This window comes from Brevundimonas sp. UBA5713 (assembly GCF_002419815.1).
Taxonomy (GTDB): Bacteria; Pseudomonadota; Alphaproteobacteria; order Caulobacterales; family Caulobacteraceae; genus Brevundimonas.
The window spans coordinates 1-57671 of sequence record NZ_DIGV01000027.1 but is presented as its reverse complement, the minus strand read 5'-3'; the positions used below and the strand labels follow the sequence as shown (position 1 = coordinate 57671).

The 57671-nt window shown below is 62.6% G+C and carries 47 protein-coding genes and 2 pseudogenes (1 of these 49 running past the window's edge); 26 read left to right on the top strand and 23 right to left on the bottom strand.

Annotated features, from left to right (window positions below):
- Positions 1 to 212: the 5' portion of a cytochrome c oxidase subunit II gene (gene coxB / locus B3B04_RS06510; RefSeq protein ID WP_292041428.1), read on the bottom strand. The gene continues 739 nt to the left of window position 1, outside the view; only the first 212 of its 951 coding nucleotides appear in the window; it begins with the start codon at positions 210 to 212; its stop codon lies beyond the left edge, outside the window.
- 247 nt (positions 213 to 459) lie between these two features.
- Here coxB and B3B04_RS06505 point away from each other — a divergent pair, with 247 nt between their 5' ends.
- The 4 genes from B3B04_RS06505 (at position 460) to tldD (ending at position 3817) form a co-directional block, all read left to right on the top strand.
- Positions 460 to 852, top strand: a complete 393-nt coding sequence (locus tag B3B04_RS06505; RefSeq protein WP_292041189.1) for a PadR family transcriptional regulator — start codon at positions 460 to 462, stop codon at positions 850 to 852.
- On the top strand, positions 849 to 1418 hold the full coding sequence (locus tag B3B04_RS06500) for a DUF1700 domain-containing protein (RefSeq protein WP_292041187.1): 570 nt from the start codon (positions 849 to 851) through the stop codon (positions 1416 to 1418). The genes B3B04_RS06505 and B3B04_RS06500 overlap by 4 nt, the downstream gene beginning before the upstream one ends.
- Positions 1419 to 1452: 34 nt before the next feature.
- Positions 1453 to 2235, top strand: a complete 783-nt coding sequence (locus tag B3B04_RS06495) for a GIN domain-containing protein (protein WP_292041185.1) — start codon at positions 1453 to 1455, stop codon at positions 2233 to 2235.
- A 142-nt stretch (positions 2236 to 2377) separates the two neighbouring features.
- Entirely contained in the window at positions 2378 to 3817 is a 1440-nt protein-coding gene (gene tldD, locus B3B04_RS06490) for a metalloprotease TldD (RefSeq protein ID WP_292041182.1), read from the top strand.
- A 76-nt stretch (positions 3818 to 3893) separates the two neighbouring features.
- Here the strand turns inward: tldD and B3B04_RS06485 are convergent, their stop codons facing one another.
- Positions 3894 to 4883 carry a TraB/GumN family protein gene (locus B3B04_RS06485; protein ID WP_292041180.1) on the bottom strand — a complete coding sequence of 330 codons (990 nt, stop codon included), beginning with the start codon at positions 4881 to 4883 and terminating at the stop codon, positions 3894 to 3896.
- Between the two features lie 142 nt (positions 4884 to 5025).
- Between B3B04_RS06485 and B3B04_RS06480 the strand changes: the two genes are divergently transcribed.
- Entirely contained in the window at positions 5026 to 7074 is a 2049-nt protein-coding gene (locus B3B04_RS06480) for a TonB-dependent receptor plug domain-containing protein (RefSeq protein ID WP_292041178.1), read from the top strand.
- A gap of 123 nt (positions 7075 to 7197) precedes the next feature.
- On the opposite strand, the gene B3B04_RS06475 is transcribed toward B3B04_RS06480, so the two are convergent.
- Positions 7198 to 8949 carry a peptide MFS transporter gene (locus tag B3B04_RS06475; protein ID WP_292041176.1) on the bottom strand — a complete coding sequence of 584 codons (1752 nt, stop codon included), beginning with the start codon at positions 8947 to 8949 and terminating at the stop codon, positions 7198 to 7200.
- A 242-nt stretch (positions 8950 to 9191) separates the two neighbouring features.
- Between B3B04_RS06475 and B3B04_RS06470 the strand changes: the two genes are divergently transcribed.
- Positions 9192 to 10283, top strand: a complete 1092-nt coding sequence (locus tag B3B04_RS06470; RefSeq protein WP_292041175.1) for an N-acetyltransferase — start codon at positions 9192 to 9194, stop codon at positions 10281 to 10283.
- A gap of 9 nt (positions 10284 to 10292) precedes the next feature.
- On the opposite strand, the gene B3B04_RS06465 is transcribed toward B3B04_RS06470, so the two are convergent.
- Both B3B04_RS06465 and B3B04_RS06460 read right to left on the bottom strand, forming a co-directional pair.
- On the bottom strand, positions 10293 to 10613 hold the full coding sequence (locus B3B04_RS06465; RefSeq protein WP_292041173.1) for an Mpo1-like protein: 321 nt from the start codon (positions 10611 to 10613) through the stop codon (positions 10293 to 10295).
- A gap of 61 nt (positions 10614 to 10674) precedes the next feature.
- On the bottom strand, positions 10675 to 12636 hold the full coding sequence (locus B3B04_RS06460; protein WP_292041171.1) for a DEAD/DEAH box helicase: 1962 nt from the start codon (positions 12634 to 12636) through the stop codon (positions 10675 to 10677).
- A gap of 252 nt (positions 12637 to 12888) precedes the next feature.
- On the opposite strand from B3B04_RS06460, the gene B3B04_RS06455 reads away from it, so the two are divergent.
- From B3B04_RS06455 to B3B04_RS06435, 5 genes are all read left to right on the top strand, one after another.
- Positions 12889 to 13101 carry a flagellar hook protein FlgE gene (locus B3B04_RS06455; protein WP_292041169.1) on the top strand — a complete coding sequence of 71 codons (213 nt, stop codon included), beginning with the start codon at positions 12889 to 12891 and terminating at the stop codon, positions 13099 to 13101.
- Between the two features lie 109 nt (positions 13102 to 13210).
- A complete protein-coding gene (locus tag B3B04_RS06450; RefSeq protein WP_292041168.1) occupies positions 13211 to 13624 on the top strand; it encodes a VOC family protein in 414 nt (137 codons plus the stop codon).
- A gap of 2 nt (positions 13625 to 13626) precedes the next feature.
- A complete protein-coding gene (locus B3B04_RS06445; protein ID WP_292041166.1) occupies positions 13627 to 14097 on the top strand; it encodes an SRPBCC domain-containing protein in 471 nt (156 codons plus the stop codon).
- Positions 14094 to 14585: a VOC family protein gene (locus tag B3B04_RS06440; protein ID WP_292041165.1), complete on the top strand. Its 492-nt coding sequence runs from the start codon at positions 14094 to 14096 to the stop codon at positions 14583 to 14585. Before B3B04_RS06445 ends, B3B04_RS06440 begins: the two co-directional genes overlap by 4 nt.
- A gap of 23 nt (positions 14586 to 14608) precedes the next feature.
- Positions 14609 to 14965, top strand: coding sequence for a DUF1428 domain-containing protein (locus tag B3B04_RS06435; RefSeq protein WP_292041163.1), 357 nt, complete (start codon positions 14609 to 14611; stop codon positions 14963 to 14965).
- 46 nt (positions 14966 to 15011) lie between these two features.
- Here the strand turns inward: B3B04_RS06435 and B3B04_RS06430 are convergent, their stop codons facing one another.
- The 3 genes and pseudogenes from B3B04_RS06430 to dnaG all read right to left on the bottom strand — a co-directional run bounded on the left by B3B04_RS06430 (position 15012) and on the right by dnaG (position 19510).
- On the bottom strand, positions 15012 to 15644 hold the full coding sequence (locus B3B04_RS06430; protein ID WP_292041161.1) for an HAD-IA family hydrolase: 633 nt from the start codon (positions 15642 to 15644) through the stop codon (positions 15012 to 15014).
- Positions 15645 to 15715: 71 nt separating this feature from the next.
- Positions 15716 to 17558: pseudogene (gene rpoD, locus B3B04_RS06425) on the bottom strand (RNA polymerase sigma factor RpoD).
- Between the two features lie 74 nt (positions 17559 to 17632).
- Positions 17633 to 19510, bottom strand: a complete 1878-nt coding sequence (dnaG, locus tag B3B04_RS06420; protein WP_292041159.1) for a DNA primase — start codon at positions 19508 to 19510, stop codon at positions 17633 to 17635.
- 275 nt (positions 19511 to 19785) lie between these two features.
- Here dnaG and B3B04_RS06415 point away from each other — a divergent pair, with 275 nt between their 5' ends.
- Together B3B04_RS06415 and B3B04_RS06410 are read left to right on the top strand one after the other, a co-directional pair.
- Positions 19786 to 20043 (top strand): hypothetical protein, encoded by a 258-nt coding sequence (locus tag B3B04_RS06415; protein WP_292041157.1) that lies wholly within the window; start codon positions 19786 to 19788, stop codon positions 20041 to 20043.
- 116 nt (positions 20044 to 20159) lie between these two features.
- Complete coding sequence (locus B3B04_RS06410) at positions 20160 to 20795, top strand: TetR family transcriptional regulator (protein WP_292041155.1); 636 nt, start codon at positions 20160 to 20162, stop codon at positions 20793 to 20795.
- Positions 20796 to 20834: 39 nt separating this feature from the next.
- Here B3B04_RS06410 and B3B04_RS06405 read toward each other — a convergent pair whose 3' ends face one another.
- Entirely contained in the window at positions 20835 to 22016 is a 1182-nt protein-coding gene (locus tag B3B04_RS06405; RefSeq protein ID WP_292041153.1) for an MFS transporter, read from the bottom strand.
- 138 nt (positions 22017 to 22154) lie between these two features.
- Here B3B04_RS06405 and B3B04_RS06400 point away from each other — a divergent pair, with 138 nt between their 5' ends.
- Entirely contained in the window at positions 22155 to 22649 is a 495-nt protein-coding gene (locus tag B3B04_RS06400) for a MarR family winged helix-turn-helix transcriptional regulator (RefSeq protein WP_292041151.1), read from the top strand.
- A gap of 303 nt (positions 22650 to 22952) precedes the next feature.
- Here B3B04_RS06400 and B3B04_RS06395 read toward each other — a convergent pair whose 3' ends face one another.
- The gene (locus B3B04_RS06395) at positions 22953 to 24095 is read right to left on the bottom strand and encodes an acyl-CoA dehydrogenase family protein (protein WP_292041150.1); all 1143 of its coding nucleotides are present in this window, start codon (positions 24093 to 24095) and stop codon (positions 22953 to 22955) included.
- A gap of 90 nt (positions 24096 to 24185) precedes the next feature.
- Between B3B04_RS06395 and B3B04_RS06390 the strand changes: the two genes are divergently transcribed.
- Positions 24186 to 25292 (top strand): acyl-CoA dehydrogenase family protein, encoded by a 1107-nt coding sequence (locus B3B04_RS06390; protein ID WP_292041148.1) that lies wholly within the window; start codon positions 24186 to 24188, stop codon positions 25290 to 25292.
- 20 nt (positions 25293 to 25312) lie between these two features.
- Here the strand turns inward: B3B04_RS06390 and B3B04_RS06385 are convergent, their stop codons facing one another.
- The 3 genes from B3B04_RS06385 to B3B04_RS06375 all read right to left on the bottom strand — a co-directional run bounded on the left by B3B04_RS06385 (position 25313) and on the right by B3B04_RS06375 (position 28948).
- The gene (locus B3B04_RS06385; RefSeq protein WP_292041146.1) at positions 25313 to 26506 is read right to left on the bottom strand and encodes an acyl-CoA dehydrogenase family protein; all 1194 of its coding nucleotides are present in this window, start codon (positions 26504 to 26506) and stop codon (positions 25313 to 25315) included.
- 9 nt (positions 26507 to 26515) lie between these two features.
- The gene (locus tag B3B04_RS06380) at positions 26516 to 28126 is read right to left on the bottom strand and encodes a fatty acid--CoA ligase (RefSeq protein ID WP_292041144.1); all 1611 of its coding nucleotides are present in this window, start codon (positions 28124 to 28126) and stop codon (positions 26516 to 26518) included.
- A gap of 96 nt (positions 28127 to 28222) precedes the next feature.
- Complete coding sequence (locus B3B04_RS06375; protein ID WP_292041142.1) at positions 28223 to 28948, bottom strand: response regulator transcription factor; 726 nt, start codon at positions 28946 to 28948, stop codon at positions 28223 to 28225.
- 205 nt (positions 28949 to 29153) lie between these two features.
- On the opposite strand from B3B04_RS06375, the gene B3B04_RS06370 reads away from it, so the two are divergent.
- From B3B04_RS06370 to B3B04_RS06355, 4 genes are all read left to right on the top strand, one after another.
- Positions 29154 to 31607 carry a TonB-dependent receptor gene (locus B3B04_RS06370; protein WP_292041140.1) on the top strand — a complete coding sequence of 818 codons (2454 nt, stop codon included), beginning with the start codon at positions 29154 to 29156 and terminating at the stop codon, positions 31605 to 31607.
- A gap of 111 nt (positions 31608 to 31718) precedes the next feature.
- A complete protein-coding gene (locus B3B04_RS06365; protein ID WP_292041139.1) occupies positions 31719 to 33260 on the top strand; it encodes an acyl-CoA synthetase in 1542 nt (513 codons plus the stop codon).
- A gap of 94 nt (positions 33261 to 33354) precedes the next feature.
- Positions 33355 to 34416, top strand: a complete 1062-nt coding sequence (locus B3B04_RS06360) for a phosphotransferase (RefSeq protein WP_292041137.1) — start codon at positions 33355 to 33357, stop codon at positions 34414 to 34416.
- Entirely contained in the window at positions 34413 to 35597 is a 1185-nt protein-coding gene (locus B3B04_RS06355) for an acyl-CoA dehydrogenase family protein (protein ID WP_292041135.1), read from the top strand. The genes B3B04_RS06360 and B3B04_RS06355 overlap by 4 nt, the downstream gene beginning before the upstream one ends.
- A gap of 61 nt (positions 35598 to 35658) precedes the next feature.
- Here the strand turns inward: B3B04_RS06355 and B3B04_RS06350 are convergent, their stop codons facing one another.
- The 5 genes from B3B04_RS06350 to B3B04_RS06330 all read right to left on the bottom strand — a co-directional run bounded on the left by B3B04_RS06350 (position 35659) and on the right by B3B04_RS06330 (position 42054).
- Positions 35659 to 36909, bottom strand: coding sequence for an acetyl-CoA C-acetyltransferase (locus tag B3B04_RS06350; protein ID WP_292041133.1), 1251 nt, complete (start codon positions 36907 to 36909; stop codon positions 35659 to 35661).
- A gap of 23 nt (positions 36910 to 36932) precedes the next feature.
- Positions 36933 to 38984: a 3-hydroxyacyl-CoA dehydrogenase NAD-binding domain-containing protein gene (locus tag B3B04_RS06345; protein ID WP_292041131.1), complete on the bottom strand. Its 2052-nt coding sequence runs from the start codon at positions 38982 to 38984 to the stop codon at positions 36933 to 36935.
- Between the two features lie 97 nt (positions 38985 to 39081).
- Positions 39082 to 39861 (bottom strand): SDR family NAD(P)-dependent oxidoreductase, encoded by a 780-nt coding sequence (locus B3B04_RS06340; protein WP_292041129.1) that lies wholly within the window; start codon positions 39859 to 39861, stop codon positions 39082 to 39084.
- Between the two features lie 27 nt (positions 39862 to 39888).
- Positions 39889 to 41061 carry an acetyl-CoA C-acetyltransferase gene (locus B3B04_RS06335; RefSeq protein ID WP_292041127.1) on the bottom strand — a complete coding sequence of 391 codons (1173 nt, stop codon included), beginning with the start codon at positions 41059 to 41061 and terminating at the stop codon, positions 39889 to 39891.
- Between the two features lie 15 nt (positions 41062 to 41076).
- Positions 41077 to 42054, bottom strand: coding sequence for an NAD(P)H-dependent flavin oxidoreductase (locus B3B04_RS06330; protein WP_292041426.1), 978 nt, complete (start codon positions 42052 to 42054; stop codon positions 41077 to 41079).
- A gap of 124 nt (positions 42055 to 42178) precedes the next feature.
- Here B3B04_RS06330 and B3B04_RS06325 point away from each other — a divergent pair, with 124 nt between their 5' ends.
- The 3 genes from B3B04_RS06325 to B3B04_RS06315 are packed head-to-tail and all read left to right on the top strand — an operon-like array spanning position 42179 to position 44674.
- Positions 42179 to 42949, top strand: a complete 771-nt coding sequence (locus tag B3B04_RS06325; RefSeq protein WP_292041126.1) for an SDR family NAD(P)-dependent oxidoreductase — start codon at positions 42179 to 42181, stop codon at positions 42947 to 42949.
- Between the two features lie 17 nt (positions 42950 to 42966).
- Positions 42967 to 44019: a CaiB/BaiF CoA transferase family protein gene (locus B3B04_RS06320; RefSeq protein WP_292041124.1), complete on the top strand. Its 1053-nt coding sequence runs from the start codon at positions 42967 to 42969 to the stop codon at positions 44017 to 44019.
- Between the two features lie 4 nt (positions 44020 to 44023).
- Positions 44024 to 44674 carry a TetR family transcriptional regulator gene (locus B3B04_RS06315; RefSeq protein ID WP_292041123.1) on the top strand — a complete coding sequence of 217 codons (651 nt, stop codon included), beginning with the start codon at positions 44024 to 44026 and terminating at the stop codon, positions 44672 to 44674.
- A 3-nt stretch (positions 44675 to 44677) separates the two neighbouring features.
- Here the strand turns inward: B3B04_RS06315 and B3B04_RS06310 are convergent, their stop codons facing one another.
- The 4 genes from B3B04_RS06310 to B3B04_RS06295 all read right to left on the bottom strand — a co-directional run bounded on the left by B3B04_RS06310 (position 44678) and on the right by B3B04_RS06295 (position 49117).
- Positions 44678 to 45517, bottom strand: coding sequence for an enoyl-CoA hydratase-related protein (locus B3B04_RS06310; protein WP_292041121.1), 840 nt, complete (start codon positions 45515 to 45517; stop codon positions 44678 to 44680).
- Between the two features lie 70 nt (positions 45518 to 45587).
- On the bottom strand, positions 45588 to 46358 hold the full coding sequence (locus B3B04_RS06305) for a hypothetical protein (RefSeq protein WP_292041119.1): 771 nt from the start codon (positions 46356 to 46358) through the stop codon (positions 45588 to 45590).
- A 195-nt stretch (positions 46359 to 46553) separates the two neighbouring features.
- Positions 46554 to 47714: a glutamine-hydrolyzing carbamoyl-phosphate synthase small subunit gene (gene carA, locus B3B04_RS06300; RefSeq protein WP_292041116.1), complete on the bottom strand. Its 1161-nt coding sequence runs from the start codon at positions 47712 to 47714 to the stop codon at positions 46554 to 46556.
- A gap of 86 nt (positions 47715 to 47800) precedes the next feature.
- The gene (locus B3B04_RS06295) at positions 47801 to 49117 is read right to left on the bottom strand and encodes an amino acid permease (RefSeq protein ID WP_292041115.1); all 1317 of its coding nucleotides are present in this window, start codon (positions 49115 to 49117) and stop codon (positions 47801 to 47803) included.
- Between the two features lie 123 nt (positions 49118 to 49240).
- On the opposite strand from B3B04_RS06295, the gene B3B04_RS06290 reads away from it, so the two are divergent.
- Entirely contained in the window at positions 49241 to 49936 is a 696-nt protein-coding gene (locus B3B04_RS06290) for an HAD family hydrolase (protein ID WP_292041113.1), read from the top strand.
- 283 nt (positions 49937 to 50219) lie between these two features.
- On the top strand, positions 50220 to 53294 hold the full coding sequence (locus tag B3B04_RS06285) for a TonB-dependent receptor domain-containing protein (protein WP_292041111.1): 3075 nt from the start codon (positions 50220 to 50222) through the stop codon (positions 53292 to 53294).
- Between the two features lie 141 nt (positions 53295 to 53435).
- On the opposite strand, the gene B3B04_RS06280 is transcribed toward B3B04_RS06285, so the two are convergent.
- A complete protein-coding gene (locus B3B04_RS06280; protein ID WP_292041109.1) occupies positions 53436 to 56435 on the bottom strand; it encodes a TonB-dependent receptor domain-containing protein in 3000 nt (999 codons plus the stop codon).
- A gap of 399 nt (positions 56436 to 56834) precedes the next feature.
- On the opposite strand from B3B04_RS06280, the gene B3B04_RS06275 reads away from it, so the two are divergent.
- Complete coding sequence (locus tag B3B04_RS06275; RefSeq protein ID WP_292041107.1) at positions 56835 to 57110, top strand: hypothetical protein; 276 nt, start codon at positions 56835 to 56837, stop codon at positions 57108 to 57110.
- A 10-nt stretch (positions 57111 to 57120) separates the two neighbouring features.
- Positions 57121 to 57671: pseudogene (locus B3B04_RS06270) on the top strand (carbamoyl phosphate synthase large subunit); the annotation flags it as partial.

Genomic DNA, 57671 nt, shown 5'->3' with positions numbered 1-57671 from the left:
CTGATACCAATGCACATCGGCAGCAGCACATACTGGTGGAAGAAATGCACTTCGTGCTTCAGCGGAGCCGCAGCCGCTTGAAGACCGATACCACCCGGGGTCGGTTGACCCAAAAGTTCCTGCGCCCAAGTCGGCGCGGCGACGAAGGCGGCAAGCGCGGACGAGGTCAAACCTGCCCCCCACCGCGCCAAGGCTCGCTTGCCCATCCCCATTCGAGAAGTCCTCATAAACCGTTCTTCTGCAGACGCCTGCGAAGCAATCGCAAACGCGCTGGGGCCCGTTCGAACCGCAGCGTTTGGGCGGTGCATATCGGCTCACGTTCAAAGGAGCAAGCACGGTTCGCCTCTGAATCGCCACATCCGGGAGAAAGCGGTCGATTAATTCTAGTTCATGTTTAGCAAGGTACCTTGCATCACAAGATACCTTGCGATACCCCTTCACTCATCGAAAGGGGATCACATGCCCGAGACCATCGACATCCAGTTGAAGAAAGGCGTGCTAGGTCTGTGCGTTCTGGCCCTGTTGGCCCGCAGCGACAGCTACGCCTACGAAATCGCCTCACGCCTGAACGACACGATCGGAATGGGCGAAGGCACCATCTATCCGCTGATGCGCCGCATGCAGACCGACGGTCTGGTCGAGACCTATCTGGTCGAATCATCCAGCGGCCCGTCGCGTAAATATTACCGGCTGACGGCCAAGGGCCACGAGGCCTTGGCGGGACAGACCTCCGAGTGGCGCGCCTTTACCCGCGCTGTCGAGGCTCTGCTTGACGACACCTCTTCGTCGGAGCCGCCGACCGCCCTGCCCGCCCCCTCAGTAACCAGCACGAATAACGGAGCCGAACAATGAACCGTGCGGAATTCATCGCCCGTCTGCGCAAAGGTCTGATCGGCCTGAACGCCAAAGCGGCTGACGACATCGTGGCCGACTATGAAGCCCACTTCGACGATGCCCTCGCCGCAGGCCGCACCGAAGAGGATGTGGCCGCCGCCCTCGGCAATCCGGACCGTCTGGCCCGCGAACTCAAGGCGGAGGCCGGAGCACAGGCCTGGAACCAGCAACCGACCGCCTCCAATGCCATGGGCGCCGTGTTCGGCATCCTTGGCCTCGGGGCCATCGACATCCTGATCCTGCTGCCGCTGGTCCTGCCGGTGTTCGGTACGGTGCTGACCTTCCTGATCGGCGGCGTCGGCGTCTTCATCGCCGGTGGCGGCGTGATGGTGGTCGGTCCCTTCCTCGGCCTGCCGGGCGGTGTTCTGGCCGCCATTCTGATGGGTATCGGCCTGATGGGCCTCGGCATCTTTATGGTGGCCGCCATGGCCATCCTGACCAAGTGGTTGATCGACGCGACCATCTGGTACGCCCGCCTGCACTATCGCGTCGTCAAACCCGCGCTCGAACCGGCCAAAGCCTGATCGCGCCCGCAGCATAAAGAAGAGAGGACTCCTTATGATCCGCAATCTCCTCATCATCTCCGGTGCCGGTCTGGTTCTGGCCATCGTCGGCATTGGCGGCTCGCTCGCCATGGGCGGAGCAGACCTTGCCCGCAACAGCTGGACCTGGGTGATCGACGACAACAGCCGCGGCGGCTTTAACATCCACCGCACCGTCGAGGCCGAAGTCCAGCCTATGGCCACGCGCACCCTGGATTGGGCCGACACCCAGCGCCTCACGGTGTCTCTTCCCGGCAAGGTGACCTATGTCCAGACCGACGCCGCCCCCGGCATCACGCTGACCGGCCCGCAGGATCTGATCGACCGTATCACCTTCCAGAACGGCCAGCTTTTGATGACCGAGCGCGCCGCCAATGACACGGCCTATGTGCGCATTGGCCGCGACGGCATCACCGGCTGGAGCGACAGCGAAACCCTGCACATCACCATCAATGCCAACTCGGTTCAGTCGTTCGAACTGCAAGGCAGTACCGATCTGGAAGTGCGCGGCTATGACAAGCCGTCTCTGGAACTGGTGCTGACCGGCGGTTCCGACATCGAAATGCAGGGCCGCACCCAGACGTTGAAGGTCGACGCCTCGGGCCACAGCCGTGCTGAACTGGACGATCTGCTGACCACCGATGCCACCATCACCACTACGGGCAGCGCCGGTGTGAAAACCTCGGCCAATGGCATGGTCGTGGTCGATGGCTCGGGCGACTCGGCGGTGCGTCTGACGCGCCGTCCGGCCGAACTGCGCCAGACCCTTTCGGGCGATGCCGAGGTCCGTCAGGACTAAGGCCCCGCCCGACGCGCCTTCTCCCCCGTGCGCGTACCGCCCCCTGCATCCGGTTCCTGCTGCCGGATCAGGGGGCTTTTCTTTGGGCGCTTTACGTAGACGGACGGGTGACGCCGCGCTCGCAAATGCCTATCTAGCGTGCATGAGCCAATCTGCCCCTGCCTCTTCCCCGTCGCCGATCCTTGATGCCGCCGGCGTCGATGCGTCCGAAGCCCTGTCCATTTTGCAGACCGCGCTGGACGGTGCCGATGACGGCGAACTGTTTCTGGAAAAGACCGAGAGCGAATCCCTGCTGTTCGACGACGGTCGTCTGAAGAGCGCCAACTATGACGCCACCGAAGGCTTTGGCCTGCGCGTCGTAGCCGGCGAGACGGCGGGCTATGCCCACGCCAATGAAATCTCTGCCGCCGCCATCCGCCGTGCGGGTGACAGCGCAGCCCTGGCCAAGCGCGGCTATAGCGGCACGGCTGCCGAGGCCCCTCTGGCCACCAACCAGCGCCTGTATCCGGCGATCGATCCGCTGCTCAGCCCGTCCTTTGGCGACAAGATCGCCCTTCTGGCCGAGATCGACGCCTTTGCCCGCGCGCGTGACCCGCATGTGGTGCAGGTCACCGCCTCCATCGTGGGCGAGCGCCGCAGCATCGATATCCTGCGCGGTGACGGCCAGATCCTGACCGACATCCGCCCGCTGGTGCGCCTGAACGTCTCGGTCACGGTCGAAAAGAACGGCCGTCGCGAGACCGCTTCCTCCGGTGCCGGTGGCCGCTCTCCGTTCGAGGAATGGGTCCGCCCCGAGCGCTGGCAGTCTCAGGTCGACGAAGCCCTGCGTCAGGCCATGGTCAATCTCGACGCCATCGACTGCCCCGCCGGTGAAATGGATGTCGTTCTGGGTGCGGGCTGGCCGGGCGTGCTGTTGCACGAAGCCATCGGACACGGGTTCGAGGGCGACTTCCACCGCAAGGGCTCTTCGGTCTTTACCGGCAAGATGGGCCAACGCGTCGCCGCCCCCGGTGTGACTGTGGTCGATGACGGCTCCATCGAGGGCCGCCGTGGCTCGCTGTCGTTCGACGACGAGGGCACGCCGACCTCGCGCACCGTGCTGATCGAGGACGGCATCATGGTCGGCCTGATGCACGACCGCCTGTCCGCGCGCCAGTTGAACACCCGCGCCACCGGCAATGGTCGTCGCCAGTCCTACGCCCACCAGCCCATGCCGCGCATGACCAACACCTTTATGGAAGGCGGCCATGACAAGTTCGAGGACATGATCGCCTCGACCAAGCGCGGCCTGTACGCCGCCAACTTCGGTGGCGGTCAGGTAGACATCACCAACGGCAAATTCGTCTTCCAGTGCACCGAGGCCTATCTGATCGAGGACGGCAAGATCACCACGCCCGTGCGCGGGGCCACCCTGATCGGGGACGGGGCCACCGCCCTGACCAAGATCGAAATGATCGGTGACGACTTCGCCTTCGATCCGGGCGTCGGCACCTGCGGCAAGGCAGGACAAGGCGTCCCCGTCGGCATCGGCCAGCCCAGCCTCAAAATGGGCGGCTTAACCGTCGGCGGCACCGCCGTCTGATCGCAGACGGTAAAGGACGCCTCAATAACGGCTGCCCTTCACTCGAGGGGCAGCCGCTTTAACTGAGCGGACCGGCCTACTTCCACTCCGGTCCGTCAACTTCAAAACCGGCAGAGACCAACTGGTCCAGTACGCCGTCCGGCTCTCCCAGCGTGCGCACCGGTGCCAAGGCCAAGGTCACGCCCTGATCAGACACGGCGGTGGATATAGCGGCCACCCACTCCTGCCGCATACGGCCGCGCACGGCGGGATCACCCCACGGCCAGCACTCGTCCATGGCGGCATCCAGAGGCGAGGCCAGCACCGCCTTTACATCCAGCCTTGCCCACGCCTGCGCGCGGTCCTGCATGGCGGTGGGTCCATACTCTGCCGCCGCCATGGCCGCGCGCAGGCAGTCCACCTGTGTCGACGGCGGCGAAGAGATCAGAGTTTCGACCAGCTCCTCACCGCGAACCACGCCAATCTGGTGCACCGGACGATCGACGCGGCGGGCCATGCGCCGCACAACGCGCTCAACCCGGGGATCGCGCGACTGCCTCTCGCCGGCCTGATCCTGCACCAGATCCATCGCCACCATCAGCGGTCTGACGCGCTTCCACCCGTCGCCCTTTTCAGCAGCCATCAATGGCAGCAAACGCGCATAGTCGCCGTCCGACAGCACCTGATCCAGCGTGCCATTGTCCGGCAGCATGACAATCGTGCGCGCACGCCACAGCATCCGCATGATGTCCGCGGGCGATGCCTTCAGGTTCTGGGACACAAGCACCCGATCGACACGCTCTACCGCACTGGCCAGCGCCTCTTCACGCCAGATAAAGCCGCGCGGCACCTCACGAATGGTACCCGCCAGTATCAGAACGCCTTCATCACCGCGACGCACTGTCCACATCGGCAGGCCAGACCGCCGCGCCGAGACCACCACCTCTTCGACCGCCACCGCATCCGGATCGGCCAGAGGCGTGGCTTGAGCCGCAGCGGGCATGCCCGCTCTTGCATATTCGGCGGCATGGGCCGGAGCTAAAATCAGTGCGCAAAGTATAGAAGCGCCGATCAGAACAGTTTTCATGGCAAGACAGCTAACCCAAATCTAATAATGGTTGTATTACAATGCGGTAATGATGGATTCGATTTAATAGACCTGTCTCGCTTGTAACTGGTGACACGCCCAGCTTGGCCGCATCTTCCCCGTCGTTGCAGGGAGAGGAAGCATGAACCGCAAGCACCTATTACTAGCCACCAGCTTGATCGCCTTCGGGTTTGCGGCACCGGCCCTGGCCGATAACGCTCCGGCAACCGCTGCCACTGCGGCAGCCGTAGCCACCGACGAACGCGGCACCATCACCTATAACGCCGCCTATTTCGCCCAGTACAATCCCAATACGGCCAGTGACATGGTCAACCGCATCCCCGGCTTTTCGGTCGATGACGGCGACAGCGCGCGGGGATTTGAAGGGAATGTGGGCAACATCCTGATCAACGGCTCACGCCCCGCCTCCAAGGCCGATACCGGCAGCGCCGTTCTGGGCCGCACCCCCGCCAACCGCGTCGAGCGCATCGAGCTGATCCGTGGCGGCGTGCCGGGCATCGAGATGCAGGGCTATGCCGTGGTGGTGAACGTCATCCTGAAGACGGATGCCAGCCGAGAGCACATCGTCTCGCTCTCGAACAACGTCTTTGACGGCGGCCCGAACCTGTGGGGCGGCTCCTACCAATACTCCGAGCGTCGCGGCGACCGCAGCTTCAGCGTCACCTATAGCGACGCCATCTCCCAGACCGATTCAAGCGGCACCGGCCCGTCACGCCGCGTCACCCCCGACGGCACGGTTCTGCGCGACGAGCGCTTCGAGAACTACGGCTATGGCGGCGGGCATTTCCTGCGCGGCGCGCTGAACACCCCGGCTTTCGGCGGCACGCTGGACCTGACCGCCCGCGTGGGTATCGACGACTGGCAAATGGTCAGCGAGTACACCGCGCCCACCGTCTATCGCCGCGACGAGAACGGCAACGAGAGCGACAGCTTCGAGTTTGGCGGCACCTATACCCGCAACCTCGGGGCCAACACCCGCTCGGAAACCCGCCTGATCCACGAGCAGCGCGACCGCGAGGCCTCCTCGTCTCAGGACGCCACTCTGGCAGGGGTTATCAGTCCGCAGACCCTGTTTGTCTCCGATACCAAAACCTCCGAATCCATCCTGCGCTCCCTGATCCGTCACCAGCGCAGCCCCGCCTTTGATATCGAACTGGGCGGTGAGGTGGCCTTCAATTCGCTGGACACCCAACAGGCCTATTCGATTGGCGGCGTGGCAGTGCCGCTGACCTCGGCAGATGTCACTGTCGAGGAGCTACGCGGCGAGCTCTTCGGCAAAACCACATGGCGCATCAATCCGCAGTGGACGCTGGAAACGGGCCTTCGCCTCGAAAACTCGACCATCAGCCAGTCCGGCGACGCCAATCAGGAAAAGTCGTTCTTCTTCGCCAAGCCGCGCGCGCTTGTGACATGGACGCCGCGCCAGAGCACCCAACTGCGCCTGCGCATCGAACAGAGCGTCGGCCAGCTGGATTTCGGTGACTTCGCCGCCTCGGCGGAACTGTCAGACGACACCATCTACGGCGGCAATGCCAATCTGGAGCCTGAACAGCGCCTGATCTCCGAACTGACGATGGAACAGCGTTTCTGGGGCGATGGCGTGGTGTCCGTGGGTCTACGTCACGACGAGATCAGCGACACCATCGACTATCTGCGCCTAGCCAATGATGCGGTGGCGCGGGGCAACATAGGCGACGGCACCTATGACCACCTGATGCTGTCGGTGAACGTGCCGATGGACCGGTTCGGCTTCAAGGGCGGGCGCTTGCGCTTCGACAACACCTGGATACGCACCGAGGTGACCGACCCGACCACGGGCGAAGAGCGCCGCATCTCGGGCCTGCGCCACAGCCAGCCGCGTTTCGTCGTGTCCCAGTCGATACCGTCGGCCAAGGTCCAGTGGCAACTCGCCTACCTGCCTCGCATGGCAGAGATCAGCTACCATCCCGAACGCATTCAGGGCTGGCACGGGCGTGACTATTTTGAAGCCTCCGTCGAGTACCAGCCACGCCCCGACACCAGCATCCGGCTTCAGGCCAACTATTGGGACGCCTTCGACGTGTTCCGCACCGAATATGCGGATCGTGCGGCCAACACCGTGGCCTATTACGACACCCGCCTGATCGACCCGCGCTTCTTCTATCAACTGCGCGTCCGCAAAACCTTCTGACCGAATACCCCAGACGTACCTGCAGCGTCTGGGGCAGCCGACCTGACACTTTCCCGTCAGGTACTAAAAAAGGCGGCACCCCTTTCAGGATGCCGCCTTCCTTTTATCAGCCGTCCGTCGGGCTTAGCGGATACCCGCCATGCCCTTCTTCAGGACCGGCGACAGCACCAGCAGCACCACGCCGACAGCCACACCGGTCCAACCGATGGTGCCGAAGATGTCACCATAGGTCTTCAGGGCTTGGGCCGGATCGGTCACCACACCGGCGACCGTCTCCGACGACGTAGCCTGGGCGATGAAGCCGGCAGCAATGTGCGCCACCGACGACGACAGGAACCACACGCCCATCATCAGGCCGACCACGCGGTCCACCGACAGCTTGGTGATCATCGACAGACCCACCGGCGACAGGCACAGCTCACCCAGCGTATGCAGCAGGTAGGTCAGGGCCAGGAACATCAGCGGGACGCGGAAGTCGACGTTGGCGAAGTTGTTCGCCGCATAGGTCAACAGCAGGAAGCCCGCGCCCACCAGAACCAGTGCCATGGAGAATTTGATCGGCGTCGAAGGTTCCAGATTGCGCTTGCCCAGCCAGACCCAAAGGGCAGCCAGAACCGGCCCGAACAGGACGATGTAGCCCGGGTTGAACATCTGGGTCATCGGGGCATTGAACCACGACGGCATGGCGGTCGACTGGTCGGCAAACAGGGTCAGCGACGAGCCGGCCTGCTCGAACAGGGCCCAGAACAGGACCGAGAAGAAGATCAGGGTCAGGGCCACCAGCATACGCGTGCGCTCTGCACCGGCCAGTTTGAACAGGGTGTAACCGACAACGGCCAGGAAGATCACGCCAGCCAGCCACGGAAGGGCGGTCAGGATGATTTCATTACGGGTCATCAGCAGCCACGTCGGGAACACAGCCACCAGACCACCGATCCAGAAGATCGCCTCGAACGGCAGGCCCAGAACCTTGCGGGTCTTGAGCATTTCCGGATTGGGCGGGCTACCGCGGCCTTCCAGCCACGACTGGCCCAGCAGGAAGGTCACCAGACCCAGCGCCATACCGATGCCGGCCAGACCAAAGCCATAGGCCCAGCCATATTTGATACCCAGATACGAACAGGCGGCCGTCGCCAGGAACGAACCCAGGTTGATACCCACGTAGAAGATGGTGAAGCCCGCATCGCGACGCGGATCATTGTCTTCGTACAGATGGCCGACCACGGTCGAGATATTGGCCTTCAGGAAGCCCACGCCGACGATGATCAGCGACAGGGCGAAGAACAGCATCGGCTCACCGAAACCGGTGTCGCGGATGGTTTCCAGCTGATAGCCGCCGGTCGGCGTCAGAGCCGGAAGAGCCGTGCCCGTGGCCGTGGCCGCGCCATCGTCAGCTTCCAGATTGACGACACCCTCGGGGGTGATGCGGATCTGGGTACGATCATCGCCATTCACGGCAAAGATCTTGCGGTCCTGATCGCGGCCTTCGACCTGCAACTCGTAGGTGGTGCCACCAACAGTCAGGTTTTCGCGGCCACCATTGCCTTCAAAGGCCATCATAAAGTGACCGAAGACCAGCAGAACCGCACCGATCACCACGGCCTTGCGCGAGCCAAGATATTTGTCGGCGATCATGCCGCCGACGACCGGCATCAGGTACACCAGCGCCGCGTAGGCGGCATAGATACCCTGCGCTTCTTTGGGTCCGAACAGGAAGTGCTGGGTCAGATACAGAACCAGCAGAGCACGCATACCGTAGTAGGAGAAACGCTCCCACATCTCGGTTAAGAACAGGATTACCAGCCCCCGGGGATGCCCGAGGAAGGTCTTACGGGGCGCAGCATCGAGGGCACCCCCACTTTCCGTCGCTGACACGCGGAACTCCATGTCTGGCGCCACTTCGGCGCTAAAGGAGCAGAAACAGCACGTGGCGCGCGCCTTCACAAGTTGTTTGCAATGTTTTTAGCCACATGCGCGGCGAATGTGCGGCATTTCACCCTTCAAAAAGCCTCAAGTTTTACCGCTCCGCGAACGCCAGCTTTGCAATATATCGACAAAAACGCTCACTTCTGACACGCTTGGAGCCAACATCGTTCCATCACACTGCAAGGTCGCCCGTGTCATTCCGCCATTTCGAGCTTGCTGATATTGATGGCTTGAACGCCTTGCGGGCCGAGGCAGGCTGGGCCCCTTTGCAGCGCCCGCATTGGGAATGGCAGTTGCAGAACCCCGCCCGCGGCGACACGCCGGTCGGGTGGGTACTGGACCGCAACGGCTCCATTGACGGCTTCGTCGGCAACTTCATCCAGAGCTATTATCGCGGCAGCGAACGGTTCCGCGCCGCCACCGGCCACGAGATTCTGGTCTCGCGACGCGCCCGCGGGGCCGCCAAGCGCGCCATCTTCACCTTCCTGGATCAACCGGACATGTTTGTGTGCGGCACGCTGAACGCCAACACCCTGTCCGCCCCCATCCACCGCAAACTGGGGCTGACGCCCTATCCGCCGCAAACGGATGCGCTGAAACTGGGCTGGATCTTGTCCCCCTTGGCGCTGGCCAAGGCGCGCCTTTATCGCAGGACGGCCCAGCGCTTTCCGGACTGGCCCCTGTGGCGCAAGGAGCATTTCACGCCCCACCGTGCAGCCCGCTTTGACGCCCGCACTGTCAAATGGCCCAAGGGTGTCCAGCTGATCTCCTCGCTGGATGACAACAGCGACTATGCCCGTTTCTGGGAAGACCTGCGTGCCGATGGCCGTCTGGTGGCCGACCGCAGCCCGGCCCTGATGCGCTGGCGCACCGCCGACCCCAACCTCAAGACCCGGCCCCTGTTGCTGGCATGGCGCGATGAAAAAGGTTTGGCCGCCTATGGCTGGGCCCAACTGTCCAAGATGGGCACCATCGACACCGCCGTGCTGGAAATCCTCGATCTGGTGGCGCTGGAGCGCGCCTCCGAAGAGGCCATCCCCGCTCTGGTCGACGCCATGAAGCTGGCCGGTCGCCGCATGGGGGCCAGCAAGGTGCGCCTGCATGTGCTGAGCCTGCGCCTGAAAGCCCGGTTGGGCCGCCAGATGGCCAGCGCCCGCGAAGAAGGTGGCTGGGGGCACGGCCATGTCCGCTTCAACCAGCCGATGGAAGACTTCGCCGACTGGGACCCGACACCGTTCGACAGCTGCTACAGCTACAACCTGCGTCAGCCCCGCTTTAGCTGACGCACCGTCCTAGAATTTCCGCTTGCCGCTGACGGTTTCCCAGAACAGGCGGAAATCGCCCATCAGGCTCCACAACGGATATTTGAAAGTCGCGGGTTTGTTCTTCTCGAAGAAGAAATGCCCCACCCATGCAAAGCCATAACCAATCAGCGGCATAGCCAGCAGCCACCACAGATTGCCTGTGATGATCGCCGTCGCCAGCGCCGCCAACACCAGTGCCGTGCCGATTACATGAATGCGGCGGCACGTCTGATTGGAATGCTCGTGGATGTAATAGGGGTAAAAGGCCTCGAACGAAGCGTAACGCTCGCCGGTTTTCGGGTTTGTCATAATAAAAATGCCTCCGGAAGCGATCCGGAGGCACCTTCATATATCAGCGATAGCGCGTCAATCAGTCGAAGCGCTTGGCCTTGCGCGGGCCGCCCTTGCCAGCAAAGGCCGGCTTGCCTGCACCGCCCTTGAAGCCGCCACCGGCAGGCTTGCCGGCGAAACCGCCAGCGGGCTTGGGACGGAACGGCTTGGCACCGCGATCGGGACGATCACCGCCCTCGCGCGGTTTGAACTCGCCGCGTTCCTTCCACTCGCCACGTTCCTGACGCGGGCCACGATCCGAACGCTCGCCACGGTCGTTGTCACCGAACGGCTTGCGCTTGAACGGCGGACGGCCACCGTCGCGCGGTGCGCCACGGTCGCCGAAGTTGCGGTCGCGGCTGCCCTTGAACATGCCCGAGTGCGGGGCTTCCGACGGCGTGATGTGCGCCTCTTCGGTGTTCATCTGGGCCAGTTTGGCAAACGCCTCTGCGTGGGTGTTGGCGATCTCGAAACGGGTCTCTTCCGGGAAGGTCTTGATCGAGCCGATTTGCTGCTTGGTGATACCCCCGACGCGGCAGATCATCGGGATCAGCCACTTGGGATCGGCATTGCGGTTGCGGCCGATATCCATACGGAACCAGGTGCACTCGTCCGACGACAGACGGTCGAACGGACCAGCAGCGCCCTTCTCAAAGGCACCGTCTTCGCGACGCTTGCGCTGCGGACCTTCGCCCGGATCGTTGACCTCTTCCGGTGCCGGCAGGTTCTTGCGCAGCATGTTGATCACCGCGGTGGCCAGTTCTTCCGGCGTACGCTCCTTGACCATTTGCGCGATCAGGCCGGCGTCATCCTCATTGGCCTCTTCGGCAAAGATCGGCGCGGCCAGCAGGCGCTGTTCGTCCTTCTCGAGGATTTCATCGGCGCTCGGCACAGCCGACCAGATGGCTTCAACGCCAGCCGAACCCAGCAGCATTTCCGCCTTGCGACGACGCGACTGCGGCACCAGCAGGACCGAGATACCCTTCTTGCCCGCACGGCCCGTACGGCCCGAACGGTGCAGCATGGTGGCCTTGTTGATCGGCAGCTCGGCGTGGATCACCAAGCCGAGGTCCGGCAGGTCCAGACCGCGTGCGGCCACGTCGGTGGCCACGCAGACGCGGGCACGGCCATCACGCAGGGCCTGCAGGGCGTCGTTACGCTCGCGCTGGCCCATTTCACCCGACAGGGCGACCGAGCCGAAGCCACGCTCCAACAGAGCCGCTTGCAGGTGGTTCACGCTGGCGCGGGTCGAGCAGAACACCAGAACCGCAGGCGCTTCGAAATAGCGCAGGACGTTCACAACCGCATGTTCGATCTGGTTCGGATACAGGCGCATGGCGCGGTATTCGATGTCGTTGTGCGGCTGGCTGCGATCGACGGTGTCGATGCGCACGGCGTCTTTCTGGTAGCGCTTGGCCAGAATAGCGATGTCGCGGGCGATGGTTGCCGAGAACAACAGGGTACGGCGCTCTTCCGGCGCTTGCTCCAGGATGTATTCGAGGTCTTCGCGGAAGCCCATGTCGAGCATCTCATCGGCTTCGTCGAGCACGATGACGCGGGCGGCGGACAGGTCCAGCGCGCCACGGTCGATATGGTCCTTCAGACGGCCCGGCGTACCCACCACAATGTGCGTGCCGAAGCTGAGGGCGCGGGCTTCCTTGCGGGAGTCCATGCCACCGACACAGGTGGTGATCTTGGCACCGGATTCGCCATAGAGCCACGTCAGCTCCTTGGCGACCTGAAGGGCCAGTTCGCGGGTCGGAGCAATGGCCAGCATCAGCGGAGCGCCGGCCTGGCCGAAGTTTTCTTCACCATCGAAGAGAGTAGAGGCAGCGGCCAGACCAAAGGCTACGGTTTTACCCGAACCCGTCTGAGCCGATACCAGCAGATCTGCATCCCCATGCGCACCTTCCAACACGGCAGCCTGAACCGAAGTCGGTTCAGCGTACCCTTTTTTGGCGAGAGCGCGGTCTAACGCAGGATGAACGGCTGGAAATGGCATGGATATACGATCTAAATAGAACTTGGTGCGGCCTAAGAACGACCGCGCCCGGCCAAGGACGAGTTCCTAGAGCCGGGCGAACGGGCGCTTCTATACACGAAACAAGGCTTAGGTGGGGCGAAATCCACGTTCACCATCTTGCTTCATTTCCCCTTGAGCCAAAGCGTGGCACTGTGGTCGCAGTCCCCCCTGCCCTCGCGCAGCCGCAACAACGGTCATACGCGAGGTCTGACCAACATGGAGAGAAGGTCCATGCTGCAATCGCTGCCCACGACCACCGCCGCGCCCCAAGCCGCCGTGGACCGTCTGGAAGCTGTCGCGCGCAAAACCGCCGTGGCTCCGCTCCAGAACGCGCAGACCGGCTCGGTCGAGGCTGCCTCGGCCCGCACCCAGTTGTCGGCCAGCCTGTCGGTCACCCGTACCGCCGATGCCATGATGGGCACCCTGCTCGACACCAAGGCCTGATACGGTGCTTCAAAAGGTTGTGCTTGAGCGCAACTGACGCGCGCATTAACTTGACCGAACGTCAAAACTGAACGCACTGTCGCGCCCTTGGATATCAGGGGTATTCGATATGGCGCGTATGATCTTCGTCAATCTGCCGTCCAGCGACCTTGGACGGACCGAGCGGTTTTACAGCGCGCTCGGCTGGACCAAGAACCAGCACTTCAGCGACGAAACCGCCCTGTGCATGATGTGGTCGGACGCGATCTACGCCATGCTGCTGACGCACGATAAATGGCGCACCTTTACCTCGCGCACCCTGCCCAATGCGCACAACAGCTGTCAGGTCATGACAGCCCTCAATCAGGAAGATCGTCAAACCGTCGATCGCCTGACCGAAGCGGCGGCAGGCGCAGGGGGCACACCGGATCCCAATCCGGTGCAAGACCTCGGCTTCATGTACAGCCGCAGCGTCGCCGACCCTGACGGCCATATCTGGGAGCTGTTCTGGATGGATCCTGCCGCCGTCCCGCCGCAGGATTGACCATGACCCATACCTTGAAGGTCAGCCGCTACATCAGCGCTCCGCCGCAAACCGTCTGGCGCGCCTTTATCGACCACGCGACCGAATGGTTCACGCCGCGCCCATGGACCACCCCCAGCGTGGTCTATGAACTGCATCCGGGGGGCCGCGCCGATGTGGTGATGCAGTCGCCCGAGGGTGAACTGCACAGCTACAAAGGCGTGGTGCTGGAGGTTCAGCCCGCCCGCCTGCTGGTCACCACCGGCGCTATGACCGTCGGCTGGCACCCTCAAGCCGGAGATATGAATTTCGTCCGCTTGGACCATTTCGAACCCGACGGCGAAGGCACCCGCTATACTGCGGAAGCGCGCCACTGGACCGAAGAGGCCGCCCAAATGCACAGCGACATGGGCTTTGACATGGGCTGGGGCGCGGCCGCCGACCAGCTGGCCGAGGTGGCCGAGCGGCTGGCCAACGGCGGCCCCAACACATGAGCCAGCAGCTCATAACCGTTATCTGGTTCGATCACGGACAGGCCCGCCCTGCCGCCGAGTTCTACATGTCGCTGGGCCTGCCCGACAGCCACATCGAGAACGCCGTCCGCGCGCCTGCCGACAATCCCTCCGCAGCCGAGGGTCAGGAACTCGTGGTCAATTTCACCCTGATGGGCCGCGCCTTCAGCGGGCTGAACGGCGGCCCAATCTTTCCCCAGTCCGAAGCCGTGTCCTTCATGATCGTGACCGACGATCAGGCCGAGACCGACCGGCTATGGAACGCCATTGTCAACCACGGCGGGCGCGAGAGCGCCTGCGGCTGGTGCAAGGACCGATGGGGCGTGAACTGGCAGATCACCCCGCGCCGCCTGCTGGACCTGCTGTCCGACCCTGATCCGGATCGCGCCCGCGCCGCCTTGCGCGCCATGGAAACCATGAACCGCATCGACATCGCTGCCCTCAATCGCGCAGTCGCCAACCTTCCCTGACCTTCAAAAAGGAGACGCATGGTATGAGTTATGTCACCGGCTATCTGGCCGCCGCCAAGTCTACCGACCGCGAACGCTACCGGCTCTCATCCGAAGCCTCTTGGCCCATTTTCAAACGCCTCGGCGCGCTGGCACTGGTCGAAAACTGGGGCGTGGACGTGCCCGACGGTAAGGTCACCAGCTTCCCATTGGCGCTGAAACTGAAAGACGACGAGGTTGTCGTTTTCTCATGGGTCGTCTGGCCCGACCGCGCCACCTGCGACGCCGCATGGCAGGCCATGCAGACCGATCCGGAAATGGAGGGCATGGACATGCCGTTCGACATGGAGCGCATGATTTACGGCGGGTTTGAAACCATCTTCACCGCCCACGTCGGCTAGGGCCCAAACGAAAAGGGCGGCCCCGTCAGAGCCGCCCCTTCAAACCTTATTCGCCGATCAGGACCCGCCGCATGTCCGCCACATCGGCGAACAGATAGGTCGGATTATGCTTGGCCAGTGCCTCTGGCAGGGTATAGCCCCATGACACAGCGCCCGAGCGCAGACCAATCGGCTTGGCCGCATCAATGTCGCGGATTTCGTCCCCGACGCTGACCGCATCAGCCGCCTCGACGCCCATCGTCTTGAGCACCTTTTTGAACTTGGCCGTCTTTCCGTGGATAGACGCCCCGCAGTTCAGCATATCGACCTCGATCCCCTCGCGCTCCAGCACCTGCCGAACGGATTCAGTCGTGTCGGACGAGACGATCACCACCTTGATGCCCGCCGCGCGCAGATCGCGCAGCAGTTCCGGAATACCGTCAAACAACTGGGTCGTGGCCGCCGCCTTCAGCTTCTCGCGACGGGTGTGACGCACGATGGCCGGCAGTTTCCACGGCCGCACCTTCATCTTGGTCATCACCTGACGCGCCGAGAGACCCCGCATGGCCTCCACTTCTTCCGGCTGCGGCTTGTAAAGACGGAAGCGCGCGATGGCGTCGTCGAGTATCGACAGGAACCAGCCATAGGTGTCGGCCAGCGTCCCGTCAAAATCAAAGATGACCAGTTTTGGCGTCGTCATTCGCGTCCTTGATCAAGGCAGAGAAGAAAGGGCGGTGTTCTCTAACCACCGCCCCTTTGCCGTGATCCGGCTTAGCTGTCGAGGAAGGAACGCAGCTTACGCGACCGCGACGGGTGCTTCAGCTTGCGAAGAGCCTTCGCTTCGATCTGGCGAATACGCTCGCGCGTCACCGAGAACTGTTGACCGACTTCTTCCAGCGTGTGGTCGGTGTTCATACCGATGCCGAAACGCATACGCAGAACACGTTCTTCACGCGGGGTCAGCGAGGCCAGAACACGCGTGGTGGTTTCACGCAGGTTCGACTGGATCGCCGCGTCGATCGGCAGGACGGCGTTCTTGTCCTCGATGAAATCACCGAGGTGCGAGTCTTCTTCGTCACCGATCGGGGTTTCCAGCGAGATCGGCTCCTTGGCGATCTTCAGGACCTTGCGGACCTTCTCCAGCGGCATGGCCAGACGTTCGGCCAGCTCTTCGGGCGTCGCTTCGCGGCCGATTTCATGCAGCATCTGGCGCTGGGTACGGACGATCTTGTTGATCGTCTCGATCATGNNAGAACTTGTAGCCGCGGCGGTATTCGAACTTGTCGACCGCCTTCATCAGACCGATGTTGCCTTCCTGAATGAGGTCCAGGAACTGCAGGCCACGGTTGGTGTATTTCTTGGCGATGGAGATCACGAGGCGCAGGTTGGCCTCGACCATTTCCTTCTTGGCCTGACGGGCTTCGCGCTCGCCCTTCTGCACCATCTGCACGATACGGCGATAGTCGTCGATCGGCAGACCGGCTTCGGTGGCGATGGCGGCCACATCGGCGCGAATCTTGGCGATTTGGGCGGCTTCGTTCTCGCTGAACTTGGTCCAGCGCACGCCCATCTCCTTGATGCTTTCCGCCCAGTTCGGGTCCAGTTCCGACCCGAAATAGGCCTTCAGGAATTCCGGACGCGAAATGCCATAGCTGTCGGCCAGACGCAGCAGACGGCCTTCGAGACCGATCAGGCGTTTGTTGATGGCATACAGCTGCTCGACCAGCGCCTCGATACGGGCGTTGTTCAGCTTCATGGTCTTCAGACGATCCGAAATGGCCGTCGTCAGTTCCTCATAAGCCTTCTGGTCCTTGTCCGACATGACCTCGCCCTTCAGGCGGGTCTCGACCAGCTTGTCCTGCAGACGGCGGAAGCCACCAAAGTCGGCCGCAATCGCGTCCAGCACTTCCATGACACCATCACGCAGCTCGGCTTCCAGCGCCGAGATCGACATACCGGCACCGTCGTCGAAATCATCTTCGTCCTCGTCGCCCTCGCCTTCCGGCTTTTCTTCGGGCTCTTCGGACGGGTCCGGCTGGTTGTGCGGCAGCGACGACGGGTTCAGCACGCCATAGGTAGCGTCCAGATCGATCACTTCGCGCAGCAGAATGCGGTTGTTGGCCAGTTCGTCGCGCCAGACCATGATGGCTTCAAAGGTCAGGGCGCTTTCGCACAGACCCGAGATCATGGCATCACGACCGGCCTCGATGCGCTTGGCGATGGCGATTTCGCCCTCGCGGCTCAGCAGCTCGACCGAGCCCATTTCGCGCAGATACATACGCACCGGGTCATCGGTACGGTCATAGGCAGACTTGGCAGGCGTCTCGGCGACGGCTGTCTCGGCAGCGGCAGCCACCTCGGTGCCCTGCGCATCGGCAGCGTCTTCCTCGGCCTCGACCACGTTCACGCCCATTTCGGACAGCATGGCCAGAGTGTCTTCGATGGCGTCGCCGCTGACCTCTTCGGAAGGCAGAACCTTGTTCAGCTCTTCCATGGTCACATAGCCGCGCGCCTTGGCCTGCTTGATGAACTTCTTGACGCCAGCATCAGTGAGATCGAGCAGGGGCCCGTCGGTATTGGTTTCGACGTCCTGCGTCTCGTTCTGCGCGCTCATTCAAATTCTCTCCAGCACCGTCAGGGGGTGATCAGTCCCCTGTGGTGAAAATACAACAGACAAAACTTCTTCACCTAGGAAGAGGTCGCGTCGTCCCAAATCGTTCCAGTCTTGATGGCTCGTCGCAAGGCATCACGCTCCGCCTTCACCAATGCAAAGGCCGAGGCATCGAAAGCCCTGTGGGCTTCCGATTTTGCAGAGGCCAGCGCTTCGTCCAACGCCGCTGCGCGGGTTAGAGCGTCAAACGCTTGCGACCATCGGGCCCTCATCTCGCCGAGGGGCTTGTCTCCAGCCAGGAATGGCGCACCGGACTTTGCCGCCGCCTTCTCGACCTCGCGCATCAAGACATCATGACCCGAGGAAGCCAGATGGCGGCGCAGGGCGGCAGAGTCAAGGGTTCTCCCCGAGAAACGTAACCGCACCAACTCCTGGGCCAAATCGGACAACGCCGGATCGCCAAAACCATAGCGGGCAATGGCCTCCATATGGTCATCCAGGCGCTCCGGATCGTCGATGGCCCCATGGGCCAGTGCCGCCGCCACAGGCTCGATAGACCGGAACAGCGCCTGCATGGCCCGCTGCCCCTCCACCGTCTGTCCCTGAAGGGCCGCAGGGCCCCATTTGCGTCGCTCGCCATAGCCACCGCTCTGCCCCTGCGGGCGGGCGTTCTGCTGGCGCGGGAACAGGGCGTCATACCTAGCTAGCAGTTCCGCTTGGTACTGCTCGGCGGTATCGCGATCTTTTATGCTCCTAGCGGCAGCAGAGAGTCGCTTCTTCAGTCCCGCGCGATTTTCCGGCTCACTAACATCTTCAGACTCGAGTTCTTTCTTAAACAAAAGATCCCGAAGAGAAACTGTCTTGCTTATCGCTTGCCTAAGTGCTGGGGCCCCCTGATCGCGCAGGATATCATCTGGATCCCGGCCTTCCGCCAGAAGCGCAAACTGAAAAGTCTTACGCGGCTCTAATAGCGGCAACGCGCGGTCGATAGCCCTATACGCCGCCCTGAGACCCGCGTTATCACCATCAAAGCAGAGGATCGGCTTGTGTGAGACACGCCACAGACGCTCCATCTGCTCTTCGGTCAGGGCCGTGCCCATCGGTGCCACCGCCGGAAGCCCCGCCCTCTGACAAGCGATCACGTCCATATAGCCTTCAACGACGATGATGCCCTGCTCGCCGCGCTTTTCCGCGCCCAGAATGCGCCGCGCCTCCGGCAGGCCATACAGCGTCGCGCCCTTGTGAAAGAGCGGGCTTTCCGGACCGTTCAGATATTTGGCGCGGTCATCGGGATTCATCGCCCGACCGCCGAACGACACGATACGTCCGCGCGCGTCCAGAATGGGGAACATCAACCGGTCGCGGAAACGGTCATAGGGCTGACCGCCGCTCTCGGGCGCGATCAGCAGACCGGCCTCGACCAGCTCTCCGGGCTTGGCCCCGCGCTGGATCAGCGCCTGCTTCAAACCCTCGCGGTCATTGGGCGCATAGCCCAGACCGAATCGCTCCCACTGGTCTTCGGGCAGGCCGCGCTTTTCAAGGTACTCGCGGGCCGCCTGACCCACGCCGCGCCGCAAGTTTGCCGCAAACCACTTCTGCGCCCACTCCATCCAGTCGGCCAGCCCTTGGCGCTTTTGCTCGCGCTCGGCGGCCTGCGGATCGTCGGCAGGCATCTGCATCCCCGCCTCTGCGGCCAGACGCGACACCGCCTCGACAAAGCTCAACCGCTCGGTCTCTTGCAAGAAGCTGATGATGTCGCCGTGCTTGCCGGAGGAGAAGTCGTGGAAGAAGCCCTTGTCATCATTGACGAAAAAGCTGGGCGACTTCTCTTTGGAAAAGGGGCTGAGACCCACAAATTCCCTCCCCTGACGCTTAAGCTTCACCGTCCGCCCGATGACATCGGACGGCCGAAGGCGTGCCTTCAGCTCCTCGATAAAGCGTTCGTCAAAGCGCACTGCGTGCCCCGTTCAGTCAGCCCTTACCCTTAGGCCGACAAGCCGGAATTTGCGACCGAAAACACCGTCTTCAAGGCCTTTTCAGCGGTTAAGCTTTCATTAATCCCTGCGACCGGATTGGGCCTGCGCCTGCCGGATTATGAACGCCTTTGTTCGGTACACAGACTTATCCACAGCACCTGTGGATGCTTCTGCCAGAGCCGAAGAAGTCGGCTCCCCCTCCATCCGGTCCTGTCGCCAGTACGGCCACACGATCCACCCGTCAGGGAAGTTCAATGTTTATTGCCATCGCCCGTCCGGCGGTGGAGCCCGTCGGCCCCGACGCCGTCGCCGTCCCGGGTTCTCCCGCCATCGCCAATCTGACCCCGCGCGCCCTGCACGCCCGACTGCTGACCAATGCAGCCCTGCGTCGCCGTCGCGGTTTGCAGCGCCGCGCCGAGGCTCGTCTGGATGATGCCGAATACTGGATGCAGGCCGCCTTTGCCGCCGTCGCCAAGGCCTCGGAAGCCCGAAGCACCGCCGTCCTGCCCTGAAAACGGCTGTACTGTTAGTCAGACGATTAGTTTTCCTGCAACTTTTACGGTACTAACAGCGCGTCACCGGACACGATTCGACGCCATTCGGGGCGTCTGTCTTCAGGAGCTCCCTTTTGGCCCGCCCCTCGCGCAAAAACATGGATGCCGATACCCCCACGGCCCGCGACCAGTTGCTGGATGCCACCGGGGCCCTGATGACCGAGCAGCGCTCCATCGAGATTTCACTGTCGGAAATCGCCGAGCGTTCGGGCCTGAACTCGGCGCTGGTGAAATACTATTTCGGATCCAAGAACGGCCTACTGGTCGCCCTGCTGCGCAAGGTACTGGGCCCGCGCATGGCCGAACTGCAACCGCTGGCCAGCGCCGACATGCCCGCCAATGAAAAGCTGCGCATCCACATCAACGGTGTGGTGAACACCTATTTCAAATACCCCTATGTGAACCGGCTGATGCACTATCTGCTGACCGATGCGGGTCAGGAGTATGGCAAGATCATTGCCGAGGAGTTCGCCCGCCCTCTGGTCGAAACCCAGACCGCCATTCTGGCCGAGGGCCAGCAAGCCGGCCTGTTTCGCCAAACCGATCCGCTGATCTTTTATTTCCATCTGGTCGGCGCGTGTGACTTCCTGTTCTTCGGCCGCGCCACACTGGATCACGTCTTCGACGTGCCCGAGGTCACACAGGACCTGAAGCGCCGCTATGTCGAGCACCTGTATCAAACCCTGACCCAGGGCCTCGCCCCCACATAGGCCGAGTGAAAACGCCTCGGGACTGTAGAATGTGTCCCATTAGCGCCCCGTGACATCCTGCCCCGGCTTCATCTGCATCGCCACCAGCGCCAGCACCGCCATCAGGCCCACCATCAGCCACCAGGCAATCGTCAGGTCATCCAGCTGTTGGCGCAGGGCACCCGCCACCAGCGGCGTCAAGGCCGCCAGCAGATAGCCACCACCCTGCACAAAGCCGACCACACTGCCCGCCTCATCGGCATTGCGGGCATGGTCCATGGCCGTGATCAGTGTCAGCGGGAACAGGCCTCCGATCCCCAAGCCCATGATCAGGATCGCCGCCAGCGCCAGCACCTCGGGAGCCGTCGCCAGACAGATCAACCCCACCGCCGTCAGTCCGGTAAACGTCACCAAGGCCGGTCGGCGGTCCCGGAACCGGCTGATCCACACAGAAACCGTTATCCCCGCCACCACTTCGGCAACTGTAACCATGGCTAGCGCCGCGCCCGCAGCCTCGGCAGACCAGCCCAACTGCATGTAGAAAGGCGGCAGCCACGCCAGCACCAGCGTATAGGCGCCTGTCCCCAGCCCCAACAAAACCACCAGCAACCATACCCGCCTATAGCGATACAGCCTTGCCCGTTCGGCCCTGCCCTGTTCAGCACGGGACGGCTGATCCGTCGGCTCGTTTGGGACGCTGATCCACCAGACCACTGCCGCCAAAATCGCCGGCACAGCCCAGATGCCCAGCGCCACAGGCCAACCTGCCGCACCCGCCACCCATGGTGACAGGGCACTGGCCGCCATGGCCCCACCCATGATCGCCGTGGTGTAGAACCCCATCAGCGAGGCCGCCGCTGTGCCGCCACAACGGTGGATCACGCGCGGCATCAAGGCCTGCACCATGGCAATGCCCAGACCACCCAGCAGAGCCGTGGCCACCAGAGCGACCTCGCCCGGCCCGAACCATCGCAGCGCGCTACACAACGCCACCAGCAGGACGCCCAGCGCAATGCCCGACCGCTCCCCCAGCCACGCGCGCATCCGCACCGAGCCGAACATACACGCGCCCATCAATGCCACCGGCAAGGTGGTCAGCATGCCTGCCGTCACATCCGACACGCCCGTATCGCGTTGAATATCTTCCAGCAGCGGTCCCACCGCCGCCAATGTGGGTCGCAAGGCCAATCCGGCCAGCACGACCGCCGTCGCAAACACCATCCGGTCACGCCAGTTCCGCATACGCCATCTCCTCACGCATGCTCAAAGGCGACCATCCCCCGAAGGCGATTGGCATACGACAACTTCTAGACAGTCCAGTTATCTCGACGTAAAGATAATATATCTTGAGGTCAAGATAACTCCATACAGGACCCGCTGATGGACCGCGCTGCCAAAGCTGCCTCACAATGGGCATCCGAAAAGCCCCACTGGGATACCGGCCCTATGGTGCTGTTCGGTCGCCTGATCGAAGCGGGCGTGATCCTGACGCGTGACAAGCTTGGCCCCGTCTATGCCAGGTTCGGCATACAGCGCGGAGAGTTCGACGTGCTGGCCACACTGCGCCGCGCCGGTAAACCCTATGCGCTGACGCCGACCGAACTGTACGAAACCAGTATGGTCACCTCGGGCAGTATGACCCACCGCATCGACCGTCTTGAAGCCTCCGGCCTCGTCGAGCGCCTGCCCAATCCAGCCGACCGTCGCGGCTTTCTGGTGCAACTGACCGCCAAGGGCCGCGCCCTGATCGAGGCGGCGCTGGTCGAGCAAATGGCGTTGCAAAAGGAGGCCCTCGGCACCTTGTCCGAGGACGAGCAAATCACCCTGTCCTACCTGCTGGGCAAGCTGATCGCCGCGAACTGCGATCCGCTGTAAGGCTCAACGCAAGCTCCGCCTTCTCGACGACATTCCGAGTGGCCCGCGGTCAGAAGGCTACCGCCTTCTCGACCCGACGCGGGCTATGCGGGTGCCCTCAAGCAGCGAGCGCCCGCGGCGCGAGTGCTAGGGCACTTTTTAAGCGGCCCGCGCTCAGAAGGCTTTAGCCTTCTCGACGACATTCTGAGTGGCCCGCGGTCAGAAGGCTCCGCCTTCTCGACCCGACGCGGGCTATGCAGGCTACCCGCCAAAGGCGGGCGCCCTCAAGCAGCGAGCGCCCGCGGCGAGAGCGCTAGGGCACTATTAAAGTCCCCGCGAGATCACTTCCTTCATCACCTCGTTGGTGCCGCCAAAGATGCGGGTGACACGGCTGTCGCGCCACAGGCGGGCGATGGGAAACTCGTTCATGTATCCCGCCCCGCCGTGCACCTGCAGGGCACGATCGCACATCTCCCATTGCAGGTCGGTGTGGAACAGCTTGGCCGCCGAAGCCTCCACCGGCGTCAGCTCACCCGCCACATGGCGTTGCAAACACCAGTCCAGATGCGCCCATCCCACCTGCACCTTGGCCGCCATCTCTGCCAGATTGTGGCGCATGGTCTGCAAGGCAAAGATCGGCTTGCCGAACGCCTCGCGCTCCTTGGCATAGGCCAGCGCCAGATCCAGTGCCTTTTGCGCCGCGGCCTGTGCCGACACAGCAATCGACAGACGCTCCTGCGACAACTGCCCCATCAGATAATAGAAGCCATGCCCTTCCTGCCCCAACAGGGCATCGGCCCCCACACGCACATCATTGAAGAAAAGCTCTGATGTATCGCCGCCGTGCAGGCCGATCTTGTTGAGGTTGCGCCCGCGCGCAAAGCCTTCGGCATCCGACTCCACCAACAGCAGGCTGACGCCCTTAGCCCCCTGGCTGGGGTCTGTCTTGGCGACCACAATGATGAGGTCCGCCGTCTGGCCATTGGTGATGTAGGTCTTGGAGCCATTGATCACATAGCTGTCGCCATCCTTCAGCGCCGTGGTCCGTACGCCCTGAAGGTCAGAGCCCGCCCCCGGTTCGGTCATGGCGATGGCGGTAATCAGCTCGCCCGTCACCATGCGCGGCAGATATTTCTGCTTCTGCGCCTCGGAGCCATAGTTCAGCAGATAATCGACAATGATGTCCGACTGCAGGGTGAAACCCGCGGGCACCATGGCGTAGGCCATTTCTTCGGCCACCACAGCGTTGAACCGGAAATCCAGCCCCAGCCCGCCGTAGGCCTCGGGCACGGTGGGGCACAGCAGGCCTGCCTCGCCCGCCTTCAGCCAGAACGCCTGCTCGACCAGCCCTTCTTCCTCCCAGCGATCGAGATGCGGCTTGCCCTCGGCCTCGAAGAATTTGCGCACGCTCTCGCGAAACATGTCGTGCTGCTCGTCAAAGGCTGTCCGGCGGCTGGTGTCCAACATAAGTCATCCCCTCAAAATGGACTTGGCGTTTATTACTTATCTGATTAAATAACTACGGTAGCCCGCGCGCTACGGTCAAGGGAGGTTCCGATGTCGCGTCACGATACCGATCAGGTCGAAGCGCTCGACATGCTGGCCGACAGCCTGTCCGCCTATCTGTCCGACAACTGGTCCTTCGAGGCCCGCCGGCGCGCCATCGCCAGCGAGAACGGTTGGGATGTCGCCATCTGGAACGCGCTGGCCCATGAACTGGGCCTTCTCGCCGCCGCCGAGGCCGAGCACTACGGCGGCATGGGGCTGGGCCTGTCCGCGCACATCCGTATCTGCGAGCAACTCGGCCAGCATCTGGCCCTGACGCCCTATCTGGAAAGCAATGTCATCGGCGCGGCGCTGCTACGCGATGGCAATGCCACTGCCCGAAACCTGCTGGAACAGGCGCTTCAAGGCACGATCGTCGCGCCCGCCCTGTACGAACCACACAGCCGTTATAACCCCGCATCGGTTCGGACTATTGCCCGATCTTCCGACGATGGCTGGACCGTGTCAGGGCACAAACGGGTCGTCCGCGCCGCTCCGTGGGCCAACGCTCTGATCGTGTCGGCCCAGACTCCGTCCGGCCTTTCCCTCTTCGCCGTCGATCCGGGCGCGGTGGGCGTCACTCACACGCCCCTGACACTCCATGACGGCCTGCGCGCGTCAGAGATACAGTTGGTCAACGCCCCCGCCCTCCTGCTCTCCGGTGAAGGCTCGGCCCTCCCCTCCATCACCCGCGCGCTGGAAGAAGGCACACTGGCCCTCGCCGCCGAGGCCGTCGGCATCATGCGCCGCCTGACCCGCGCCACCCACGACTATGTGCGCCAACGCAAACAGTTCGGCCTGCCCATCGGCGCGTTTCAGGCCCTGCAGTTCCGCCTTGCCGACATGGCCATGGCGCTCGAAGAAGCCGAGGCCATCCTCGCCCCGACCCTCGAAGCCCTCGCCTCCGATGACGCCACGGCCCGCACGCGCGCCATCTCCAGCGCCAAGCTGACCATCGATCGCGCCTGCGAGACCGTCGCCACCGGCGCGGTCCAGCTTCACGGTGCCATCGGCCTGACCGACGAGCTGGACGTCAGCCACGCCTTCAAACGCGCTCTGATGATCCAGCACGAACTGGGCGACACCCACCACCACAGCGCCCTGCGCGCAGCGGCCTGATTTAAAAGGAAAAGGGGCTGTTAAAGCCCCAGCACCTGCCGCGAAATAATCCCGCGCTGGATTTCGTTGGACCCGCCATAGATGGAGGCGGCACGGCCATTCATATATCGGGCGCTGGCCAGCAACACCTCTATACTGGCCACAGGCGCGTCCACACCCGCCTGCTGGACAGCGGGGGCGTGCACACAGGCATATGGCCCTGCCACGCGCACCGCCAAACGTTGCAGCGCCTGCTGTGCTTCTGTGCCGCGCACCTTCAGCATGGATGATGCCACGCCGGGGTTTTCGCCGCGCGCAATCGCCGCCAGCACACTGTCTTCGGCGGCTTCCACCGAATCCACCAGCGCCGCCGCGCGGCCCAGATCGGCTCGCCATTCAGCGTGGTCCGACAGAACTCCGCCCTCGCCGTCCGGTGCAACAGCCATCATGGCGGCGATCTCCTCGACCATGCCGCGCAGGCCCGGGCCGACCGCATTGGCCCGCTCGAACTCCAGCAAATATTTGGCCACGGTCCATCCGGCATTTTCTTCGCCCAGACGGTTGGCGACCGGCACCCGCACATCCTCGAAGAAAACCTGGTTCAGCTCGTGATCGCCAGCAAGGGTGATGATCGGATCCACCGTGATCCCTGCCGCATCCATATCCAGCAGCAGGAAGCTGATACCCGCCTGCGGCTTGCCGTCCCGACTGGTCCGCACCAGCGCAAACATGCGGTTGGCAAAGTGGGCGTGGGTGGTCCAGATCTTGGACCCGTTCAGCACATAGTCGTCGCCATCGCGCACGGCTTTCAGCGACAGGCTGGCCAGATCGGATCCGGCCCCCGGCTCGGAGTAGCCCTGACACCAATAGTCCTCGCCTGACAGAAGGCGCGGCAGATACAGCGCCTTCTGCTCGGGCGTGCCGTACCGCATGATGCACGGACCCACCATCTTCAGCCCCATGGGGGCCAGCGTCGGTGCCCCCGCCCGCACACACTCTTCCATAAAGATATGCTGACGGCGTTCGTCCCACCCCGGCCCGCCATACTCGGCCGGCCACGACGGCGCGACCCAGCCCTTGGTGTGCAGGATTTTCTGCCACGCCAGACTGATCGGGGCCTCGATGAAGACACTGGTCGCACGCCGCGCCGCATCCTTGATGTCGGGCGGCAGGTTCGCCCGCACCCAGTCACGGACCTCGGCGCGAAACTGCGCCTCTTGGGGGGTATCACGCATGCAGCTGCCTCAGTTCACCTGCCGCTCGCGTCCAGCCCAATAGGGCTCACGCAGGGTGCGGCGCAGCACCTTGCCGGTCGCGTTTCTGGGCAGGGCCGGAATGAAGTCCACCGACTTGGGCAGTTTGTAGCCGCCGATCCGTTCGCGGGCATAGGCGATGATATCGTCCTCGATCGTCTCGGCTCCGGGCTTCAGCACCACCACGGCCTTGACCGCCTCGCCCCACTTCTCGTCCGGCACCCCGATCACCGCCACCTCCAGCACCGCCGGATGGCCAAAAATCGCGTTCTCGACCTCGTTGGGATAGACGTTCTCAGCTCCCGAACAGATCATGTCCTTGAAGCGGTCGGCGATGTAGAGATAGCCGTCGGCGTCCAGATATCCGGCATCGCCCGTGGCGAACCAGCCGTCATCGGTAACCGCCTCACGCGTCGCATCCTCGCGCTTCCAATAGCCCACCATATTGCAGGTCGAACGCGTCTGGATTTCCCCGATCTCGCCGGTCGGCAATATGGTGCCGTCCTTGGCGACGATCCTCAGCTCCACCCCCGGCATAGGCTTGCCCGCCCCGCGCATGCGCGCATTGCCATTGGGGTCGTGGTCCTCGGGCGGCAGGAAGACGATTGTGCCCGTCGTCTCGGTCGCGCCGTACTGCTGGCAGAAGCCACAGCCGAACACTTCGGTCGCCTGCTTCAACAACTCCAACGCAATCGGAGAAGCCCCGTAGAGGATATAGCGCAGACGGCTGTAGTCGATCTCGCGCACACGCGGGTTCAACAGCAGCATATGTAGCGCCGTCGGCACCACAAACAGCTTGCTGATCCCCGCTGCCAGTGCATCCAGCACCTGATCGGGGATAAACTCCCGCTGGATGATATTCTTGGCCCCGTTGAAATAGCCGACAGTGGCCCAGCCCACTCCGCCGACATGGCCCAGCGGCATGGCCACCAGATTGATGTCGTCCGCTTCCCAGCGCGACCAATCCATATGTGCAAAGCCGTCGGGAATGGTGCGGTTACCGACCATGTTGAAATGGCTCAGCATCACACCCTTGGGCAGGCCCGTGGTGCCAGAGGTGTATAGCTGCAGGCAGACATCCTGGGGATCGACCTCGACACGCGGATCGCTGTCCTCTTGCGCATCGCGCCACTGGCTAAAGCGAGCAAAGTCCGGCGCGCCGTCCTCCAGAGTCACGATCTTGGCCGCCGGTAGTTTCTCGGCGAACTCCGGCAGGCGATCATATTGGTCCGGCCCCACGAACAGCACCTGCGCCTCGCAGTCGGACGCGATATGGAGGATTTCCGGTGCAGCCAAACGCCATATGATCGGAACGGTCACCGCCCCCGCCTTGGCCGCACCAAAGTAAATCTCGAAAAACTCGTCACAGCCCTTGCCGACAAAGGCGATCCTGTCGCCGCGCTCCACCCCTTCGGCGATCAGGGCGCGCGCCACACGATTGGTCCGACGGTCCAGTTCCGCCCAGCTCGTCTCGCGCCCTTCAAACACACTGGCGACCTTGTGCGGCCGCGTGCGCGCATAGTGACGCGGGATGTCCCCCAGCGTCGGCATGGCGTCATAGTCAATGTCGGATACAACGGTGTCGGCCTGCACAAGCGCCATCGGTAGTCCTCCCTGACGGCCCTCTTACGGGGCCATGAGATGGATTAACTGCCCGATTAGCGGCGCTTGGCAACTATCGCATCCGATAGGGTGAGATCACCTTGTGCTGACAAATCCGAGAGACGCGGCTTGCTGGACAATGCGCAAACGTCCCGTGCGCCCCAGTTTTTCGCCTGCATTCTTCAGGTGAAACCGCACCGTCGGCGTCGATAGCCCCAGAATGACGCCAATCTCGGAATCCGTCTTTCCGCCTGCCGCCAGTTTCAGACACTGGATCTCGCGCCGTGTCAGCTTAACCGCCCGAATAGGATCGCGGCCGCGATGATGCTCGTCGCACAGGGCTATGAATTGCAGGGCCTCGGCCTGTAGCCGCGCCGCATGCGCGTCAAACACCGCCTCCACGTCCAGCAGGTCTTCCGAGGCATAGACCACAGCCCCGATCACACTGCCGGGAAGATGCACCGGACAGACGACCGAACACCGCAGCCGCGTATCAAAGGCCGCAATCTGCTCGATCAAACTCTCGTCCAGCGGAATGCTCCGCCAGCTGCCCACCTGCCCGTCAGCAAAGAAAAACGGTTCGGCCATCTGCCGCACAATGGCGAAAATGCCCATGCGCAGCGTCAGATCGGGCTGTCGCCAATACCCCGGCCCATAGGCGGCAAAGTCGAACATGTCGGGAATGGGCTCACCGTCCGGCCCCGTCACCGGACGGGTCGAGGAAATGTCCGCCCACGCCGCCACCTGCGGCAAGCCCACATCGCGACCCAGCGCCGCGATGCGCGCGGCCCGTTCCGAGATGGTCAAATCGCTGGCCGTCATACGCTCTCCCTCGGCCCTATCATTACTGAGAGGTTCAAGACCGACAAGCTCTATGTAATCGTCCAACTAATAACGGCGTCGTGCGAAATGGATACGCCAGTACTGTCCCGTGCCGATTTCCGGACCGGACAAGGCCAGCCGCTTCGAAACGACCTCCGCTTCAAAACGACGGTGACCAAAGTCATCGCACCATGGGAGGAACGGTATGCGTCACATTGGGAACAAGTCGATCCTATTAGCCGGGGCCGCTCTGGCGACCCTATGGACGTCCACCGCCACCGCGCAGGACGCACCCGAAACCAACCCCACGGCGGTCAGCGACATCGTCGTGACCGCCCAGCGCCGCGAGCAGAGCATCAACTCTGTCGGCATGGGCATTCAGGCCTTCAGCGCCGAGGCCTTGGACAACCTTCAGGTCACCGATGTGAAAGACCTGACCATCGTCGCCCCTTCCTTCACGGTGACGCAGGGCTATCACGGCGTGCCGATCTACACCCTGCGCGGCATCGGCTTTAACACCATCAACCTGTCGTCCACGTCCACTGTCGGCTCCTATGTCGACGAGGTCGCCTATGCTTATCCCTTCATGCTGTCGGGGCCGGTGTTCGACATCGGCCGCGTGGAGGTCCTGAAAGGCCCGCAAGGCACGCTTTATGGCCGCAACACCACTGCCGGTCTGGTCAGCTTCATCACCAACGCCCCCAGCCACGAGTTCGAGGCCACCGGCTCGATCGAGGTCGGCAACTACGAGACCCTCAACTTTGAAACCGCCGTGTCCGGTCCGATCAGTGACCGCGCCCGAGTGCGCCTGGCCGTTCGCAAGGAATATTCCGGCGAAGGCTGGCAAGAAGACATGGCTTCCGGCGATACGCAGGGCAAGGTCGACCGCATCGGTGCCCGCTTCCGTCTGGATTGGGAGCCGACCGACAGCCTGACCTTCAATCTGTCCCTGTCCGGCTGGACCAATGACAGCGACACCATCACCGGTCAGGCCATCGGCTATACGCCCGCAACCGACCCCGGCATTCCGGGCCGGTTTGCCGCCTTTAACGCGCCGGGTCTGGTCAACTATGTGGCCAACAACCGCCCATCCCACGGCAAGGATGCCAGCTGGGCCCCGCGCAATGTCCGCAACCGCGTGGTGGGCACTATTCCGGGCCTCGATGGAGAGCTGAAGGAAGATTCGTCCTTCTTTGGTGCTGCCCTGCGCACCACTTTTGACTTCAACGAGGACGTGCGCCTCGTCTCCCTGACCAGCTATAACTATCTGGACCGCAACGCCCTGTCGGACTGGTCCGGTGCCCCCTATGAAATCATGGTCCAGCGACTGGACGGCGAGGCCAAATCCTTCTCGCAGGAACTGCGACTGGAGGGGACGACCGAAAGGCTGACATGGCTGATCGGAGCCTATTATGCGGACGACAAGCTGATCGATAACAACATCAGCAATCTGAACGACAACGCCAACGTCACCATGATCCGCTTTCAGGGCAACACCCTGCTGGGCACGCCGTTCAACTCTCTGGGCCATACCTCACAGGACATGATCGGAGCCTTCCGGGGCTATCGCGATCTTGGCCGCATCAACGCCGACACCAAGTCGGTCTTCGCCCACGGCGAATGGAAGCTGTCCGACACGCTGAACCTGACCACCGGCGTGCGCTGGACGAACGACCGCCAGACCTATGTCGGCTGCTCGGCCGACAATAACGGCTCCATGCTGCCCAACGTCAACGTCGTGAACCGCGCCCTGATCTTCAACCTGTTCGGCGGCGTCTTTGCCCCGACCATCGGCATGAACGAGTGCAACACCTACAATCCGGCTCTCGAACGTTTCGCCGAAGGCACCCACGAGATTGACGAGGAAAACGTCGGCTGGCGCCTTGGCCTCGACTGGCAGGCCACGCCCAGCACCCTGATCTACGGCTCGGTGTCAGAAGGCTATAAGGCCGGTAACACCCCCATCAACGCCGCCAATGTCTCGACCCAGAACGAACCGGCGATGCAGGAAAAACTGCTGGCCTATGAACTGGGTGCCAAGGCGGGACTGGCCGATGGACGTATCCAGTTCAATGTGGCGGGCTTCTACTACGATTACACGGACAAGCAGATCTCGGTCTATTTCGCCGACCCGATCTATACGGCCCTGCGTCGTCTGCAGAATGTGCCTGAATCCGAAGCCTACGGCATCGATGCCGAGGCCACGTGGCGCGTCACCGACGCCTTCAGCGTGAATGTCGCCGCCACCAAGCTGACCACCAAGGTCATCGACTATCACGGCACCAACGCCAACGGCCTGCCACAGGTCTATGACGACATTCCCTTCCCCAACAGCCCCGAATGGCAGGCCAGCATCACCGCCAACTATGATGCGCCGATCAACGAGCGTCTGGGCCTACAGGCCACACTGAACTACCGCTGGCAGTCGGACACCGCGTCCGACCTGTCCGAAGGTCCGCTGTTCGAGATCGACTCCTTCGGCACGCTGAACGGCTCCATCGGTCTTTACGACCTCAACGGCCAATGGAAACTGAACCTGTGGGGCCGCAACCTGACCGACGAGTATTATTGGACGTCCGTTTCGTCCAACGCCAACCTTGCCGTCCGCTTTGCTGGCAAGCCCCGGACCTTTGGTCTGAATCTGTCCTACGCCTACTGATACATCCCCCTCTGAACGGGTCACGGCCTTGTGTCGTGGCCCGTCTTTCTTTCTCCCCGAAATTACTTATACATTTAATTAGAACGATTATCTGAGGGGAGGATCGTCGCCATGCACCCGTCCGTCCATGCCCGAACCGCGCCGGACAAGCCCGCCCTGATCATGGCAGGCTCCGGTCAGTCCCTGACCTATGCCCAGCTGGACGCCCTCTCCAACCGCAATGCCCGCGCCCTGCGCGCCGCTGGCCTCCAGCGTGGCGACACAGTGGCCATCTGTCTGCCCAATGTGATCGGTTTCATCCCCTTGGTGTGGGGGGCCCAGCGCGCAGGCCTGCGTTACGTCTGTGTCTCCAGCCGCCTGACAACCGAAGAGCTGACCTATATCCTCAACGACTGTGACGCCCGCGTCCTCATCGTCTCCCCCGAGGTCGAGGTAGCCCGGGACCTGAACCTGTCCGCCGCCCCTACTGTCAAAGCCTATGCCTACGGCGCGCCGCTGGCCGGTCTGCCTGCATGGGATTCGCTGGCGAACAGCCAGGATCCGACGCCCCTGCCGGATCAGTCTGCCGGTATCGAAATGCTCTATTCGTCCGGCACTACGGGTCGTCCCAAGGGCATCGCCCTGCCGTTCGAGACCGATGACATTCTGGTCCCCGACACCCTGACCCAGATGGCCGCAGGCCTGTTCGGCATCAATGACCAGACCGTCTATCTGTCGCCCGCGCCGCTGTACCACGCCGCGCCGCTGCGCTGGACCATGGCGGTGCACCGATTGGGCGGTACCGCCATCATCATGGAACGGTTCGACCCCGAACTGGCCCTATCGGCCATCGCCAATCACCGCGTTACCGCTGGCCAGTTCGTGCCCACCCATTTCGTGCGCATGCTGAAACTGCCGGACGACAAGCGCCTGTCCTATGATGTCTCCAGCATCAAGCTGGCCCTCCACGCCGCCGCCCCCTGCCCCGTGCCCGTCAAGGAAGCCATGATCGACTGGTGGGGTCCGGTTCTGGTCGAATACTACGCCGGTACCGAGGGCAACGGCCTGACCATGATCAACTCTGCTGACTGGCTGTCCCACAAAGGCTCTGTCGGTCGCGCCGTTCTGGGCCGTGTCCGCATCTGCGACGACGACGGCGAGGAGGTGCCCACCGGCACTGTGGGTCAGGTCTATTTCTCCGATGGCCGCACCTTCGCCTATCACAACGATCCTGACAAAAGCGCCGAGAGCCTGAACCGCCACGGTTGGTCCACTCTGGGCGATATCGGACGCCTCGACGAAGAAGGCTTCCTGTATCTGACCGACCGCAAGAGCTTCACCATCATCTCCGGCGGCGTGAACATCTATCCGCAGGAGATCGAGAACCTGCTGATCCAGCACCCCGCTGTGGCCGATGTGGCCGTGGTCGGCGCGCCCTGCCCTGAAATGGGCGAGCAAGTGGTGGCTGTAATCCAGCCCGCCGAGTGGACAGACTGTCCAGACACCCGTTCCCAGTTGGCCGCCACCTTGCAAAGCTGGACCCGCGAGCGGCTCAGCGGCGTCAAAACCCCGCGCCGCTTCGACTTCATGGCCCAACTGCCCCGCCATGATACCGGCAAGCTCTACAAACGCCTGCTGCGTGACCGCTATTGGGCCGACAGCGCCGGCACCTGACCCCGCTGTCGCGCCTATGCTTGAGGCATTGCCAAGCCGCCCTGCTCAAGCTACCCATCCAATCAGTCTCGTTATGAAAGTATAGGGGAAAGCCTTGGATCAGTTCGAAGGGGCCGGTGCCGTCCGCCCGGGTTTTGAACTTCCCGTCGATCGCCTGACCGACTGGCTGAAATCGGTTCTGCCGGATCTCGTCACCCCGATCCGGCTCAGCCAGTTCAAGGGCGGTCAGTCCAACCCCACCTACCGCATCGATGCGGGCGACAAGGCCTATGTCCTGCGCCGCAAACCCTCGGGGGCGATCCTCAAAGGTGCCCACGCCGTCGAGCGTGAGTTCCGCGTGATTTCGGGTCTGGCCAAGGCAGGCTTCCCCGTCGCCTGCGCCATCGGCCTGTGCGAGGATGACAGCGTCATCGGCTCGACCTTCTATGTGATGGAGCTGGTCGAGGGTCGCATCTTCTGGAACCCGACCTTGCCGGACCTGACGCCCGAGCAACGCAGCCAGCATTTCGATGCCCTGAATGCCACCATCGCCGCGCTGCACGCCATCAATCCGGCCGATATCGGCTTGGAAGACTATGGCCGTCCGGGCAACTTCTTCGCCCGCCAGATCGAGCGCTGGTCCAAACAATATCTGGCCGATGATCTGGCCGGACGCGACCCCAATATGGATCGCCTGATCGAGTGGCTGCCTGCCAACATGCCGGCCGATGATGGCACATCTTCAATCATCCACGGCGACTACCGTGCCGATAATTTGATTTTCGCCCCTGACGGCCCCACCGTCCGCGCCGTGCTGGACTGGGAACTGTCCACGCTGGGCCACCCCATGGGGGATTTCACCTATCACATGATGATGTACCGCCTGCCGCCGCACATGATCGGCGGCTTTGCAGGGGCAGACCTCGCATTGCTCGGCATTCCTTCCGAGGCGGACTACCTGAAAGCCTATTGCGATCGCACAGGCCGCGCGATCCCGACGGAGGCCGAACTACGCTTCTACTTCGCCTTCAACATGTTCCGCTTCGCCGCCATCTTCCACGGCATCAAAGGCCGCCTGCTGCGTGGCAGCGCCGCCTCCGAACACGCCCAGACCATGGCCGACAACTTCCCCGAACTCGCCGCCCTCGCCTGGGCCCAAACCGGAGCCACAGCATGAGCATCAACGATTTGGAGCGTGGCCGCGACATCGCCGCCCGCGTCGAAGCCTTCGTGCGCGAAACCATCATCCCGTATGAAAAAGACCCGCGCGCAGAAAGCCACGGCCCGACCGACGAACTGGTCGAGGAAATGCGCGATAAAGCCCGTGCCGCTGGCCTGCTGACGCCACATATTCCGGGCGGCACGGACCACGTCTCGCACCGCTCGACCTCGCTAATCCTGCAAGCTGCGGGCCTGTCCCCGCTCGGCCCCGTAGCGCTGAACGTGATGGCTCCGGACGAGGGCAATATGTACATGCTGGGTCAGGTCGCCAGCGACGGCCAGAAGAACCATTTCCTCAAACCGATGATCGCGGGCACGGTCCGCTCCGCCTTCTTTATGACAGAGCCCGCTGCCGATGGCGGCGCAGGCGCAGACCCGTCCATGATCCAGACCACGGCGGTCAGGGACGGCAATCATTGGGTCATCAATGGCCGCAAAGCCTTCATCACCGGCGCGGTCGGTGCCTCGGTCGGCATCATCATGGCCAAGACCGATGCCGGTGACGGCAAGGTCGCCGCCACCATGTTCCTGATCGACCTGCCCAACCCCGCCATTACAGTCGAGCGCGTGCTGGACACGATCGACTCCTCCATGCCGGGTGGCCACTCCATCCTCAAGATCGACAACCTGCGCGTGGACGACAGCGCCATCCTCGGCGAACCCCATCACGGCTTCAAATATGCGCAAGTGCGCCTCGCCCCGGCGCGTCTGACCCACTGCATGCGCTGGCTGGGTTCGTGCAAACGCGCCCACGAGATCGCGTCTGCCTATGCCGTCAAACGCCACGCCTTCGGCAAGCCCCTGATCGACCACGAAGGCGTCGGCTTCATGCTGGCCGACAACCTGATCGAGATTAAGCAGGCCGAACTGATGATCGACTGGTGCGCCAGCGTGCTGGACACCGGCGTGCTGGGCACGACCGAAAGCTCCATGGCCAAGGTCTCGGTGTCTGAATCCCTGTTCCGCATCGCCGACCGCTGCGTCCAGATCATGGGCGGCACCGGCGTCTCCGGCGACACTCCCGTCGAACAGATCTTCCGCGAAGTCCGCGCCTTCCGCATCTACGACGGCCCCACCGAGGTCCACAAATGGAGCCTCGCCAAAAAGATCAAACGGGACATTCTCAAGCCCGCATAAACGAAAAAGCCCGCTGCGATTTCCCGCAGCGGGCCTCTCCTTATCGAGCCAGCCTAACCCCTCAGACGCGCTCGATAATGATGGCCGGAGCCATGCCGCCCGCGGCGCACATGGTGATCAGGGCATAGCGACCGCCGGAGCGTTCCAGCTCGTCCAACGCCGTACCGATCAACATGGTGCCGGTCGCGCCGATCGGGTGTCCCAGAGCCATGGCCCCGCCGTTGATGTTCACCTTGCTGCGGTCCAGATCGAGGTCGCGGATGAACTTTTCCGCCACCACGGCAAAGGCCTCGTTGATTTCCCAGACGTCGATCTCGTCCTTCGACAGCCCCGCCTTGGCCAGCACCTTTTTCGCCGCTGGAACCGGAGCGTTCAGCATCAGGGTCGGGTCGTCCCCAATGTTGGCATAGGCCACCACGCGGCCGCGTGCTTTCAGACCGTGCTTTTGCGCATATTCCGGCGAAGTGATCAGGATGGCGGCTGCGCCATCCACCACGCCGGACGAGTTACCCGCATGGTGCACCGGCTCGATCTTCACATCCGGATAGCGGCGCTTGATCTGGCTGGCAAAGCTGACACCGCCGCCCTGATCCCACTCTGCCAAGGCCCCGAAACTGCCCTTCAGCGCCGCCAGCCCTTCGGCAGTTGTGTTGGGGCGCGGAAACTCTTCACGGTCCAGCGCCACCGAGCCATCGGGGTTCAACACGGGCACCAAAGACTTGGCAAAGCGGTCTTCCTCGATAGCCACAGCCGCACGCTGCTGGCTGACCAGTGCCAGCGCGTCCAGTGCCTCGCGCGGTATGCCCTCGATGGCGGCAATCGCATCGCCGCATACGCCTTGGTGCGACTGCGGGTGCAGGGCATCAAGCTGCTCATAGCCCGCACCCATCAGCGATGGCGGCGTACCGTTCGCTGCATCCTCTGCCGAGAGGGTGGCGTGATAGGACATCATCTCCACCCCGCCCGCGATCACGCAATCCTCGTGGCCGGACGCGACAGCCGCCGTTGCCAGCGTTACCGCCGTAATGCCGCCGCCGCAGAAGCGGTCCAGCGTCACACCCGATGCGGTGATGTCATAGCCCGCAGCCAGCGCCGCCATACGGCCCAGATCGCCGCCCTGCTTTCCGCGCTGGACCGAGGTGGAGATGATGACATCGTCCACCGTCTTGGTGTCCAGCTTGTTGCGCTCGGCAATCGCCTTCAGCACGGTCGCGCCAAGATGCGTCGGGTGCAGATGTGACAGCGCCCCCTTGCCCGGCTTGCCAACGCCACGCGGTGTACGCACCGCATCAATGATCAGGGCCTCGCCCATGATGTCTCTCCCCTTGGATAGGTTTAACGGGTGAAGCTGCCGCCGCTTTGAGCCTTTTCGACCAGCAGCTTGGCGGGCTCCATGCCCATGGCCTTCAGGCCCTCGACGATCTTCGGCAGGCCCACGGTGTCGGCCCAGAACATGGGCCCGCCCGTATAAACCGGCCAGTTGTAGCCAAGGATACAGGCCACATCGATGTCACTGGCACGCAGGGCAATGCCCTCTTCCAGCACCTTGGCGGCCTCGTTCACCACCGGATAAAGGGTGGTGGCCACAATCTCCTCGTCGCTGACCTCGCCGCGCGCTTGCGCGCCCTTGAAGGCCGCGAAATCGGCAATCACCTTGGCCGCGACAGGGCTGGGCGTCGCACGGCGGTTCTCGTCATAGTCATAGAAGCCGCCATTCTTCTTCTGGCCCAGACGGTCCAGCGCCACGAGATCACCGTACAGCGTACGCTCGTTCGAACCGCGTCCGATTACATCCAGCCCGACCAGATCGATCATGGCGAACGGCCCCATGGCAAAGCCATAGTCGTAAAGCGCCTTGTCGATCGCTTGCGGCGTGGGGCCCTCAAGCACCAACTGGTCCGCCGCATAGCCCCGCACCGCCATTACGCGGTTGGCGATAAAGCCGGGGCATACACCTGACAACACCGGCACCTTGCCGATGATCTTGCCAAGGTTCATGCCTGTGGCGACCACTTCCGGACGGGTCTTGGCCCCGCGCACCACTTCCAGCAGACGCATGATATTGGCCGGCGAGAAGAAGTGCAGCCCAATCACATCCTCCGGACGCGAGGTCGCAGACGCGATCTCGTTCAGGTCAAGGAAGCTGGTGTTGGAGGCGAGGATCGCGCCCTTCTTGGCGATCTTGTCCAGTTCGCCGAAGATTTCCTTCTTCAGGCCCATCTCCTCGAAGACAGCCTCGATGATCAGATCCACCTCGCCGAGGTCACCCTTCGACAGCGACGGCGTGATCAGCGCCATGCGTTGCTCGACCTGTTCCTGCGTAATCCGGCCCTTGGCCGCGGTGTTCTCGTAGTTCTTGCGGATCACGCCTATGCCGCGATCCAGCGCCGCTTGGTTGGTCTCCACCAGCGTCACCGGAATACCGGCATTAAGGAAGTTCATGGTGATGCCGCCACCCATGGTGCCAGCCCCCAAAACACCGACCGAGTTGATCGGCAGGGGTTTCACATCCTTGCCGATGTCCGGCACCTTGGTGGTCGAACGCTCGGCAAAGAAGAAATAGCGCTGAGCCGCGCTCTCGGTCGATTGGACCAGTTCGTCAAACAGCTCCCACTCGCGCTTGATACCGGCATCGAAATCCAACTCGGCGGCTGCCTCTACCGCCTTCACAATGTTGAACGGCGCCTTGAAGCCACGGAAGGCGCGGGCGTTCTTCTTCAGAAACTCCGCATAGATTTCCGGCTTGCCGCGCGCAGCCTCCACCTTGTCCTGCAGGTCTCGCACACGGCTGAGCGGCGCGGTGGCATTCTCGGCGATCAGCGCCTCGCAATAGGCAATGGCATCTTCGCGCAGACGGCCTTCCTCGGCCAGTTTGTCGATCAGGCCCAAGCCGAGCGCCTTTTTGGCGGCAATCGGCTTGCCCGAGGTGATGATATCGAGCGCTGCCTCTACGCCCACCAGACGCGGCAGACGCTGGGTGCCACCAGCACCCGGCAGAACACCCAGATGCACTTCCGGCAGGCCCACCTTGGCTGACGGCACCGCGATCCGGCGATGGCAGGCCAGAGCGGTTTCAAACCCCCCGCCCAAAGCCGTGCCAAAGATGGCTGCCACCACCGGCTTTTCACGGTTTTCCAACAGGTCGAAGACCTCGTTGAGACCCGGCTCGCGGAACGGCTGGCCCAGTTCGGAAATGTCGGCACCGGCAAAGAAGGTGCTGCCCGCGCAGGTCAGCACAATGCCCTTCACCTGCGCGTCAGCGATCAGGGTCTTCAGCCCGTCAAACAGGGCCGCACGCACCGCGTGGCCCAGCGCATTTACCGGCGGGCTGTCGATGGTCAAAATCCCGACCTGACCTACGACTTCGACCGAACCAACCGAGCTCATCCGCCCTCTCCCTCACCAGAATCCGACGCGACCCTTCATAGTCGCTTGCATAACTGAACTTAACCGTATCGCGCGATGACGCAACGCACAATCGGCGTTAGCGCGGCGCCATACGGATGGCCCCGTCGATGCGCACATCCTCGCCGTTGAAGTAGGGATTGCGCACCATCTCCAGCGCCAGCGAGGCATACTCTTCCGGATTTCCCAGACGCTTCGGATGGGGCACGCTGGCGGCCAGCGCCGCCTTCACATTCTCGGGGGCCGCATTCATCAGCGGGGTGTTGAAAATCCCCGGCAGGATGGTGTTTACGCGGATCGATTCATTCATCAGATCGCGCGCGATCGGCAAGGTCAGACCCACAATCGCGGCCTTGGATGCGGTATAGGCGGCCTGCCCCATCTGGCCATCCTCGGCGGCGACCGATGCGGTATTGATGATCACACCGCGCTCGCCGTCTTCCATCACATCAAGGCTCAGCATCCCCTGCGCCGACTTGGCCGCGCAGCGATAGGTGCCCACCAGATTGATCTGGATAATCTGGTTGAAAGCATCGATCGGGAAATGCTTGGCCTCTCCGGTCTCGCGATCGCGCCATGCGGTCTTGAAGGCGTTACCGGTTCCCGCGCAGTTGATCATGATGCGCTCTTGGCCATGGGCCGCGCGGGCCTTCTCAAAGCCTGCATCGACCGAGGCTTCATCGGTCACGTTGACCTTGCAGAAGACGCCGCCGATTTCCTTGGCGACGGCCTCACCGGCCTCTTCGTTCAGATCGAAAATAGCGACCTTCACACCTTGGGCCGCCAGAGCGCGCGCCGTTGCGGCACCCAGGCCACTGGCACCACCCGTTACAACAGCGGCTTGTCCTTGAAACTTCATCTCATTCCCCTCCGGTAAAACGGCCGCTTACAGCGCCTCGATAATGGTGACATTGGCCAGACCACCGCCTTCGCACATGGTCTGCAGCCCGTACTTCTTGCCCCGCGCCCGCAGCGCATGGATCAGCGTGGTCATCAGCTTGGCACCGGTCCCGCCCAGCGGATGGCCCAGTGCAATCGCACCGCCATTGACGTTCAGCTTGGCAGGGTCCGCCCCTACCGCCTTGGCCCATGCCATCGGGATGGAGGCAAAGGCCTCATTGACCTCGTAAAGATCGATATCGTCGATGCTCAGGCCCGCACGCTTCAACGCCAGCTTGGTCGCGTTCAGCGGCGCTTCCAGCATGATGACGGGGTCTTCGCCAAAGACGGTCATCTGGTGCACGCGAGCGAGCGGCTCTACGCCCAACTGCTTCAGGCCGCGCTCGTTGACCACCAGCAGGCCCGCCGAGCCATCGCACATCTGGCTGGCGTTACCGGCCGTAATCGCCCCGCCTTCCGTAAGCGCCTGCAAGCCCGCCAGACCCTCCAGCGAGGCATTGGCCCGCACGCCCTCGTCGGCCTCGTGACGAACGACATTGCCTTCCTTGTCCACGCCATCCAGCACAAGAATCTCGTCCTTGAAGGCACCGCTTTCGATCGCCCGCACAGCCTTCTGGTGGCTTTCCAGCGAGAACTGGTCCATCGCCTCGCGCGTAAAGCCGTGCTTTTCGGCAATGGCCTGCGCGCCGTTGAACTGGCTCCACACCACCCCCGGATAGCGCGCCTCCATCCCCGGAGATGTCGAGCCACCCAGCCCTGCCTTCAGCGACAGCACCTGCGGCGATCCCATCGGCACGCGGGTCATGCTTTCCACGCCCGCCGCGATCACCACATCCATGGTCCCGCTCATCACCGCCTGCGCCGCAAAATGCAGGGCCTGTTGTGACGAACCGCACTGGCGGTCGATGGTCACTGCCGGCACGCTTTCGGGCAGTTTCGACGACAGCACAGCATTGCGCCCGACCGAGTTTGACTGCTCGCCCGACTGGCTGACGCATCCCATGATCACATCTTCGATCAGGGCCGGATCAACGCCGGCACGTGCCACCAGCTCGTCCAGCACAGCCCCCGCCAGATCGGCCGGATGCCATTCACGCAAACGCCCGCCTTTGCGACCGCCCGCCGTACGCACAGCCGAAACGATATAGGCCTCGCCCATCGTCCCCTCCTCCGATTATCTGGAAACCAGCGCGGCAAGGCGCTGGCGAATAAGGTCTTCGGCCTCTTCGATGATGCGATCCACCAGCTCTTGCACGCTGGGCACATCATGGATCAGCCCCTGCACCATGCCTGCGGTCCAGATGCCGTGGTCCGTATCGCCAGTGGCCAAGCCTTCACGCCCGCGCACACCCTTCACCAGATGCGCCACATCCTCGAACGGACGGCCTTCCTTCTCGGCAGCAATCACCTGCTGGCTGATGGCGTTTTTCGCCACACGGGCCGAGTTGCGATAGGTGCGGAAGATGATGTCGGTGGCGCGCTCGTCGTTCTCGACCATGGCCTGTTTGAAGGCGTCATGGATCGGCGCTTCCTTGGTCGCACAAAAGCGCGTGCCCATGTTTACGCCATCGGCGCCCAGCGCCAGCGCCGCGACCAGACCGCGCGCATCACCAAACCCGCCGGAGGCGAGTATGGGCACCGACAGCTTGTCTGCCGCCGCCGGTATCAGGATCAGGCCGGGAATGTCGTCTTCGCCCGGATGGCCCGCGCACTCGAAACCGTCGATGGAGATCGCATCCACCCCCATCCGCTCTGCTGACAGGGCGTGACGCACAGCGGTGCATTTATGGATGATCTTCACACCATGGGCTTTGAAGTGGTCGATATGCTCCTGCGGCTTATAGCCTGCCGTCTCGACCACCTTGATGCCGCTCTCGATAATGGCGGCGCGATACTCCGCATAGGGCGGCGGATTAATCGACGGCAGGATCGTCAGGTTCACCCCGAACGGCTTGTCCGTCATCTCGCGTGTGCGGGCAATTTCCTTGGCCAGCGCCTCGGGCGTCGGCTGGGTCAGCCCTGTCAGGAACCCCAGAGCACCGGCATTAGCCACCGCCGACACCAGTTCAGCTGTGCCGACCCACTGCATCCCGCCCTGCGCAATCGGGTGCTCGACACCAAAGGCCTCGGTAAAGCGCGTCTTCAGCACGATATCCCTCCCGCATCGCCAAAAAACTAATCGATTATTGAATAATAAGAGCGATGCCGCTGCGGAAGGCAAGCCAATTTAATCGTACGATTGACTTTTGCGCTTCGGCCCTCCACCAATCGCCACTATGACGACATCGATTTCACTCTCGGGCCGCAATATTCTTGTCACCGGTGCCTCGTCCGGCATCGGTCGCGGTTTTGCCCTCAGCCTCGCCCGTGCGGGTGCCAATCTGGTTATTGGTGCCCGCCGCACAGCCTTGCTCGAAGAACTTAAGGCCGAGATCGAAGCCTTGGGCGTACAGGCCCTCGCCGTCGCCATGGACGTCGCCGACGAAGCCAGCGTCATCGCTGCCTTTGACGCCGCCGAAGCCCGTTTCGGCGAGGTGCACAGTGTGGTCGCCAATGCGGGCATCACCGTCCCCGGCCGTGCGGTCGACCTGCCGGTCGAAAGCTTCGATCAGGTCATGGATGTGAACCTGAAGGGTACCTTCCTGACCGTAAGAGAGGCCGCCCGCCGCATGATGGCCAAGGATTCGGCCAGCCGCGCCCATGGCCGCATCGTCATCATCTCGTCGATAACGGCCCACCATGTGACGGCCCATTTTGGCCCCTATAGTGCCACCAAGGCCGCCGTGAACCAGCTGGGCCGCGTATTGGCCCGCGACTGGGCGGCCAAGGGCATCAACGTCAACATGATCGAGCCGGGCTATATGCACACGGACCTGACCGAGGGGCTGGAGGATACCTCCACCGGCAAGGCCCTGCTCGCGCGCTTTGCCCGCCCGCGCTTCATGGACACGGCCACGCTCGACCTTCCCCTTCTGTGGCTGTGCTCCGATGCCAGTGCCCAGGTGACCGGATCGGTCTTCACCCTCGACGATGGCCAAAGCCTCTAACCCGACAGGAGCCTTTCATGGCCGGTCCCCTTCACGGCATTCGCATCATCGAAATCGCTGGCCTCGGCCCCGGTCCGTTCGCGGCCATGATGCTGGCCGACCACGGGGCCGAAGTGATCCGGGTCGAGCGCAAGGGTATGCCGCTGGATAAAGGCGATCCACTGCTGCGCTCGCGCATTGTCGTCCACCACGATCTGAAATCGCCGGAAGGACAAGCCGCTATCCGCGAGCTGGTCCGCGATGCCGATGGCCTGATCGAAGGCTTCAGACCCGGTGTTATGGAACGTCTCGGCCTTGGCCCCGATGTGCTGCTGGCTGATAATCCGAACCTGATTTACGGTCGCATGACCGGCTGGGGCCAGAGCGGCTTTTACGCTCCGCGTGCGGGTCACGACATCAACTACATCGCTGTCTCCGGTGCCTTGCACATGATTGGCCGAAAGGATGAAGCGCCCGTGGTGCCGCTCAATCTCGTAGGCGATTTCGGCGGCGGGGGTATGATGCTGGCCTTTGGCATGGTCAGCGCTCTTCTGGCCGTCAAATCGGGTGCCAAGGGACAGGTGGTCGACTGTGCCATGACCGATGGCTCGGCCTTGCTCACGGCCATGATGTGGGGCTTCCGTGCCAAAGGCTTCTGGCAGGACGAGCGGGAGAGCAACCTGCTGGACGGTGCCGCCCCCTTCTACGACACCTATCGCACTGCTGACGGCCTCTATATGGCGGTCGGTGCTATCGAGCCGCAGTTCTACGCCGCCTTCCTGACGGGCCTTGATCTGGCGGGCGATCCCCTGTTCGACAACCAAATGGACCCGTCCGGCTGGCCTGCGCAGAAGGCCCGCATCGCCGAGGTGTTTGCCAGCCGCAACCGCGACGACTGGTGCGCGGTGTTCGACACGGTCGATGCCTGCGTGACCCCCGTCCTGTCCATGAACGACGCCCCCAAGGCCGCCCACAACCAGAACCGCACCACCTTCATCACAGTGGATGGCGTAGAGCAGCCTGCCCCCGCACCGCGCTATTCAGGCACGCCTACCCCCACGCCGGTGCCGCCCGCCTTGCGTGAGGGTTGAGACCATGGCCCGCGACAGTACCGCCTCGCGCGATCAGCTTCTCGCGGCCACCGCCGCCCTGATGATCGAGACAGGATCGGTCGATGTCCCGCTCAGCGACATCGCCGCCCGCGCCCAGTTGAACTCGGCTCTGGTGAAATACTATTTCGGCGGCAAGTCGGGTCTGCTCACCGCCTTGGCGCAGGATGTCCTCAGCCGCGCCCTCGGCCAGCTTCAGGAGCTGGTGCAGATGGATCTGGATCCGGTCGAAAAGATCAAGCTGCACATCAAGGGCGTGATCACGACCTACTACCGCTTCCCGTTCATCAACCGTCTGCTGCACGCGCTGTTCATGCAGCCAGACACGGCGGCAGAGGTGGCGCGCACCATCTCGGCCCCCTTGGCCGAGGTCCAGCGCCAGCTTTTGGCCGAAGCCGAGGCGGCGGGCCTTATCCGGCCCATCGATCCGATCATGTTCTATTTCATCGTTCTGGGCGCGTGTGATCACCTGTTCTTCAGCCAGAACATTCTCAAACACGCTTTCGATATCGACGGCATCGATGACGGCCTTCGCCGCCGTTACACAGACACCCTGCTCGACATGGTCCTGCGCGGCCTGCTGATCGAAAAGGCGGGGGCGACCACCGCCGTGACCATCAAATCGGGCCGCGCCTGAACCCTATTGGCCGCTGAACTGCGCCGGTCGCTTTTGCACAAAGGCCATCACGCCCTCGCGGTGGTCAGCCGTTTGCCCGACTTCGCGCTGCGCCTCGCGCTCGGCCTTCAGGCTGGCATCAAAACCGCCATCGACCGCCGCCCACGCCAGTTTGCGGATAGATTTCAGACTGGCCGCGCCCGAGCCCAGCCGCCCCGCCAAATGCAGTGCCTCGTCCATCAGGCCATCGGCCGCGACGACGCGGTTGACCAGCCCCCACTCCATCGCCTTGGCGGCGGGCAGTCGATCCGCCAGCAGCATCAGTTCCATGGCCCGTACCCGCCCCACAGTGCGAACCAGCAAATGCGATGAACCGCCGTCGGGCACCAAGCCCACCTTGGCAAAGGCTTGCAGGAAATAGGCCTGATCGGACGCCACCACCATATCGCCCAACAGGGCAAAACTGGCCCCGACACCCGCCGCCGCGCCGTTCACCGCTGTCACCCACGGACAGGCCAGTTGCGTCAACCTCAGTACCAGCGGATTGATGTGCGTCTCCAGCGCCTTACCGGGATCATAGTCGCGTCCGCCCGGCCCCGTGGCCTCGTTCTTCTCTCGCGAGTCATTGGAAGCAGACAGATTGGCTCCCGAGCAAAAGCCCTTGCCGGTACCCGTCAGCACCATCGCCCTCGCCTTGGCTTCAACCTCGTCCAAAGCGGCCGACAGCGCCTTGATCATCGGCACCGAAACCGCATTCAGCGTTGCCGGATCGTTCAGCCGTACCACGGCGACATCGCCCTGCCAGGACAGTTCCACCAATGCCATCCGTTCCTCCCTCGTGGCGCGGCCTTCGCGGCCTTTCATTTATCCCTCATTGCCGCACGGAAGCGCATGGTTCGTCAACGATATTTATATAATCGATTAAATATGGCGACTACCGCAGCTCGACGGTCCGCCTGCGGATCGACTGGTACATGCGCAGGATCCGCGACCGAAAGTCCCGCGGTGCCCTTCTGACCTTGGGCTGATAGTTCGGAGCCCACGTCTCCCACATCGTCTGGGCCAAATCGGCGTGGCGGTCATATTGGTGCACCACAGGACTGTCGGTTCCATCGGGATTCACAATCCGGACACCGTCCAGCTTCAGCTGACTGCGCTCCACCAGACCCAGAGTGGCGACGCGGCTGTGATTGGGCTTCACAGTGCTTTCCAGCAGCCCCAGATGAACCGCCAGATTACAGGTCGCCTGATCGGCCCCGAACGCCCCGCCAATCTCTGATCGCGGGATGGCTCCCAGCGACAGGATCAGGCGACAGAACCGCATCAGGTCCTCGCGCTGGCCCATCACCGTGCCCACGCAAATACAGGCCTTGTCCGCCACCACCTGCGCCAGACAATCGCCCGCCACGGCGCGCAAATATTTCATGTTGAAGGCGTGCGACGCCAAAGGCTTTTCGCACTCGGCGAAAAACTCCAGCCGTTCCAGAGGCTCTACAAAGGGATCGCCCTGAAACACCACGTCGCGCACATCGGTCAAAAAGGCGTGCCGGACCCACGGACGTTCGCGCAGCAGGGCATCAAACCCCGCAAAGCGCGACACCACGGCATTCGGCAACCATCCCTTGCCGCAGACCTTGGGCTCATCCACGGCTTCGATATCGTGCGCAAATAAAAAGGCCCGTAGCTCGGGGTTGTTATCAACCACCAGAGCGACGGGCCCTTTGTAATGTGAACGCAACGAGCGGACGAATATGGCAACGTCGGCTACGTCGTAGCCGGTGGCATATCCCAAGACGATGTTCTCCCCCCCGGGAGCGCCGTCTAGACAGCTCGTTTCGCTGCCTGCCAGCGCGGTAGCCAGCCACCTTAGATAAGGTGACTTCACCGCAGTTACTGCCATCTATCCCCGCATGGATTCTGCAAAACGATTGAACAGATACAGGCTGTCCGTCGGCCCAGGAGACGCCTCTGGGTGGTGCTGGACAGAAAACACAGGTTTACCGCTCAAAGCAATGCCGCAGTTGGTGCCGTCGAACAGGCTGACGTGGGTTTCCACCACACCTTCCGGCAGGCTGGCTTGGTCAACAGCGAAGCCGTGGTTCATGGACACGATCTCGACCTTGCCGGTCGTCAGGTCCTTGACCGGATGGTTCGCGCCGTGGTGGCCCTGATCCATCTTGATGGTCTTCGCACCCAGTGCAATCGCCAGCATTTGGTGGCCCAAGCAGATGCCCATGATCGGCTTGCCGCTGGCAACCAGCTTCTGGATTTCCGGCACGGCGTACTGGCCGGTCGCGGCGGGGTCGCCCGGACCGTTTGACAGGACGATGCCGTCCGGATTGCGGGCCAGCACGTCCTCGGCCTTGGTGTCCGCCGGAACCACGGTGATCTTGCAGCCGGTCGAGGCCAGCGCCCGCAGGATGTTGCGCTTCACGCCATAGTCGATGACCACGACATTCTTGTCGGTCGCCTCGACACGCGGATAACCTGCCGGCCATTCCCACACGCCTTCGTTCCATTCAAAGGCTTGCAGGGTGGTGGCTTCCTTGGCGAGGTCCAGACCCACCAGCCCCTTCCACTCGCGGGCCTTGGCGACCAGAGCGTCCAGATCGAAATTGCCTTCCGGATCGTGGGCGATCACCGCATGCGGCGCACCCTTGTCACGGATCAGCTGGGTCAGGGCGCGGGTATCGACACCGGCCAGAGCAACCACATTGCGGCTCTTCAGCCACGCATCAAACTCACCGCCCGCGCGCCAGTTCGCCGGATCGGTCGGCACATCGCGGAACACAGCGCCCACAGCGGCCTTACCGGCCACTTCGGTCACCTGTTCAACGTCTTCCACATTCACACCGACATTGCCGACGTGCGGGAAGGTAAAGGCCAGAATCTGGCTCATATAGGACGGGTCGGTCAGGATTTCCTGATAGCCGGTCATGGCGGTGTTGAAGACCACCTCACCGATGGCCGAGCCGGTCGCACCGGCCCCCACACCTGAAAACACGGTGCCGTCTGCCAATACCAGAACCCCCGTTGCACCGGACAAAATCTGGGACGTCATGGCGCAGGCTCCTAATCGGCAAAGCAGTAGTTAAACGGCGCGGTCACTAGGCAGTCTGACGGGTCCGGTCAACCCGCCATCGTGCGTTATCCCGCATTCAAATCGATGTTCGTGGCTTTGCGATGACGAACCCAGAACCAAGCCAGACTGGTCACCGCGAAAAATCCGAGGCTCGGCAGCACATATCCGCCTGCCGCAGCCACCACGGCAAAGGCCGAAAACACCAGACCGAACACGCCCAGCAGACGCCAGTGCCAGCCCTTGGCCACCTTCAACAGCGACAGCGAACACACCGCGTACAGACACAGTGTCAGCACAGAGGTGACGCCGATCAGCATTTCAAACTGCTTGCCAAGACTGGGCTGCACACTGATCAGCAGCAGTACGCTCATGATACCGCCCATCAGCACCGGATTGGTCCACGGCGTCTTGCCCGCCTGCGCGCCGCCGAAACCGCGCGGCAGCCAGCCCTTTTCCGCCGCCGCCCGCGCCGTCTCGCCGCCGGTCATGGTCCAGCCGACAATGGTCCCGCAGGTCTTGATGACCGCACAGGCCGCCACCAGCCCCGCCACCGAGGCCCCCATGACGCGCGCCACCAAATCGGCAAACGGGCTGGTCGATTCCGCCAGTACGCCCGCCGGAATAACGCCAAACACCGCCACACAGGCCGCCACATAGACTGCAAAGGCCAACAGCACGCCCATGACCGAGGCCAGCCCCACATCGCGCGACGGGTTCTTCACCCGCGCCGACAGCACAGCGGCGCTCTCGACCCCCAGAAACGCCCAGAAGATGATCGCGAGGGAGGCAGGCACCGTCTTGGTCAGCGCCTCGCCAGACGGGCTCCAGCTGGCCGCAAACAGGCTGCCGTCAAAGGCCATGGCTCCGGCGATGATCGCCAGAACGATCGGCACCAGACCAATCGCGAGGCTCAACGCCCCAAAACGCGCCGCCGAGCGCGTGCCCAGCGCATAGATACCCGTCGTGATCCACAGCAGGCCCAGATTAGCCGCCGCGCCCCACACCGGCTCTCTCAGGACCGGAAAAAAGAAGGCCAGATAGCCGACCGCCGCCACCGCCACGGCCACATTGCCGACCAGACACGCGGCCCAGTAGAACAGCCCCGCCTGATAGCCGAGAAAGCGCCCCAGCCCTTGCGAGGCAAAATCGGCCAAGCCGTCGGCCTTGGGCATCATCCGCCCCAGACCGCCAAACACCAGCGCCAGCGTCACCGCGCCGATACCGCACACGATCCAGCCAATCAGGCTGGAACTGCCCGTGGGGGCCAAGGTCACAGGCAGGAGATAGACCCCCGACCCGATCATATTGCCCGCCACAACAAGGGCGGCCACGTCCCAGCCCAGGCGTCGGTTATCTGCGGAATAGGCGTCAATCTGGCTCATGGTGCCCGCCATACATTGAAAAATCGCGTCCGTCGCTAGTGGCGCGTGATGACTTCAACCCACGGGCATTGATAAAGCGGAACCCAGCCGTCCTCTCTTAGCCTTCAGTCCAGAGCGTCCATCATGCCCATCACCACCGTTTGCCTCGATGCCGACGACACCCTCTGGCACAATGAAACCATCTTCCGCCTCAGCCAGAAGCGCTTTGTCGAACTGCTGTCCGACCACGCCGAAGAGCCGGTGATGATGGACCGCCTCGCCGCCGTCGAGCGCCGCAACCTGCGTTTGTATGGCTATGGCGTGAAGGGCTTCACCCTGTCGATGATCGAGACGGCCATGGAACTGTGCGACGGGGCCGCACCGCCCCACATCATCCGCGAAATTCTCGCCGCCGGTCGCGAGATGCTGAACCATCCGGTCGAAACCTTGCCGGGCGTGGACGAAACCGTCGCCGAACTGGCCGAGGCCTATCGCCTGATCCTGATCACCAAGGGCGACCTGATGGATCAGGAACGCAAGCTCGCCGCATCTGGCCTTGGCGAACGCTTCTCTGCCGTCGAGGTCGTGTCCGAAAAAGACCGCGCCACCTATGAGCGCCTGTTCGCCCGCCACGGCCTCAATCCGGCCGAAACGGCCATGGCCGGTAACTCTATGAAGTCCGACGTCATTCCGCCCATCGAAGCCGGCGCATGGGGCATCCACATCCCCTACCACATCACTTGGGCCCACGAACTCGCCGACGCCCCCGAAGGCCACCCCCGCTACGTCACCCTCAGCCGCATAGAAGAACTCCCCGACTGGCTTAGCCACATCGACTGATAAAACCGACAAGCTTGGCAGTAAACCAACGCGTCTTGGCCGAATTTTAAGACAAAGCTTAAGCAAAGATAATTTCACCTAACGTCATTCAATTACAGAACACAATTTAACCGCATTTATTACAGCTGTGTGTATTTTGCGTCACAATAAAGCTCAAAGCTGACAACTTTGAACAGTTTTCGACATATTGTGAAACGGCTACGCTTGACCGCTATGGGGCAGATAAACCCTCTTGCAGACCTACGTTCGACTTTTGTCGTTATCGCGAGAGGCTCTATCCCCCATGCGTTTCAATCGCCTTCATCTTCTGGCCAGCACGGTTCTCGCCGGTGCGCTTGCCGCCACCAGCGTTTCAGCCCAGACAGCACAAGCTCCGGCTGGACAGGATCAGGCCTCGGACCTCGGTGAGATCGTCGTCACCGGCTCGCGTATCCGCCGCAACGACCTGACAGCCGCCAACCCGATCTCGGTCGTGTCCTCGCAAACTCTGGACAACAAGGGCTACACCAATGTCGCCAGCGCCCTGAACGAGCTGCCGGTATCCGGTGTGCCGGTCAGCCCCGATGGCGATCAGGCCGGCTTCGGCGTCGGCCGCAGCTTCGTCAACCTGTTCAATCTCGGCACAAACCGCACCCTGGTGCTGGTCAACGGCCGCCGCTTCGTCGGTGCCAATGTGGCCTCGATCTTCTCGGGTGCGGGTGCGGGTGGTCAGGTCGACTTCTCTTCCATCCCGACCGCTCTGATCGACCGCGTTGAAACGGTGCAGGCCACCGGCGGTGCCGTCTATGGCTCGGATGCCGTGGCCGGTGTGATCAACGTCATCACCAAGAAGAATTTTGAGGGCGTCGAAGCCAACGTCGAATATGGCGTGTCCGAAGAAGGCGATGCCGATCAGGTTCGCGCCCGCATCACCGCTGGCAACACCTACCTCGACGGCCGCCTGAACCTCGCCGGCAGCTATGAATACGCCGAAACGGATTCGCTGGGCTATGCCGATCGCCGGCGCACCGCGCTTCAGGCCACCCGCTCCCTGAACCCGGCCAACACCAGCAACTCGGACGGCATTCCGGGCAGCATCTGGTACTTCAACCGCCGCATCCCCGAGATCACCGAAGGTGGTCTGGCATTCCGCACGGCCGGTATTGGCCTTGCCAACTTGCTGACCATCGCAGATCCGAACGACCCGACCCGCCGCGTCGCCGCCCAATTCGATCCGAACGGTAATCTGGTCCCCTACAACCCCGGTCAGTTTGTTCAGGCCAGCATCGCCTCTGGCGGTGACGGTCTCAACCTTGGCGAACTGACCTCGTTGCAATCGCCGGTCACCCGTCACAACGCGACCCTGTTCGGTACCTATGAGTTCACCCCGAACGTTCGCCTGGATGCCGAGGTCTTCTACAACCACACCGAAGCCACCGAAGACTTCAACCAGCCGATCTACAACTCCGGCCTCTTTGGCGGCAACTCTGGCGCGATCCAGTTCTCGACGGCCAACCCCTTCCTGAGCGCGCAGGCCCGTGACGCCCTGCTATCGCAACCGACCGCTCTGCCAGCCGATACCGCCAATCCGGGCGAGCGCCTGTTCTGGCTGCACCGTGCTTCGACCGATCTGGTCGAGCCGAATTCGCTCAGCGAGTCGGACACCTATCGTGTGGTGCTGAATCTGAACGGCGACTTCCAGGCTGCCGACCGCAACTTCTTCTGGAACATCGCCGGCAATTTCGGCCAGAACGAAGGCTTCTTCCAGCAGGATAATATCGTCCAGTCGCGCTTCCTGCAGGCCATCAATGTCAACCGTGACGCCAATGGCAACATTCAGTGCGCCGACGCCGATGCCCGCGCCGCAGGCTGTGTGCCGCTGAATCTGTTCGGCAAGGGCGCACGTTCGGCCGAGGCGCTCGACTACATCGGCACCACCTTCCGTCAGGACTACACCATCAAACAGACCACCTTCGAAGCGAACTTCGGCGGTGATCTGGTCAACCTGCCGGCAGGCCCCGTGGGCTTCAACATCGGGTATGAATACCGCAAGGAAGAGTCCGAATTCCTGCCGAACGAGGCTTCGCGCGACGGCGTGGGCCGCACCGCAGCGATCGCTCCGCTGCAAGGCGAGTACGACACCAGCGAATACTATGCCGAACTGTCCGTACCGATCCTCGGTGGCGACTTCAGCTTCCCGTTCGCCCGCGAATTGACGCTGGACGGCTCCTACCGCTTCGTGGACAACTCCATCGCCGGTGAGGACGAGGCTTGGGCTGTTGGCCTGCGCTACCGTCCGATCCAGGACCTGCTGCTGCGCGGCTCGATCAGCCGTTCGTTCCGCGCTCCCGCCATCACCGAGTTGTTCACGCCGGAATCGACCTCGTTCATGACCGCGACCGATCCGTGTGATGCCCGCAACATCAACTCCGGCCCGAACCCGCAAGCCCGCGCCGCCAACTGCCGCGCGGCGTTCCAAGCCCTGGGCTTGCCCGCAGACTTCCAGCTGACGTCGAACATTCAGGCTGCGACCCAACGCGGCACGACTGCCGGTAACCCGAATCTGGTCAATGAAATCGCCGATCAGGAAACCTATGGCTTCGTCTATCAGCCGAACTATGTGCCGGGTCTGGCCCTGTCGTTCGACTGGGTGAAGATTGATCTGACCAACGCCATTGCCAACTTCGGCCTCGGCTCCATTCTGCAGGTCTGCTACGACGTGCCGAACCCGGATCCGGCGGTTTGCGGTCGCTTCCAGCGCGGTTCGGCCGGCATGTCCAACGGTGGTTCCAGCCTCGAAGGCCAGATTCTGGGCGCTGATATCGCTCCGAACGGCATCGGTCCCAGCACCGGTTTCATCAACGCAGGCTACCTGAACTTCTCGGGTTGGTCGGCCGGTGTCGAATACGCTGTGAACCTTGACGACCATCAGGCCTTTGCGGGTCTGGGCGGCCGCCTGTCGTTCGACTTCGACTACTTCCGCACTGAAACCTATGAGTCCTCGGTCACCGGCCTTGGCTTTGACCAAGTGAACAGCGCCAACGTCATTGGCACGCCGGAAACCCGCTGGAAGCTGGACACCGCCTACACCAACGGTGGCTTCGGTCTGGTCTGGACCACCCGCTACACGGGCGAAACCAAGTTCAGCAACACCTCCACGATCGAAAACTACGAGCAGCAGACGATCAGCGAGTACTTCCTGAACGACCTATCTCTGGCCTATCGTTTCGAAACCCCGAACATGATGATGAAGGACCTGACGGCCCGCCTGCAGATCCGTAACGTTTTTGACGTCGAGCCGCCGTTCGGCACGACCGGCGTCGGCGCATACGACCTGATCGGTCGTTATTATCAGATCGGTCTGTCCACCCGCTTCTAAGCGGCAACAGTCCCCTCCAAACGGTCAAGGGCGGCACCATCCGGTGCCGCCCTTTTCTTTGCCCGCTGCAATGTCCCGTGCACAAAAAAGGCGACCTCCCGAAGGAGGCCGCCCCTGATGCTGGCTGTGCGCCGCCGAGCCTTACAGGCTCAGGTTCACACCCATGTAGAAGTAACGGCCCAGCGGGCTGACCGGATAATCGATCGTGCCGCGCGAGGGCTGCTCGTCGGTCAGGTTGTTCACGCCGCCATAGACGCTGACGCTGTCACGCAGCTGGTAACGAACCTGCAGGTCGTGGGTCGAACGCGCATCGTGGTTGAAGTAGCGCGGATCGATGTAGTCGTCCTGCACGCCTTCATAACGGCGGGTCTCGTCGAACCAGTTGTAGCCGTAGGTCACCGAAACGTCCTGCCACTTCCAGTTCACGTCGAACTGGGCTTGGTATTCAGGAACGCGAGCGGTGCCGACGTCTTCCTCGACGGTCAGCGGGTCCGCCGGATCTTCGATGAACTGCAACTTGTCCAGCTTGTTGCCCGACAGGCTGAAGCGGAAGGTACCGATGTCCTTCTCATAACCGAAGCGTGCCGGATCCAGCAGGTAGTCGATGCTCAGATCCCAGCCCGACGTGCGATATTCCGCCACGTTCACACCGAACTGCTCGAAGCTTTCCAGCAGGTTGGTGTTCGGGTTACGGCCGATCAGGTCGCAGAACTGGTTCGGCTGCGGCAGATCATAGCACTTGTTGGTGATGTTCTGGGCCGAGAAGAACTGGATCGCGTTCGACAGCTTGATGTCATAGTAGTCCAGCGCCAGCGAGAAGCCGCGCAGGAAGGTCGGGGTAAACACGAAGCCTGCGGTGAAGGTATCGGCTTCTTCCGGCTCCAGGCTGGAGTTGCCACCGACGACCCCTTCAACCGAAGACGAGTTGGTGTTGACGAAGGTGTTTTCGTCGTTCGCACCCAGACCCAGCATCGCGCGGCAGTTGGCCTCACGAACGGCCGGATTGTCGCCGTTCTGGAAGTTGTTCAGGTCGCACGGATCGGACAGAGTGGCGTAGGTTTGCGTCAGCGGCAGGAACAGGTCGCTGATCGACGGCGCACGCACCGAACGGGCACCCGTACCACGCAGGAACAGGTTGTCGTCGATGGCCCACATCAGGCCGACCTTATAGCTTTCGGTCTTGCCTGCCGAGGAATAGTCCGACCAACGGTAGGCACCGTCCAGGGTCAGTTCCTTGATGAACGGCTTGTCGGCCAGCAGCGGCAGCGAGATTTCGCCGAACGCTTCCTTGACGTCAAACTCGCCCGCCATATTCGAGCCCTGACCCAGGAAGGTCACGTTATAGCCCAGCTGCGAGGCGATCAGTTGATCCTGGCCGACGTAGGCGCGGGCCTTTTCCTTGCGGTATTCGACGCCAGCCGAATAGGAGATCGGGCCGCCCGGCAGTTCCAGGAACGAGCCGAAATCACCCGAAACAAACGCATTGAACACGAACTGCTCGACCACATCCTTCGATGCGTTCTCGGACATGATCCAGGCCAGCGCTTCCTTCGAGGGAGAGCCTTCGCCGAACACGTTCATCGGCACGCAGCCCGAGTTGGCACCCGGCGTAAAGGTGGTGCCCCAGGTGTTGCCGTCGAACAGACCACCGAACAGGTCGCCCACCGGCACCGCAGTCGGATCGAGGTCCGAACGGCAGACGATGTTGCCATTGGCATCGCGGACAGCATCGATCGCAGCGAAGTAACGCTCGTTGATGCGGTTGTTGCGCTCGACGTTGTTTTCGATCGTCTTGCCGTAGTTCAGCGAGGCTTCGTACGACAGGTGCGGGTTGATATCACCGCGCACACCGAACACACCGCGGAAGGTCTCGCGCTCGATGTCACGCATCACACGACCGAAGTCGAAGTTGTCGCGGGCCATAAGGACGCCGCCCATATAGTCGTCGCCGCTGCCTGCGTTGGCAAAGCCGCCCGCGGCCAGAGCATCGTTACGGATGCTTTCCGGCATGAAGGCGTTGTCGATCGGAATGAACAGACCATAGTCCCACGACGGCTGGCCGAAGAACTGCGTTTGGGTGTTGACGTATTTGGCTTCACCGAAGGCATAGTGGTTCGGGGCCAACTCGACGTTGAACGTCGCATTGATAGCCGAACGCTCCAGCTCCGGCATCAGGTTGGTGTTGAAACGGGCAACCGGCGTACCATCGCCACCGATCATGCTCGCGCCGCTGGTGTAGATGCCGTCCTGGAACGGCGTGCCGTCGCCATTGAAAGTCACGCCCGAGGTGGTGTCACCCCAACGGGTAAAGACCGAGCCACCGGCCGAGGTGTCGATATAACGGACGTTCTTCGCGAAGATACGACGGTACTCACCCGGCTGGCCATAGTTCGGGTTAACCACCACGCTCTCGGCTTCACCGACGCGCGAGAACGAACGCTGCTCGGATTCCAGAGCCTGGGTCTGCGAGTGTTCCAGACCGAGCGTGAAGTTCACGCGGCCATCAAGGAAGTTCTTGCCCGCCAGGATGCTGACGAAGGCATTCTCGCCGCCGCCGTGCTCCGAAGCCCCGTACTGGGCACGGGAGTCCAGACCTTCGAAGTCCTTCTTCAGAACGAAGTTGACCACGCCCGACACACCGTCAGCGCCGTAGATGGCCGAGGCACCGCCGGTCATCACGTCCACGCGCTCGATCAGAGCCACCGGAATGGAGTTGATGTCGACCGAGGTCGAACCGGCTTGCGATGCCACGTGACGGCGGCCGTTGACCAGCACCAGAGTGCGCTGGGTGCCCAGGTTACGCAGGTCCAGCAGGTTCAGACCGACCGAACCGCGGTTCGCACCGTTCGAGTTGTCTTGCAGGGTGGTCGAGCCGACCAGAGCCGGCGAATCCGTCAGGAAGTCGGTGACATTGGTCACGCCTGCGCCGACCAGAGCTTCGCTGGTGACCGAGGCCACCGGATTGGTGCCCTGGAACTGCGGACGCTTGATGCGCGAGCCGGTGACGACGATCTCGTCAACGGTGACCGCTTCCTGAATGTCGGCGGGAACGTCTTGGGCCATGGCCTGGCCCGAGAAAGCTACAGAGGCTGCTACTGCCAGAGCGCTGGACGTCAGCAGCATGTTTTTGGGAGAAAACATTGACTGTACTCGGAAAAACAGAACGCGGACGGGATCATCCCGCCGCCGCCACGCTTTCGCTGAGCGGCCCCTCTATCAGGTGCTCTCTTCGCAGCCGGCTTGACGCAGACCTTGACGCATAAACCGAACTTCAACGCGCATCACCACCCCGACACATACCCTTGTTATATGTGGCAACATTGCAACAGTGTTGTGTCGGCATTACATCAAGCCCGTTCGCCCCCATCTTTTACCCGTCCGCATCTGGATATTCCCTTGCAGTGGGAAGCCAGCCTCTCTAAACGGGCCGCTTAACCGACAACCCGAACGGACCGGCCGCGAGCGATGCTCGTGCCCGTCTTGCTGCGCGCTTGGAGACCTTCGCTGTACTCAGATCAGAGCCATGAGGAAAAGGACGCCATGGTGCGCGCCGCACTCGTCGAAAAGGGCGACAGCGGTGTCACGCCACGCCACACCCTTTTCTATTTCTATGGCGACGAGGATCTGCACGGCGATCTTTGCGAGGTCGCGCGCCGTGCCGGGTTTCTGACGCGGGGCCAGGGCGATATGACCGTCCTGGAAACAACCATGCCGGTCGACGAGGCGTCTTTCGCGCCTGTGTCGGCCATGATGCAATCCTGGGCCGCGGCCTTCCAGCTCGATTACGAGGGCTGGGAGTGCGTGGTCGTAAGCTGAGTAGACGCCGATGCCCAAGCGTACAGACATCCAGTCCATCCTCATCATCGGCGCTGGCCCGATCGTTATCGGTCAGGCCTGTGAGTTCGACTATTCGGGCGTGCAAGCCTGTAAGGCGCTGAAGGCCGAAGGCTATCGCGTCATTCTGGTGAACTCGAACCCCGCCACCATCATGACCGACCCGGAGGTGGCCGATGCCACCTATATCGAGCCGATCACGCCGGAGATGGTCGAGAAGATCATCGCCAAGGAACGCCCCGACGCGCTCCTGCCGACCATGGGCGGCCAGACCGCTCTGAACACCGCGCTGGCTCTGGAAGCCAATGGCGCGCTGGCCAAGTACGGCGTCGAGATGATCGGTGCCAAGGCCGAGGTCATCGACAAGGCCGAAGACCGCCAGAAATTCCGTGACGCCATGGACAAGCTGGGCCTCGAGAGCCCGCGTTCGCGCGCCATCCACCACATCGACGAAGCCGACGATGCTCTGGCCTTCGTGGGCCTGCCGGCCATCATCCGTCCGTCCTTCACCCTCGCCGGCACCGGCGGCGGCATCGCCTACAA

Coding starts and splice junctions, on each gene's coding strand:
- B3B04_RS06310 (WP_292041121.1), bottom strand. CDS start 45,517: ATGAAAGGCCGCGAAGGCCGCGCCACGAGGGAGGAACGGATGGCATTG.
- carA (WP_292041116.1), bottom strand. CDS start 47,714: ATGACGTCCCAGATTTTGTCCGGTGCAACGGGGGTTCTGGTATTGGCA.
- B3B04_RS06375 (WP_292041142.1), bottom strand. CDS start 28,948: ATGACGGCCAGCGATTTGACCATCTCGGAACGGGCCGCGCGCATCGCG.
- B3B04_RS06495 (WP_292041185.1), top strand. CDS start 1,453: ATGATCCGCAATCTCCTCATCATCTCCGGTGCCGGTCTGGTTCTGGCC.
- B3B04_RS06325 (WP_292041126.1), top strand. CDS start 42,179: ATGACGACATCGATTTCACTCTCGGGCCGCAATATTCTTGTCACCGGT.
- B3B04_RS06465 (WP_292041173.1), bottom strand. CDS start 10,613: ATGACAAACCCGAAAACCGGCGAGCGTTACGCTTCGTTCGAGGCCTTT.
- B3B04_RS06370 (WP_292041140.1), top strand. CDS start 29,154: ATGCGTCACATTGGGAACAAGTCGATCCTATTAGCCGGGGCCGCTCTG.
- B3B04_RS06385 (WP_292041146.1), bottom strand. CDS start 26,506: ATGCGTGATACCCCCCAAGAGGCGCAGTTTCGCGCCGAGGTCCGTGAC.
- tldD (WP_292041182.1), top strand. CDS start 2,378: ATGAGCCAATCTGCCCCTGCCTCTTCCCCGTCGCCGATCCTTGATGCC.
- B3B04_RS06485 (WP_292041180.1), bottom strand. CDS start 4,883: ATGAAAACTGTTCTGATCGGCGCTTCTATACTTTGCGCACTGATTTTA.
- B3B04_RS06415 (WP_292041157.1), top strand. CDS start 19,786: ATGTTTATTGCCATCGCCCGTCCGGCGGTGGAGCCCGTCGGCCCCGAC.
- B3B04_RS06340 (WP_292041129.1), bottom strand. CDS start 39,861: ATGAAGTTTCAAGGACAAGCCGCTGTTGTAACGGGTGGTGCCAGTGGC.
- B3B04_RS06430 (WP_292041161.1), bottom strand. CDS start 15,644: ATGACGACGCCAAAACTGGTCATCTTTGATTTTGACGGGACGCTGGCC.
- B3B04_RS06355 (WP_292041135.1), top strand. CDS start 34,413: ATGAGCATCAACGATTTGGAGCGTGGCCGCGACATCGCCGCCCGCGTC.
- B3B04_RS06315 (WP_292041123.1), top strand. CDS start 44,024: ATGGCCCGCGACAGTACCGCCTCGCGCGATCAGCTTCTCGCGGCCACC.
- B3B04_RS06275 (WP_292041107.1), top strand. CDS start 56,835: ATGGTGCGCGCCGCACTCGTCGAAAAGGGCGACAGCGGTGTCACGCCA.
- B3B04_RS06500 (WP_292041187.1), top strand. CDS start 849: ATGAACCGTGCGGAATTCATCGCCCGTCTGCGCAAAGGTCTGATCGGC.
- B3B04_RS06395 (WP_292041150.1), bottom strand. CDS start 24,095: ATGTTGGACACCAGCCGCCGGACAGCCTTTGACGAGCAGCACGACATG.
- B3B04_RS06455 (WP_292041169.1), top strand. CDS start 12,889: ATGCTGCAATCGCTGCCCACGACCACCGCCGCGCCCCAAGCCGCCGTG.
- B3B04_RS06295 (WP_292041115.1), bottom strand. CDS start 49,117: ATGAGCCAGATTGACGCCTATTCCGCAGATAACCGACGCCTGGGCTGG.
- B3B04_RS06350 (WP_292041133.1), bottom strand. CDS start 36,909: ATGGGCGAGGCCCTGATCATTGATGCGGTGCGTACACCGCGTGGCGTT.
- B3B04_RS06435 (WP_292041163.1), top strand. CDS start 14,609: ATGAGTTATGTCACCGGCTATCTGGCCGCCGCCAAGTCTACCGACCGC.
- B3B04_RS06320 (WP_292041124.1), top strand. CDS start 42,967: ATGGCCGGTCCCCTTCACGGCATTCGCATCATCGAAATCGCTGGCCTC.
- B3B04_RS06460 (WP_292041171.1), bottom strand. CDS start 12,636: ATGCCATTTCCAGCCGTTCATCCTGCGTTAGACCGCGCTCTCGCCAAA.
- B3B04_RS06400 (WP_292041151.1), top strand. CDS start 22,155: ATGGACCGCGCTGCCAAAGCTGCCTCACAATGGGCATCCGAAAAGCCC.
- B3B04_RS06405 (WP_292041153.1), bottom strand. CDS start 22,016: ATGCGGAACTGGCGTGACCGGATGGTGTTTGCGACGGCGGTCGTGCTG.
- B3B04_RS06480 (WP_292041178.1), top strand. CDS start 5,026: ATGAACCGCAAGCACCTATTACTAGCCACCAGCTTGATCGCCTTCGGG.
- B3B04_RS06450 (WP_292041168.1), top strand. CDS start 13,211: ATGGCGCGTATGATCTTCGTCAATCTGCCGTCCAGCGACCTTGGACGG.
- B3B04_RS06390 (WP_292041148.1), top strand. CDS start 24,186: ATGTCGCGTCACGATACCGATCAGGTCGAAGCGCTCGACATGCTGGCC.
- B3B04_RS06365 (WP_292041139.1), top strand. CDS start 31,719: ATGCACCCGTCCGTCCATGCCCGAACCGCGCCGGACAAGCCCGCCCTG.
- B3B04_RS06285 (WP_292041111.1), top strand. CDS start 50,220: ATGCGTTTCAATCGCCTTCATCTTCTGGCCAGCACGGTTCTCGCCGGT.
- B3B04_RS06335 (WP_292041127.1), bottom strand. CDS start 41,061: ATGGGCGAGGCCTATATCGTTTCGGCTGTGCGTACGGCGGGCGGTCGC.
- B3B04_RS06280 (WP_292041109.1), bottom strand. CDS start 56,435: ATGTTTTCTCCCAAAAACATGCTGCTGACGTCCAGCGCTCTGGCAGTA.
- B3B04_RS06290 (WP_292041113.1), top strand. CDS start 49,241: ATGCCCATCACCACCGTTTGCCTCGATGCCGACGACACCCTCTGGCAC.
- B3B04_RS06440 (WP_292041165.1), top strand. CDS start 14,094: ATGAGCCAGCAGCTCATAACCGTTATCTGGTTCGATCACGGACAGGCC.
- B3B04_RS06505 (WP_292041189.1), top strand. CDS start 460: ATGCCCGAGACCATCGACATCCAGTTGAAGAAAGGCGTGCTAGGTCTG.
- B3B04_RS06345 (WP_292041131.1), bottom strand. CDS start 38,984: ATGAGCTCGGTTGGTTCGGTCGAAGTCGTAGGTCAGGTCGGGATTTTG.
- B3B04_RS06445 (WP_292041166.1), top strand. CDS start 13,627: ATGACCCATACCTTGAAGGTCAGCCGCTACATCAGCGCTCCGCCGCAA.
- B3B04_RS06380 (WP_292041144.1), bottom strand. CDS start 28,126: ATGGCGCTTGTGCAGGCCGACACCGTTGTATCCGACATTGACTATGAC.